General features: G+C 36.3%; 48 protein-coding genes and 1 tRNA gene (2 of these 49 only partly in view). 37 read left to right on the top strand and 12 right to left on the bottom strand.

The genetic code is table 11. From position 1 onward, the window contains the following. Positions 1-358, top strand: partial view of a xylose isomerase gene (gene xylA / locus YQ22_RS01560; protein WP_442914838.1) — the end only. Its footprint begins 959 nt before the window's first position; the window shows 358 of its 1,317 coding nt (coding positions 960-1,317); its start codon lies off the left edge, out of view; its stop codon occupies positions 356-358. A gap of 159 nt (positions 359-517) precedes the next feature. Continuing rightward, positions 518-1,534, top strand: a complete 1,017-nt coding sequence (locus YQ22_RS01555; RefSeq protein WP_071339803.1) for a LacI family DNA-binding transcriptional regulator — start codon at positions 518-520, stop codon at positions 1,532-1,534. A 2-nt stretch (positions 1,535-1,536) separates the two neighbouring features. On the opposite strand, the gene YQ22_RS01550 is transcribed toward YQ22_RS01555, so the two are convergent. Beyond that, positions 1,537-2,910, bottom strand: a complete 1,374-nt coding sequence (locus tag YQ22_RS01550) for a Gfo/Idh/MocA family protein (RefSeq protein ID WP_071339802.1) — start codon at positions 2,908-2,910, stop codon at positions 1,537-1,539. Between the two features lie 142 nt (positions 2,911-3,052). Between YQ22_RS01550 and YQ22_RS01545 the strand changes: the two genes are divergently transcribed. The 4 genes from YQ22_RS01545 to YQ22_RS01530 all read left to right on the top strand — a co-directional run bounded on the left by YQ22_RS01545 (position 3,053) and on the right by YQ22_RS01530 (position 7,844). Further along, positions 3,053-4,444, top strand: coding sequence for a sialate O-acetylesterase (locus YQ22_RS01545; protein ID WP_071339801.1), 1,392 nt, complete (start codon positions 3,053-3,055; stop codon positions 4,442-4,444). Between the two features lie 118 nt (positions 4,445-4,562). Continuing rightward, entirely contained in the window at positions 4,563-6,284 is a 1,722-nt protein-coding gene (locus tag YQ22_RS01540) for a GMC family oxidoreductase (RefSeq protein ID WP_058105506.1), read from the top strand. 4 nt (positions 6,285-6,288) lie between these two features. Then, positions 6,289-7,011, top strand: a complete 723-nt coding sequence (locus YQ22_RS01535; protein ID WP_058105523.1) for a gluconate 2-dehydrogenase subunit 3 family protein — start codon at positions 6,289-6,291, stop codon at positions 7,009-7,011. An 11-nt stretch (positions 7,012-7,022) separates the two neighbouring features. Beyond that, positions 7,023-7,844 carry a sugar phosphate isomerase/epimerase family protein gene (locus YQ22_RS01530; protein ID WP_071339800.1) on the top strand — a complete coding sequence of 274 codons (822 nt, stop codon included), beginning with the start codon at positions 7,023-7,025 and terminating at the stop codon, positions 7,842-7,844. Positions 7,845-7,934: 90 nt separating this feature from the next. On the opposite strand, the gene YQ22_RS19290 is transcribed toward YQ22_RS01530, so the two are convergent. Next, positions 7,935-8,813 (bottom strand): hypothetical protein, encoded by an 879-nt coding sequence (locus YQ22_RS19290; protein ID WP_232231271.1) that lies wholly within the window; start codon positions 8,811-8,813, stop codon positions 7,935-7,937. Next, on the bottom strand, positions 8,749-9,708 hold the full coding sequence (locus tag YQ22_RS19285) for a sulfatase-like hydrolase/transferase (protein ID WP_232231269.1): 960 nt from the start codon (positions 9,706-9,708) through the stop codon (positions 8,749-8,751). The genes YQ22_RS19290 and YQ22_RS19285 overlap by 65 nt, the downstream gene beginning before the upstream one ends. A 102-nt stretch (positions 9,709-9,810) precedes the next feature. On the opposite strand from YQ22_RS19285, the gene YQ22_RS01520 reads away from it, so the two are divergent. The 11 genes from YQ22_RS01520 to cls all read left to right on the top strand — a co-directional run bounded on the left by YQ22_RS01520 (position 9,811) and on the right by cls (position 24,512). Next, the gene (locus YQ22_RS01520; RefSeq protein ID WP_071342457.1) at positions 9,811-10,548 is read left to right on the top strand and encodes a M15 family metallopeptidase; all 738 of its coding nucleotides are present in this window, start codon (positions 9,811-9,813) and stop codon (positions 10,546-10,548) included. Beyond that, complete coding sequence (locus YQ22_RS01515; protein WP_071339799.1) at positions 10,538-11,467, top strand: alpha/beta hydrolase; 930 nt, start codon at positions 10,538-10,540, stop codon at positions 11,465-11,467. Before YQ22_RS01520 ends, YQ22_RS01515 begins: the two co-directional genes overlap by 11 nt. A 167-nt stretch (positions 11,468-11,634) precedes the next feature. Further along, a tRNA-Pro gene (locus tag YQ22_RS01510) sits at positions 11,635-11,708 on the top strand. Between the two features lie 693 nt (positions 11,709-12,401). Then, a complete protein-coding gene (locus YQ22_RS01505) occupies positions 12,402-13,556 on the top strand; it encodes a glycoside hydrolase family 5 protein (protein ID WP_071339798.1) in 1,155 nt (384 codons plus the stop codon). A gap of 224 nt (positions 13,557-13,780) precedes the next feature. Then, positions 13,781-14,176 (top strand): hypothetical protein, encoded by a 396-nt coding sequence (locus tag YQ22_RS01500; RefSeq protein WP_232231266.1) that lies wholly within the window; start codon positions 13,781-13,783, stop codon positions 14,174-14,176. Positions 14,177-14,269: 93 nt separating this feature from the next. Continuing rightward, a complete protein-coding gene (locus YQ22_RS01495; RefSeq protein ID WP_071339797.1) occupies positions 14,270-18,655 on the top strand; it encodes a CusA/CzcA family heavy metal efflux RND transporter in 4,386 nt (1,461 codons plus the stop codon). 5 nt (positions 18,656-18,660) lie between these two features. Next, positions 18,661-19,848 carry an efflux RND transporter periplasmic adaptor subunit gene (locus YQ22_RS01490; protein ID WP_071339796.1) on the top strand — a complete coding sequence of 396 codons (1,188 nt, stop codon included), beginning with the start codon at positions 18,661-18,663 and terminating at the stop codon, positions 19,846-19,848. A 9-nt stretch (positions 19,849-19,857) separates the two neighbouring features. Beyond that, positions 19,858-20,274 (top strand): Fur family transcriptional regulator, encoded by a 417-nt coding sequence (locus tag YQ22_RS01485; protein ID WP_058105528.1) that lies wholly within the window; start codon positions 19,858-19,860, stop codon positions 20,272-20,274. Between the two features lie 34 nt (positions 20,275-20,308). Continuing rightward, positions 20,309-20,671 carry a DUF3703 domain-containing protein gene (locus tag YQ22_RS01480; protein WP_071342455.1) on the top strand — a complete coding sequence of 121 codons (363 nt, stop codon included), beginning with the start codon at positions 20,309-20,311 and terminating at the stop codon, positions 20,669-20,671. A gap of 13 nt (positions 20,672-20,684) precedes the next feature. Then, positions 20,685-22,697 carry a heavy metal translocating P-type ATPase gene (locus YQ22_RS01475; protein ID WP_071339795.1) on the top strand — a complete coding sequence of 671 codons (2,013 nt, stop codon included), beginning with the start codon at positions 20,685-20,687 and terminating at the stop codon, positions 22,695-22,697. A 405-nt stretch (positions 22,698-23,102) separates the two neighbouring features. Then, complete coding sequence (gene cls, locus YQ22_RS01470) at positions 23,103-24,512, top strand: cardiolipin synthase (RefSeq protein WP_071339794.1); 1,410 nt, start codon at positions 23,103-23,105, stop codon at positions 24,510-24,512. Positions 24,513-24,523: 11 nt separating this feature from the next. Here the strand turns inward: cls and YQ22_RS01465 are convergent, their stop codons facing one another. From YQ22_RS01465 to YQ22_RS01450, 4 genes are all read right to left on the bottom strand, one after another. Continuing rightward, entirely contained in the window at positions 24,524-25,162 is a 639-nt protein-coding gene (locus YQ22_RS01465; protein ID WP_058105531.1) for a hypothetical protein, read from the bottom strand. Between the two features lie 314 nt (positions 25,163-25,476). Continuing rightward, a complete protein-coding gene (locus YQ22_RS01460) occupies positions 25,477-26,316 on the bottom strand; it encodes a universal stress protein (protein ID WP_071339793.1) in 840 nt (279 codons plus the stop codon). A 64-nt stretch (positions 26,317-26,380) separates the two neighbouring features. Beyond that, positions 26,381-27,229 (bottom strand): universal stress protein, encoded by an 849-nt coding sequence (locus tag YQ22_RS01455; protein WP_071339792.1) that lies wholly within the window; start codon positions 27,227-27,229, stop codon positions 26,381-26,383. Between the two features lie 5 nt (positions 27,230-27,234). Beyond that, the gene (locus YQ22_RS01450; RefSeq protein WP_071339791.1) at positions 27,235-28,068 is read right to left on the bottom strand and encodes a universal stress protein; all 834 of its coding nucleotides are present in this window, start codon (positions 28,066-28,068) and stop codon (positions 27,235-27,237) included. 113 nt (positions 28,069-28,181) lie between these two features. On the opposite strand from YQ22_RS01450, the gene YQ22_RS01445 reads away from it, so the two are divergent. Next, positions 28,182-28,481, top strand: coding sequence for a thioredoxin family protein (locus tag YQ22_RS01445; protein WP_071339790.1), 300 nt, complete (start codon positions 28,182-28,184; stop codon positions 28,479-28,481). A gap of 27 nt (positions 28,482-28,508) precedes the next feature. Here YQ22_RS01445 and YQ22_RS01440 read toward each other — a convergent pair whose 3' ends face one another. The 3 genes from YQ22_RS01440 to YQ22_RS01430 are packed head-to-tail and all read right to left on the bottom strand — an operon-like array spanning position 28,509 to position 31,079. Then, a complete protein-coding gene (locus tag YQ22_RS01440; protein ID WP_071339789.1) occupies positions 28,509-29,348 on the bottom strand; it encodes a universal stress protein in 840 nt (279 codons plus the stop codon). A 23-nt stretch (positions 29,349-29,371) separates the two neighbouring features. Further along, positions 29,372-30,217, bottom strand: a complete 846-nt coding sequence (locus YQ22_RS01435) for a universal stress protein (RefSeq protein WP_071339788.1) — start codon at positions 30,215-30,217, stop codon at positions 29,372-29,374. Positions 30,218-30,233: 16 nt separating this feature from the next. After that, entirely contained in the window at positions 30,234-31,079 is an 846-nt protein-coding gene (locus tag YQ22_RS01430; protein ID WP_071339787.1) for a universal stress protein, read from the bottom strand. Between the two features lie 205 nt (positions 31,080-31,284). Here YQ22_RS01430 and YQ22_RS01425 point away from each other — a divergent pair, with 205 nt between their 5' ends. Both YQ22_RS01425 and upp read left to right on the top strand, forming a co-directional pair. Continuing rightward, complete coding sequence (locus YQ22_RS01425; protein ID WP_071339786.1) at positions 31,285-32,046, top strand: SDR family NAD(P)-dependent oxidoreductase; 762 nt, start codon at positions 31,285-31,287, stop codon at positions 32,044-32,046. A 108-nt stretch (positions 32,047-32,154) separates the two neighbouring features. Beyond that, positions 32,155-32,808 carry a uracil phosphoribosyltransferase gene (gene upp, locus YQ22_RS01420; protein WP_071339785.1) on the top strand — a complete coding sequence of 218 codons (654 nt, stop codon included), beginning with the start codon at positions 32,155-32,157 and terminating at the stop codon, positions 32,806-32,808. Between the two features lie 15 nt (positions 32,809-32,823). Here upp and YQ22_RS01415 read toward each other — a convergent pair whose 3' ends face one another. Next, positions 32,824-35,316 (bottom strand): cation-translocating P-type ATPase, encoded by a 2,493-nt coding sequence (locus YQ22_RS01415; RefSeq protein ID WP_071339784.1) that lies wholly within the window; start codon positions 35,314-35,316, stop codon positions 32,824-32,826. A gap of 131 nt (positions 35,317-35,447) precedes the next feature. Here YQ22_RS01415 and YQ22_RS01410 point away from each other — a divergent pair, with 131 nt between their 5' ends. After that, a complete protein-coding gene (locus YQ22_RS01410) occupies positions 35,448-36,206 on the top strand; it encodes a hypothetical protein (protein WP_071339783.1) in 759 nt (252 codons plus the stop codon). Positions 36,207-36,263: 57 nt separating this feature from the next. Here YQ22_RS01410 and YQ22_RS01405 read toward each other — a convergent pair whose 3' ends face one another. Continuing rightward, positions 36,264-36,725, bottom strand: coding sequence for a pyridoxamine 5'-phosphate oxidase family protein (locus tag YQ22_RS01405; protein ID WP_071339782.1), 462 nt, complete (start codon positions 36,723-36,725; stop codon positions 36,264-36,266). Between the two features lie 208 nt (positions 36,726-36,933). On the opposite strand from YQ22_RS01405, the gene YQ22_RS01400 reads away from it, so the two are divergent. From YQ22_RS01400 to YQ22_RS01325, 16 genes are all read left to right on the top strand, one after another. Further along, positions 36,934-39,192 carry an alpha-L-fucosidase gene (locus YQ22_RS01400; protein WP_083414162.1) on the top strand — a complete coding sequence of 753 codons (2,259 nt, stop codon included), beginning with the start codon at positions 36,934-36,936 and terminating at the stop codon, positions 39,190-39,192. A gap of 267 nt (positions 39,193-39,459) precedes the next feature. Beyond that, positions 39,460-41,607, top strand: coding sequence for a VIT and vWA domain-containing protein (locus tag YQ22_RS01395; protein ID WP_071339781.1), 2,148 nt, complete (start codon positions 39,460-39,462; stop codon positions 41,605-41,607). Positions 41,608-41,842: 235 nt separating this feature from the next. After that, positions 41,843-42,400: a hypothetical protein gene (locus tag YQ22_RS01390; RefSeq protein ID WP_071339780.1), complete on the top strand. Its 558-nt coding sequence runs from the start codon at positions 41,843-41,845 to the stop codon at positions 42,398-42,400. Between the two features lie 24 nt (positions 42,401-42,424). Continuing rightward, positions 42,425-43,318: an SH3 domain-containing protein gene (locus YQ22_RS01385; protein WP_071339779.1), complete on the top strand. Its 894-nt coding sequence runs from the start codon at positions 42,425-42,427 to the stop codon at positions 43,316-43,318. 9 nt (positions 43,319-43,327) lie between these two features. Beyond that, positions 43,328-44,356 carry a hypothetical protein gene (locus YQ22_RS01380; protein ID WP_156894518.1) on the top strand — a complete coding sequence of 343 codons (1,029 nt, stop codon included), beginning with the start codon at positions 43,328-43,330 and terminating at the stop codon, positions 44,354-44,356. 43 nt (positions 44,357-44,399) lie between these two features. Further along, entirely contained in the window at positions 44,400-47,432 is a 3,033-nt protein-coding gene (locus YQ22_RS01375) for a sensor histidine kinase (protein ID WP_198033503.1), read from the top strand. 6 nt (positions 47,433-47,438) lie between these two features. Beyond that, positions 47,439-48,188, top strand: coding sequence for a LytR/AlgR family response regulator transcription factor (locus tag YQ22_RS01370; protein WP_071339776.1), 750 nt, complete (start codon positions 47,439-47,441; stop codon positions 48,186-48,188). A gap of 112 nt (positions 48,189-48,300) precedes the next feature. Next, entirely contained in the window at positions 48,301-49,440 is a 1,140-nt protein-coding gene (locus YQ22_RS01365; protein WP_071339775.1) for an ImmA/IrrE family metallo-endopeptidase, read from the top strand. Beyond that, a complete protein-coding gene (locus tag YQ22_RS01360; protein ID WP_083414161.1) occupies positions 49,437-49,940 on the top strand; it encodes a DUF4411 family protein in 504 nt (167 codons plus the stop codon). Before YQ22_RS01365 ends, YQ22_RS01360 begins: the two co-directional genes overlap by 4 nt. 321 nt (positions 49,941-50,261) lie before the next feature. Then, positions 50,262-51,902: a TldD/PmbA family protein gene (locus YQ22_RS01355; protein ID WP_071339773.1), complete on the top strand. Its 1,641-nt coding sequence runs from the start codon at positions 50,262-50,264 to the stop codon at positions 51,900-51,902. Positions 51,903-51,927: 25 nt separating this feature from the next. Continuing rightward, positions 51,928-53,244 (top strand): TldD/PmbA family protein, encoded by a 1,317-nt coding sequence (locus YQ22_RS01350; protein ID WP_071339772.1) that lies wholly within the window; start codon positions 51,928-51,930, stop codon positions 53,242-53,244. Between the two features lie 94 nt (positions 53,245-53,338). Further along, on the top strand, positions 53,339-53,959 hold the full coding sequence (locus YQ22_RS01345; protein ID WP_071339771.1) for a DUF4159 domain-containing protein: 621 nt from the start codon (positions 53,339-53,341) through the stop codon (positions 53,957-53,959). A gap of 12 nt (positions 53,960-53,971) precedes the next feature. Further along, on the top strand, positions 53,972-54,976 hold the full coding sequence (locus YQ22_RS01340) for an AAA family ATPase (RefSeq protein WP_071339770.1): 1,005 nt from the start codon (positions 53,972-53,974) through the stop codon (positions 54,974-54,976). 21 nt (positions 54,977-54,997) lie between these two features. After that, positions 54,998-55,897 (top strand): DUF58 domain-containing protein, encoded by a 900-nt coding sequence (locus YQ22_RS01335; RefSeq protein ID WP_071339769.1) that lies wholly within the window; start codon positions 54,998-55,000, stop codon positions 55,895-55,897. A 1-nt stretch (position 55,898) separates the two neighbouring features. Beyond that, entirely contained in the window at positions 55,899-57,194 is a 1,296-nt protein-coding gene (locus YQ22_RS01330; protein WP_071339768.1) for a BatA domain-containing protein, read from the top strand. Then, positions 57,194-57,671: the start of a hypothetical protein gene (locus YQ22_RS01325; protein WP_071339767.1), read on the top strand. 1,760 nt of this gene lie beyond the right edge of the window; only the first 478 of its 2,238 coding nucleotides appear in the window; it begins with the start codon at positions 57,194-57,196; its stop codon lies beyond the right edge, outside the window. The genes YQ22_RS01330 and YQ22_RS01325 overlap by 1 nt, the downstream gene beginning before the upstream one ends.

Here is a 57,671-nt window from a genome sequence, read left to right as displayed (position 1 = left end):
TACAGAAGCTATGTTGGTATTCTTAGCTGCAGGCGGTTTACAAGGTGGAGGTGTCAATTTTGATGCTAAAATTAGAAGAAATAGTACCGATTTAGAAGATGTATTCCATGCACATATTGGCGGAGCAGATACTTTTGCCAGAGCATTGATCACTGCGGATAAGATTATTTCTTCCTCTTCATATAACAAATTGCGTGAAAACAGATACAGCTCTTTTGACTCTGGTAAGGGTAAAGATTTCGAGAACGGTAAATTAGATTTGAAGGATCTTTACAATATTGCCAGTGAAAACGGAGAGTTAGAATTGCAGAGTGGTAAGCAAGAATTGTTTGAGAACATCATCAATCAATACATATAGTTTTCTTAGTTCAATTTCCTCTGAAAAATAGAGGATTGTTAGCCCAATTTTGAAAAGCTAATTTGAAAGGAAATGCCCCTAGTTTTATAACTTGGGGCATTTTGCTTTTTGCAAATAATTTAAATGTCAATTTAAATCTGTTCTTTTGTAGAATAAGTTATGAAAAAAGTTACCCTAAAGGATATTGCAGGACATTTTAAGGTGTCTATCTCAACCGTTTCAAAAGCGATAAATGATAGTCATGAGATCAGCATTGACCTAAAGGAAAAAATACAGGCCTACGCAAAGGAAAAGCACTATAAGCCTAATAGGTTGGCACTGAATTTATTGAATAAAAGCACCAAAACTATTGGTGTCGTAGTTCCCAATATTTTAAATTACTTCTTTGTTCAGGTGCTGTATGGTATTGAAAAGGTCGCTAATGAAAGCGGTTATAATATCATTAGTTGTATTAGCAATGAATCTAGTGCAAAAGAGACCAAAACTTTGGAGTTTTTTGATGCCGGTACAGTAGATGGCGTAATCATGTCATTGGCAGAAGAGAGTCAGAACGAAGACAAGCATGATGCACTCACCGATATCATTAATAATGACATTCCCGTAGTTCTTTTTGACCGAGTGTCAGATAACGTGCAGTGTGACAAGGTTGTGGTAGATGATTTTGAAGCCGGTTACAAGATTACCAAATACTTGGTGCAAATAGGCTGTAAAAATATAGCGGTAGTAAATCCCATATCAAGTTCCAGTGTCGGAAAATTAAGGTTGTTGGGCTATAAAAAAGCACTGCAGGAATTTGAAATTCCTTTCGATCCCAAATTGGTAATTAACCTAACGGTGAAAGATGATTTGGATCTGTTGATGTCTTTTTTGTTGAATTATAAGACCATTGAAGGTATCATAGGTATTGATGAGCTTATTGCGGTACAAGTGTTAGAAGTTGTAAAGGCAAGAGGCTACAACGTGCCCAATGATATTTCAATAATAGGATTTACGAACGGACAATTGTCAAAGTATGTTACACCATCATTGACCATGGTTAGCCAGCACGGTAAGTACATTGGTGAACAAACGGCTAAATTGCTGATCAACAGAATTAAAAATCCTGAGTTGCCTTACGAGACCAAGACGGTGAAAACCAGTTTGCTGGTAAGAGATTCCACTAAAAAATTACAATAGCCTTAAACTGTTTCTGGGTGAGGGTGTTTCCAGTCTCCGCGATATTCTCTTTGCAATAACGCAGTTGCTTCAGGATCATTTAAAACCGTTCTGCTTATTGGGTCATAGGTTAATGGCCTTTTTAGATTCATAGACAAATTGGCCAAAATACAACTAGCGGAAGAGATATGCCCTTGTTCAATATCTGCAACAGGTTTTGTATTGTTTTCAATGGCATTTAAAAAATCGGTCATATGTCTACGGGTGGCTGGTGCGGCATGTAATTCAATATCTTTTTCGGTTACATCTTCAGGGTATTTTTCTTTTTCGTAAAGAACATCAAAACGTATGGTCTCGCTACCATCAGCAGGTACAAATTCTGCTTTCATTACATCTCCTTTTAAAACGCCTTTTTCTCCATAGATTTTAAATGCCCAAGGGTAGTCAGGATCATCTGGGTTTCCCCATGTTCTATGTTGCCAATTACAATTAAGGTTTTCATATTCAAAAACGGCAGATTGGGTGTCGGATATATTTGATTTTCCGTCCTTGTCAACAAAAATGCCTCCGTGAGAACTTATTCTTTTGGGCCATCCTAGGTTTAGCATCCAACGAACGGTATCTAGCATATGAACACACATATCTCCGGTAATTCCGTTTCCATATTCCCTGAATGTACGCCACCATCTTTTGTGAGGTAAGCCATCATAAGGGCGTAATGGGGCAGGACCTGTCCACATTTCATAGTCTAAGAATTCAGGTACTTTTTGTTCTGGAGGATTGCCATTGGCACGCATATGATAATAACAACACATATCTACATGTCCGACAGTACCTAAAAGTCCGTTGTTTATAATTTTATTTTTGGCATCAACAAGATGAGGTGTGCTTTTTCGTTGAGTGCCCACTTGTACTACTTTATTGTATTTTCTAGCTGCTGCAACCATGGCTTCACCCTCTATTACATCAACACTAATAGGTTTTTGAACATAAACATGGGCACCATGTTTAAGCGCTTCAATACAAGTTAAGGCATGCCAATGATCGGGTGTTCCAATGAGGACAATGTCTAATTTTTTTTCTTGCAACATGGTTCTGTAATCTGCATACAATTGTGGTTTTTTACCGTTTTTTTGCCGTTCGGCAACTAATTGTGCAGCGGTATTTAGTTGATGTTCATCTACATCGCACAGTGCTGTAACTTCAACGTTGGCTACTTGAATAAGACGTAATAAATCACCAGTACCATACCATCCAGTGCCAATTAGTGCAACTTTCTTAGGTTTTTCATTGGCAAAAAAATCATAGCCATACGGGTTTATAGAAGTAAAAAGTAGTGAAGCCGAAGAAGCTTTAATAAAATTACGTCGTTTCATTAAAGATGGTGTGGAAGACATGATTTTGCGAATTTTAATATTAAGAACTTCGTAAAAATAGCATCCATTTTAACAAATTCATTGAAAATTACACTAAAAATTTATGAATTTGTTAGTGTTTGTTATAAATAGGTATATTTAGATCAATTAATAATTATATCTAATGAAGTTACGAAATTACTTGCTCGCGTTTTGCATTTTGGTGACATCCTTTGTAAAAGCTGAAATTTCTTTACATGGCATTTTTACAGATCATATGGTTTTGCAAAGAGAGACCAGTGTGCTGTTGTACGGATGGGCAAATCCAAATGAGGAGTTCACAGTGTTTACAAGTTGGAACAATGAAACTGTAAAGGTTAAAACGGGCAACGATGCAAAATGGGAAATCAGTGTAAATACCCCAAAGGCAGGCGGTCCGTATGAGATTAGCTTTAAGGGTGAAAGCAATGAAATTAAATTGAAAGATGTTTTGATCGGTGAGGTGTGGTTGTGTTCCGGGCAAAGTAATATGGAGTGGAGTGCAAATAGTAATATTGCAAATAAAGACATAGAAATTGCCAATGCCAATTATCCCAATATTAGATTGTTCTCAGTGAACAAAAGAACATCTACATATCCACAGGAAGAGATAAGCGGTACATGGGTTGCCTGTACGCCCGAAACCATGCAGGATTTTAGTGCGGTTGCCTATTTCTTTGCTAGAAACCTTCAAAAAGAAATGAAAATTCCCATTGGTTTGATAGATAATGCATGGGGCGCCACCAGTGCGGAAGTGTGGACCCCAAAATCTGTTTTTGAAGCACATTCAGATTTAGTGGAAGCCCATAAAAAAGTAGCACCCAACAAGTGGGTTACCGTTGAAAAATCTGTTTTATATAATGGTTTAATAGCCCCGTTGACCAAATTTAAGATAGGTGGTACTATTTGGTATCAGGGCGAATCTAATACGGCGAATGCAGAAAGCTACCAAAAGCTTTTTACAAATATGATTACTTCATGGCGAAATGCCTGGAATATTGATTTTCCTTTTTATTATGCCCAAATAGCACCCTTTAAATATGGACAAGAATTTGCCGGGGGCGTGGTACGCGATCAACAAAGAAGAACATTGGGGTTGAAAAATACAGGTATGGCTATGACCAGTGATATCTGCACTATAGAAGATATTCACCCGTTAAACAAGCAAGATGTAGGGTTAAGACTAGCGAACATAGCACTTAAAGAGCATTATGGATTTTTGGAGGATAAAGAAATATACGGACCTCTTTACAAGGATTTTACCATTGACGGAAATAAAGTAGAAGTTCATTTTAGTCATGCCGATGGCTTGTATAATAAAGGAAAAAAAATTACGCTATTTGAAATTTCCAATGTCCAAGGAGAGTGGTTTCCGGCTAAGGCAAAATTGAAGAATGAAACGGTATTAGTAAGTGCCAAAGAGGTTAGAAAACCTACAGCAGTTAGGTATGCCTGGAAGAGTACGGATATAGCCACTTTGTACAATAGTGAGGGTTTACCGGCTTCTACATTTAAGACAGAGAAGTTAAATGATTAAAAGTGAAGTATTGTACTTCAAAAATATCCGTCCGTCCAATTACAAATGTTATTCAGCTAAAAACGGGGGTCGTTATTCTATTAAAAATTAAATTGTAATCAATAACTAATTTCAAATTATGCAGATAAAAGAATCCTCAGAACTCTTTGACGTGATCATAGTAGGTTCAGGAGCAGGTGGTGGTATGGCTACCAAGCAGTTGGCAGATGCAGGTTTAAATGTAGCTGTTGTAGAGGCGGGTCCGTTTTTTGACCCGGCAGATCCAAAAACCATGACGCAATTAAAACAACCATATGATTCACCTAGAAGAGGGGCAGGAACCACCCGTGCCTTTGGCGAATGGGATATGTCTTGGGGAGATTGGGAAGTTGAAGGAGAGCCATATACACATGCGGAAGGAACTGAATTTAAATGGTGGCGTGCAAGAATGCTAGGAGGTAGAACCAATCACTGGGGGCGTATTTCTTTACGTTTTGGACCAAAGGATTTTAAAGGAAAAACACGTGATGGCCATGGCGATGATTGGCCAATAGGCTATGAAGATGTAAAGCCATATTATGATAAATTAGATAAATTAATTGGAGTATTTGGCACCAATGAAGGTAGAGAAAATGATCCCGACGGATTCTTTCTTCCTCCCCCGAAACCAAGATTACATGAATTATTTTATATCAACGGGGCAAAGAAGTCTAACATACCGGTGATACCAGGTAGGCTTTCCATGTTGACCAAAAGAATTAATAATGACCGTGGTGTTTGTTTCTATTGTGGACAATGTGGAAGGTCATGTCAAATTTATGCTGATTTCTCTGCGGGTAGTTGCTTAATCTTTCCGGCACAGAAGAGCGGAGGTCAAGTAAAATTGTTCGTAAACTCCATGGTACGTGAGGTTACTACAAATGAAGAAGGTAGGGCCACCGGTGTTTCATATATCAATAAAGAAGATAGAAAAGAATACAAACTAAGAGGTAAAGTAGTGGTCTTGGCCGCTTCTGCATGTAGTTCTGCACGAATTTTGTTGAATTCAAAAAGTAAGCAGCACCCTAATGGTTTGGGTAACAGTAGTAACTTGGTAGGTAGATATTTACATGATTCTACCGGGGCAAGTGCAGCAGGTGTTATACCGGGCTTAATGAACAGAAAAACCTCATATAACGAAGATGGTGTAGGGGGTATGCACGTGTATTCACCTTGGTGGGGAGACAACTCTAAGCTTGATTTTCCAAGAGGATACCATATTGAAGTTTGGGGTGGTATGGGCCAACCTAACTATGGTTTTGGTTGGGATCCCAATGCTATGAACAAATACTTCGGGTTAAAATCTGGTGGTTATGGAGAAAGCCTACGTGATGATGTAAAGAAATATTACGGATCAGTTGTTGGGTTTGGTGGCCGTGGAGAAGGCTTGGCCAATATTGATAACTATTGTGAAATTGACCCAACTACGGTAGATGAATACGGTATTCCTGTTTTAAAATTCAACTACAAATGGTCTCAGTACGAAAAGAATCAGGCAAAGCATATGCAAGATACTTTTGAAGAGATTATTCATAACATGGGCGGTCATTACCTAGGTGAAAAACCTGGTAAAGATCAAGATTACGGTCTCCATAAGCCAGGTGAAATTATTCATGAAGTTGGTACCACAAGAATGGGCGATGATCCAAAGACATCGGTAACCAATAAGTTTCAACAATTACATGATGCAGATAATGTATTTATCGTAGATGCGGGAGTTTTTGTTTCTCAGGCGGATAAAAACTGTACTTGGACCATTATGGCGCTTTCATGGAGAGCTTCAGATTATATCATTGAGCAATTAAAGGCACAAAATATTTAGAATGATGGATAGAAGAAAGAGTTTACAAACTATAATACTTGGAGGTGCTGCAGCAGGTACCGGTCTGGTCTTCAATTCATGTAAGACAGAAAGTGGGGAAACTATAGATGAGACTATAGCCACCACTAGTGAAAAGTACTTTGGTAGAACCCCGGCAGAGCTAGAACGCATAGAAAAATTAAACGCGGAACAATTGTTCAATGATCATGAAATGGAAACCATTGCAGCCTTAAGCGTAGTAATTTTACCGCCAAAAGAACCACATGGTGGTCCAATAGAGGCAGAGGTACCTGATCTGGTTGAATTTATGGGCAAAGATATTCCAGAAATGGGTCCTATTTTATTAGGTGGCTTAATGTGGTTAGATCATAAGAGCAATACAGAATTTGGTACGGAATTTAAGTCCGCCACTTTAGAGCAGAAAAAACAGATCTGCGATGAAATCTGCTGGCATGACACGGAAAAGCCTTTAAGCGAGCAACCATTGGAAATTCAGTTTTTCTATACCATGCGAGGGTTGACCGTTACTGGTTATTACACCTCTAAAGTGGGTATTGCGGATTTAGGGTATAAAGGGAATACACCTAATGTGTGGGATGGAGTACCGCAAGATGTTCTTGATCAACATGGCGTTGCCTATGATCCTGAATGGATTGCAAAATGCGTAGACCAAAGTAAACGAAACGTCATTGCCGAATGGGATGACGAAGGAAATTTACTTACATAGATAGTAGTAAGATGATAAAAAAAATAGTGATTGCCACTATCCTTTTGGGTAGTGGTTTTTTAGCGCACTCTCAAGAAGTTGGTATACAGTTGTACAGTCTTAGAAATCAATTTAAGATGGATGTGTCCAATACCTTAGGCTTGATCAATGAATGGGGAATTGGTAAGATTGAAGGCGGTGATACTTATGATATGCCGTTAGAGGATTTTAAAGCATTACTTGACCAAAATAATTTAGATATGGTAAGTATTGGTGCCACATTTGAAGATTTGGAGAGCGATGTTGAAAAAGTCATTAAAAATGCTAAAGATTTTGGTGCTAAATATGTAATGTGCGCTTGGGTGCCTCACGAGGGGAACACTTGGGAATTAAAAGAGACCCAACATGCTACCGAAGTTTTTAATAAAGCCGGTAAAGTACTGAAACAAAACGGATTGGTTTTAGCCTATCATCCGCATGGATATGAATTTAGAAAATATAAGAGAGGTACTTTGTTTGACTATATGGCACAAAATGCAACGGATTTTACATTTGAGCTAGATGTTTTTTGGGCACAGCACGGAGGTGCGGACCCGCTGGAATTGATGAAGAAATACCCTAAGAAATTTACACTCTTACATCTTAAAGATATGGAGAAAGGTATTAAGGGTAATAATACCGGGCATGAAGAAGATGATACTAATGTTGTTTTGGGCACTGGGCAAATAGACATTGCAGGTGTAGTTGCCGAAGCTAAAAAATTAGGTATTGAATATATGTTTATAGAAGATGAATCTTCTAATGTTGTTACTCAAGTACCAAAAAGTTTAGAATATTTAAAAAGTTTAAAGTAAACCAACTACCAACTTGAATGCAAAACCTTCTATTTTCAAATAAATAGGAGGTTTTTTTATATGCTTTAACTTAAATCTAATGTTTGAAGTTTAGTCCACTTTTTTAAACTGCAATAACCTGAAATCAGCTACTGCTTTATTTGGCATTTCCAGAGCTTTAAGAGTCAAAGTTCCTTTGCCTTTAGGTAATGTAATTATACCTAGATTCAAGGGTTTAAATTCCTTTACATAGGACTCCATTCTTAATACACGATCATGTTCCTTACCAACAAGAGGAGAATCAAAGGCTTCAGTTATTTTAGCCTTGATCTTACTATCACGAAAACTTAGCTCTACAACTGAACCCAAATCTTTTGACAGACATGTATAGTACATTTTAACTTGAAAGTTTCCTTCTTCCAATACATCAACGTTCCAAGTAATAGAGTCGTTTACAGAATTCCAATTGGTGAAAAAAGAATCATTTGGCCAGCGGTTGCTGCGCTCTATGGTACCATGGGCTTCACCATCTCTAGCTGGTAGTTGAGTATATATGGCTTTTGGATAACCTAAGGTAAAAGCGCGATCATCATTCTGTTTGGTGGTAGTTATGGTTTCGTTTTCCCACTTACGTTTAGCTTCTAGAAATTTGTTGGCCAGATTTGGGTTCTCATTGGATATATCATTTTTTTGCGCTCTGTCAACAGTAATATCATAAAGTCTATTTTCATTATCTAGTCTATATTTTTGACTTCTAACACTTGTTTTTCCGTTCCAATGGTTAAAAAGAAATCGATCCCTACTTTCAAATTTATTTCCCAATAGTAAAGCGCTTAAATCTTCACCATCTACAGGAAATTCTGTTGAATAAGGTATAGAAAGTAAACCACATAATGTAGGTAAGATATCAATACCACCGGCAATTTCATCGAGTTCCAGTCCTTTTTGGAATATGTTTGGTCCATTGAATATAAAAAGGGGTGCGAACACCACCTTCGTCAACACTTCCTTTTTTACCTTTCATGTTTCCGTTCCAACGGTAGGCGTTAGGACCGTTATCCGATAGGTAAATAATGATGGTGTTGTCTTCAAGATTCAGTTTTTTGATTTTATCGGTAATCCTTCCAACATTATAATCAATATTTTCTACCATGGCCAAAGCGGCCTTGGTAAACTGCAGGTCTTCATCATCATTTGCATCGGATAAGAAATTCAAAGACTTGTTTTTCATTTTGTTCCAAAATTCATCGGGCACTTGCATAGGGCTATGCGGTGTATTGTATGGTAGGTACAGAAAAAAGGGTTTTGCTTTGTTGTTTTCAATAAACTCCAATCCTTTATCGGTTAAATCATCCACCAAAAAACCGTTACCCTTTACTAACGCACCGTTATGTTCCAACATAGGACTAAAATAATTGCCCCAATGACCAGATGCAAAACCGTAATATTCATTAAACCCTTTGCTATTTGGGTGGTATGGCGGTTGCATGCCGTTATGCCATTTTCCAAAAGCAGCAGTATGGTAATCTGCTTTTTTCAGTATTTCGGCAATCGTAGTTTCGTTCATATTAATACGCTCACCACCAGAAGAAGTTTCGTAAACACCCGTACGGGTAAAATACCTGCCCGTTAATATTTCTGCTCTGGTAGGAGAACAAACGGGCTGCACATAAAAGTTATTGAATGTTGCCCCATTGGTCTTTAAAGCATCAATATTTGGTGTGCTTAGGTTGTTATTTCCGCTACTGCTTAAATCTCCCCAACCTTGATCGTCGGCTAAGAAAAGAATAATGTTCGGTTTTTTAACCTTTGGCTCGTTACGTGATGTCTTATCACAGGAAAGGTTCAAAATAATGATAAAAATTACAAGTAGATTCTTTCCCATAGATTGATTTTAATTGATGGACGGTCATTATACATTGAAACTATTTTAAAGATAAAGCACCTTTGTCAAAAATCTGTATCTTCAAACACAAATAATATAAACATGTTTAAGAATGGAGTTTTAGGTCTGTCTTTATTGGCATTACTTATGTTTATGGTAAGTTGTAAAGAAGAGAATAAGAAAGAAAATACAGCTGCCATTAAGGAAGAAATGGGGGATACCGTATTGGATACTATCGTAGAACCTAAGATACAAAAACCAGTATTCAAAAGTCTGGAGGGTGTAGCAGATACTACATTTGTGCGTTTAGCAGACTATAGCGATGGTTTTGCTTATGACCTACGTTACGCTACCAAAAATAATTTTTTAAAAGAAAAGGTGTATGATTGTGGCGAATGTTACACTAGGGCAAAAACGGTGAAGGCTTTGCTAAAGGCAAATGAGGAGTTTAAAAAACATGGTGTAAAAATAAAATTCTACGATTGCTACAGACCTAATTCCGTACAGTATAAAATGTGGAAAATAGTCCCTAATCCGCAATATGTAGCCAACCCGGTAAAAGGTTCTATACATAACAAAGGTGGGGCCGTAGATATAACATTGGTAACACTGGAAGGGGAAGAGGTTAAAATGCCAACGGATTTTGATTTTTTTGGAAAACGCGCCTACCATGATAATTTTGACTTGCCGCAAGAGATTTTGGATAATAGAAAGTTGCTAAAGGAAACCATGGAGAAATATGGTTTTTGGTCTACCCGAACGGAGTGGTGGCATTATAATTTACAAGGAGCTTCAAATGACCCAATAGCTAATTTTAAATGGGATTGTAATGAAATATAATAGCATAGTAATTAAAGTCACTTCACTACTGATCTCACTGCATTTAGTTGGTTGTACAACTATGGAACGGACTATTGATCTTTGGCCAAAAGATAACATTCCAAATCAAAAAGAAACTAATATAGAAGAAGTAAATGAACAGCGTGATATCTTAAGAATAAGTAAGGTTCAAAAACCAACATTAGAAGTATTCTTACCAGAGAAAGCTAATGCTAGTGGTAAAGCGGTGTTGATTTTTCCCGGTGGCGGATATGGTATTTTAGCCTATGATTGGGAAGGAACCGATGTAGCCCAGTTTTTAGCCGATAGAGGTATAGCCGGTATTGTAGTGAAATATAGATTGCCATCGGACGAAACACAAACAGATAAACATAATGTGCCCTTAATAGATGCCCAAAGAGCTATTAAAATGGTCAGAAGTAGGGCAGGAGAATGGGGTATTAATAAAAATGAAATAGGCATTATAGGTTTTTCGGCAGGTGGCCATTTGGCATCAACTCTAGGTACCAAGTACAATAACCGTGTTTATGAACCTATTGATGAAATAGATAAAGAAAGTGCAAGACCAGATTTCATGGTACTTATGTATCCTGTAATAACTATGGGTCAAGAAACCCATTTAGGATCCAGGAATAATCTGTTAGGAAAAGAGCCTTCTGAAAAAATGATACACGAATATTCCAGTCAATTTCATATCAATTCAGAAACACCACCAACATATTTGGTACATGCAATGGACGATGAAGTGGTACCTGTAGCCAACAGTGAATATTTTCATACGATGTTTAATGTAAAGGCTACTGCAAAGAGCGAATTGTATCTTTTTGAAAAAGGCGGACATGGTTTTGGACTGGCCCAAGATGATCCTATTTTAAGAAAATGGCCAATTGATCTAATAGATTGGATTAATAGTTTATAAACCGAATTACTTTTATATTTTTGCAAACTGATTTTCAATGATAGCAATTGTCATTGAAGTTACGGGATGTAGCCCTTCGACTACGCTCAGGATAAACTGCACTACAGTTCATCTTAAGTAGCTGAAAAACTATATGAATTCAGGAAGATATTCTTCCTTTAAATTTTCGGGATGTAGCGCAGTCCGGTAGCGCACTCGGCTGGGGGTCGAGTGGTCGCAGGTTCAAATCCTGTCATCCCGACTGAATAAGAAAATGAACTGTTTTGCAGTTCATTTTTTGTTTCCAAAAGCGTCATAAGCAAAGCTTATGAAAGCGGTTGGGAACAAAAAATGAAAAAGCGATAGCTTTTCTTTTGTTATTTGCAACGAGGGTTCATTAGGATTATCTAAATCCTTTATATCTATTTATGAAAGCGGTTGGGAACAAAAAATGAAAAAGCGATAGCTTTTCTTTTGTTATTTGCAACGAGGGTTCATTAGGATTATCTAAATCCTTTATATCTATTTATGAAAGCGGTTGGGAACAAAAAATGAAAAAGCGATAGCTTTTCTTTTGTTATTTGCAACGAGGGTTCATTAGGATTATCTAAATCCTTTATATCTATTTATGAAAGCGGTTGGGAACAAAAAATGAAAAAGCGATAGCTTTTCTTTTGTTATTTGCAACGAGGGTTCATAAGGATTATCTAAATCCTTTATATCTATTTATGAAAGCGGTTGGGAACAAAAAATGAAAAAGCGATAGCTTTTCTTTTGTTATTTGCAACAAGGTTTCATGCGGGTTATACAAATCCGTTGTGTTACATGGATTTTGATAATTGTGTATCTGGCGTGAATAGCATTTTATTTCCTAATTGCTTATATTCCATTTTATGTAAACGAATTATGTTTATGTAAAATCTATATCCATTTACTTCTAGAAAAGTAGCCATTAATGAAAAAATCTATCTTCTTTTTTATTGTTTTAAACATTACTTTTTTAATTGGGTGCTCTTCTTCAGAAAGTCAAGTCAAAGAAAGCTCAGCTGAAACTACAGATACCGTTGAAACACCCGAAGACAATATAGTACAAGAAGAATCCATCAACGGAATTATGCGAGATATATCGCCAAAAGAATTTGTGTTGGACATGGGTTCTGGTTGGAATTTAGGCAATACTTTAGATACTGAGGATGTAGACGTAACAGCGTGGGGAAATCCTTTGACCACACAGGCTATGATAGATGAGATCGCTGCAAAAGGATTTAAAACATTAAGATTACCGGTTACTTGGAGATTTCATACCGGTGCAGCACCAGATTATTTGATAGAGCCAGATTGGTTAAATAGCGTAGAAGAAATTGCAAATTTTGCTCTAGGTAATAATATGTACGTCATCATAAATATTCATCATGATGATGAGTGGATTGTGCCTACCTATGAGAATGCCCCTTCTGTAAAAGATAGGTTGATAAAAATATGGACACAGATAGCTAATAAATTCAAACCTTATGGAGATTATGTAATTCTTGAAACATTGAATGAGCCCCGTCATGAAGGATCTCCCGAAGAATGGGAAGGTGGTACCGCAGAAGGGCGAGATGTTGTCAACCAATATCATCAGGTAAGTGTAGATGCAATTAGAGCAACTGGAGGTAATAACGCTGTTCGAAAAATTATGGTTTCTACCTATGCAGCTGGAACCGGTGAAAATGTTCTAGAAGATTATGTAATACCCAATGATGATGAAAATATTATTGTATCTATTCATAGCTATTCTCCTTATTTATTCAGTCTTGCAGGAACTGATCCAACATGGGGTACAGCTGAAGATAAGGCGCAGTTAACCGAAGAATTTAATGTAATTCAAGCTAAGTTTGAAAGAGAAGGTAGGGCAGTGGTTATGGGTGAATGGGGGTCTACTTTTTCTAATAATGAGAGTGACCGTTTGGCTCATGCCGAATATTATGCAAACCTATGCGCAGAACGTGGTATTTGTCCCATTTGGTGGGATAATGGTAATGCCAGTGAATTTGGTATCTTCAATAGAAATACATTAGAATGGGTCTATCCGGAAATTGCAGATGTTATTGTTGATGCTACGAAGTGATATAAATAAAAAGTAATAGGGAAAATGCCCACAACAACATGCCAGTTTTTCTATAAGTGTGAAAATTATTAAGTATTGCTAAAGCCTAAGGAAGGGTATTGTTGTGCTTATTGTCCTTATGGAAAGGTTAAATGCCCGTCAATTCAGAAAAAGGAAAATGTCTGCGGATGATTCTTATGTTTGCACAACAGTTGCATTAATCAATTTGTAGTTTTGTAAAAATTATGAAAACACTTTTTTCTATATCTATGTCCTTTTTATTCCTTTTTCAAGGAATTAGCTTAGATATGGACTTTTGTGGACCAATCAAAGAAATTTCAAGCATTATATATCATTTTCAAGAGCATAAGATTTATGGAGACTCGTTCATTGAGTATGTAGTGGAAGATTATTTGAATAATGATGTGAAAAACGAAACGCATCATAATGATAAAGATAATGATGATATACCAGTGCACTCACATCATCAATGTTGTCATCCGTTAGTTCTATTTGTTGCAAATGAAAATATAGTTACAACAAATAGGTTAAAGTTTGAAGAAGTAAAACAATTTAGCTTATATAAAGTAAATTTCAATTCAAGATTTCTGGAATCGCTTTTCCAACCTCCCAGAATTTAATAAAAATCTGCAAATGCAGATAATAATATTTACAGCTGTATAATAAACTAGTATATAGCCACTTCCTTATTTTAAATTTAACAATACTTTTATATGCTTAATAAAATTATTAGGTACTCTATAACCCATAAATTGGTTATAGGGCTACTCACATTGGCATTAATAATTACAGGAATATATTCCTTAAATCAACTTCCTGTAGATGCTGTGCCAGATATTACCAATAATCAAGTCCAAGTTATTACCAATTCGCCAACCCTTGCCGCACAAGAGGTGGAACGCTTAATAACCTTCCCCATTGAAATTACCATGGCAACCATCCCACAGATTGATGAAATTCGTTCATTTTCTCGGTTCGGTTTGTCGGTTGTCACTATTGTTTTTGAAGAAGATGTTGATGTGTACTGGGCTCGGCAGCAGGTAAGTGAACGTCTTGCAGAAGCACAATCTCAAATACCCGAAGGCATAGGCAAACCGGGTATTGCACCTTTAACAACTGGTCTGGGTGAAATATACCAATATGTTGTCACTACAAAACCGGGTTATGAAGATAAATACGATGCCATTCAATTGCGTACCATCCAAGACTGGGTTATTAAAAGACAACTTTTAGGAACCAAAGGTGTTGCTGATGTAAGTAGTTTTGGTGGCTATTTAAAACAATATGAAATAGCCATTCGTCCAGAACGTTTGAATGCAATGCAGGTTTCTATTTCCGAAATTTTTTATGCCTTGGAAAATAACAATCAAAATACCGGAGGTGCCTACATCGAAAAAAATGATAAAGCGTTATTTATTAGAAGTGAAGGGTTGGTTGGTTCTGTTAGCGATATTGAAAATATTCTTATCAAACAAACAGAAAATGGAATCCCTATTCTGGTTAATGATGTTGCGAAAGTGCAAATAGGCTCTGCCATTCGATATGGTGCAACAACTCGTAATGGTGAAGGTGAAGTGGTAAGTGCCATTGTAATGATGTTGAAAGGAGCAAATTCTGCACAAGTCATAACTGATGTTAAAGATAAAATTGAAATTATAAGTAAAACCTTACCAGATGGTGTTGTTATTGAACCTTTTTTAGACAGGACGAAATTGGTGAATAGTGCTATTGGAACGGTGACCACAAACCTTGTTGAAGGTGCACTCATTGTAATTTTCATTTTGTTGCTGTTATTGGGGAATTGGCGCGCGGGATTGATAACGGCATCCGTTATACCATTGGCTTTATTATTTGCCTTTAGTATGATGCACCTTTTTGGTGTTTCGGCAAACCTAATGAGCCTTGGAGCCATAGATTTTGGGTTGATTGTAGATGGCGCTGTTATTATTGTAGAAGCCACTTTGTTCCATTTAGGGACTCTAAAACTTACGAGAAAGCTTACACAGAAAGAAATGGATGAAGAGGTCTACGAATCTGCCAGTAAAATTAGAAATTCGGCAGCTTTTGGAGAAATTATCATTCTTATTGTGTACTTGCCAATTTTAGCATTGGTTGGCACCGAAGGAAAAATGTTCGGCCCCATGGCGCAAACCGTAAGTTTTGCCATTTTGGGTGCTTTTATATTATCCTTGACCTACATTCCTATGGTATCTGCATTGGTGTTAAGTAAAAACACAGTACACAAAAAAAATATTTCTGATAGGATAATGGGTTTCTTATACCGTATTTACCAACCTATCCTAAAGGGGGCGATGCAAATTCGAATTATTGTTCTTGGAATTACTATTACACTTTTTGTTATTGCTTTTATGGTATTCAGGAGTTTGGGTGGTGAGTTTATACCAACGCTCGAAGAAGGCGATTTTGCGGTTGAAACCAGAGTCATGACCGGAAGTTCATTAAACAATACGATAAAGGCAACCACAAAGGCAGAAAAATTATTATTGGATAATTTTCCTGAAGTTTTACAAGTTGTTTCTAAAATTGGTTCGGGTGAAATTCCAACAGACCCCATGCCTGTTGAAGCGGCAGATTTAATGATTATTCTCAAAGACAAATTGGAATGGACATCAGCTTCAAACAGAGAAGCGTTGGCCAATAAAATGGCTGAAGCTTTAGAGGTGATTCCAGGCGTTACTTTCGGTTTTCAGCAACCCATACAAATGCGTTTTAATGAGTTGATGACGGGTGTACGTCAAGATGTAGCTGTTAAAATTTATGGAGAAGATTTAGACCAATTATCCTATTATGCCAACCAAATTGGTAAAATAGCTGGTACAGTAGATGGCGCAGTAGATGTCTACATTGAAGAAGTTACAGGCATACCACAAATAGTAATTGATTATGACCGAGCGCAACTGGCAAAATATGGTTTGGATATAAAATCTGTGAATAATACCATTCAAGCAGCGTTTGCTGGTGCATCATCTGGGTTGGTTTATGAAGGGGAAAAGCAATTTGATTTGGTTGTACGCTTGGAAGGCGACCAAAGAACTTCTCTTTCCAATGTCCAAAATTTATACATCAATGGTACTAAGGGGCAACAGATACCGTTGCAGCAAGTTGCGAAAGTTTCCATTATAGATGGTCCCTACCAAATACAACGTGATGATACTCGCAGAAGAATCATCACAGCATTTAATGTTCGAAATCGCGATGTTGAAAGTGTTGTAGATGAAATCAGTAAAAAAATCGAGAGCCAGATTAATTTTGCACCTGGTTATAGTGTGAGCTATGGTGGACAATTTGAAAATTTGGTTGAAGCAAGACAACGTTTGTCCATTGCTGTACCAATGGCGTTATTGCTTATTTTTATTTTGTTGTATTTCACTTTTGGTTCTATTAAGCAAGGTGTTCTTATTTTCACTGCTATTCCATTATCTGCTATTGGAGGTGTTTTTGCACTTTGGCTGCGTGGTTTACCATTTAGTATTTCGGCTGGAGTAGGGTTTATTGCCTTGTTTGGGGTGGCCGTATTGAACGGAATTGTTTTAATAGCGGAATTTAATCGTCTTAAAAAGGAAGGCGTTTCAGATATTTTTGAACGTATTTATCAAGGTGCAAAAACACGCTTACGCCCTGTGATAATGACAGCTGCTGTAGCATCTTTAGGGTTTTTGCCCATGGCAATTTCCCAGACTTCTGGAGCTGAAGTGCAACGTCCCTTGGCAACAGTAGTAATTGGGGGTTTAATTACGGCCACTTTTTTAACACTTATCGTATTGCCCATTCTCTATTATTATTCAGAAAAAACAATCAAACTGAATACTGATAAAACGGTGATTTCACTGCTTTTTATCTTTTTTGCAAGTGTGGTTTCTTTAAATGCGCAAACAACCCAAAATGTGAAAACGTTTGACAATCTTAATGCAGTTATTGAAATGACACTAAAGAACAACCCAAATATTAGAATATCCAAATTGCAAACACAGAAAGAGCAAGCCTTGAAAGGAGCGAGTTATGATATTCCAAAAACGGAGTTTGGTGTTGAATATGGTCAAACCAATAGTATAGCAGACAATGATACGCGTTTTAATATAAGTCAAACCTTTGCATTTCCAACGTTGTATGGGAATCAGAAAAAATTATCAAAAGCCAAAATAACATCGATTGAGCTTAATGAAGAGGTCGTGAAAAACGAATTGATAGCTCAAATAAAATCCGTCTATTATCAATTGTGGTACCTAAAAAATAAGCATAGCTTATTACAGCAACAAGATAGTATTTATGAAAAATTCCAGTATGCAGCAAATCTGCGTTTTAAAACAGGTGAAAGTAATGCCTTAGAACAAGCAACTGCCAATGCAGAAGTAGCAGATATAAAAATTGGTTTAAAAAATAACGTCTCTGAAATCAAAAACTACCAATTACGGTTGCAGAATTTGATGCAATCGGACAGTCTTATCGATATTAATGTTGGAAAATTAGAGATTGTTTCATCCTTGTTTTCAGAAGCATTAAATGATAGTTTATCTGTATCAAATAATCCTTTGGTCGCATTTTATGAATCAAAAGTGGAAGTTGCAGAAAGAGAACGTACAGTACAATCGGCAAGAATGCTACCTGATATTACCTTAGGTTATTTTAATCAATCCTTTATTGGAAATGGAGATACGGAAAATGGTATGCCAATGGTGTTTGATGCAGCAGACCGTTTTACGGGGGTGCAACTGGGGTTAAGTTTTCCTATATTTTTTAAATCGCACACCTCAAAGATTGAAGCTGCTAAAATCCAAAAAATGGAAAGCGAAACACAATTGGAAGCGGTTACAAATTATACTAAATCACAGTTAGAAGCAGCCTTGGAAACATTAAAGAAAGATCAAGGTAATTTAAGTTATTATCAACTTAATGCATTACCTCAAGCTGAGTTGTTATTGAAAAGCTCACAGCGAGGATTCCAAGAAGGAGCCATTGAATATATAGAATACATACAAGGAATTAACAGAGCTTTAGCTATACAAAGCAAGTATCTAGATTATATCAATCACTATAATCAAACATTGATAAACATTGAAAAACTGATAGTTAATAATTAAAAAACATGAAAAATATAATATATAAGATAATTCTGTGCAGTTCACTGATATTCACAATTGGATGTAAAGAAAAAACAGGGGTTGTTGAAAAAATCAATAAAGTTAAAAATGAGAATATCGTTGAGCTCACAGAAGCACAATTAGCACAAACTGAAGTTATAGTTGGTAAAGTTGAAAAACGAAAAATAGGTCACGAAATTTCAGTTAACGGTATGATAGACGTACCACCACAAGGGAATATTTCTGTAACTGTCCCTTATGGTGGGTTTTTAAAATATACTGAAATGCTTCCAGGAAGTAGAGTAAAAAAAGGACAAGTAATTGCGACCGTGGAAAACCCAGAATTCATTGATTTTCAAAGAAATTATTTAGAAGCATTAGCAAATGATGAATATTTCAAAGCGGATTTTGAACGCCAACAAACATTGAACGATGCCGAGGTGACATCCAACAAAATTTTTCAAAGAGCTAAGAGCAATTATATGACTAATAAGGCCAATGTTCAAGCTTTAGAAAGTAAGTTACGGTTAATAGGGATAAGCCCTTCGAGCGTAAAAGAAGGTAAGATTTCTTCAGTTATCAATGTATATTCTCCAATTAATGGTATTGTTCGAGATGTGTATATCAATACCGGAAAATATTTCAATCCACAAGATGTTTTGATGGATGTTACTGACGCATCTGATTTGCATGTAGAACTTAAAGTTTATGAAGATGATATACCGCTTATTAGAATTGGACAACGTATTCGGTTTAGATTGGCAAATACACCTAATGAATGGATGGAAGCCAAAGTGTTTCTAATAGGTAATAATGTACGTGATGATAGATCAATAACAATCCATGGTCATTTACAAGAAGTGAATGAGAACTTATTACCTGGCATGTTTATCAATGCAAATATTGAAGTGGAAGCTTTAGAGCAAAATACTGTTCCGGAAGAAGCCATTGTCAGGTACAACGGCAATCATTATATTTTTAAATCTTTAAGTAATCGAAAAGAAGGTAAACAATTAATGAATGATTTTGAGATGATTGAAATTAACAAAGGCAATGAAGAAGACGGTTTTGTAGCAATCACAATTGGGGATACAACCAAAGACATTTCCAAAATGAGCATTGTATTAAATGATGCTTTTACTCTTTTGGCAAAGGCAAAAAATGGAGAAGAAGAAGGTGGGCATGGACACTAATTATTTAATATGAAAACAATTATAAAACTATTAGAGTCAAAAGATATACGGGTAACGGCAATGCGCATATTAATTTATAAGTTCCTTGTAAATAAGGATGTTGCTGTAACGTTGAGTGATATGGAGTCTGCTTTTGTTAAGGCAGACCGGACAACTTTATATAGAACTCTAAAAAAATTCGAAGAAAATGGAATTGTTCATCAAATTGATGATGGTACTGGTATTACTAAATATGCTATTTGTGTAGTAGGCTGTAACTGTGATGTTGAAAAAGATTTACACTTACATTTTCACTGTAATGTTTGTAATAATACAATTTGTCTAACTGAACATAAAATACCACACATTAATTTACCAAGTGGTTTTAATGCGGAGAATGTAAATTTAGTTGTAAAAGGAATTTGCGATAAATGTAGTGGACAGTAATGTAATTTCTGAACATATTTTAATTAATAATATTATGAAATTTAATTATAAGATAACAAGGCATTTAAAAATAGCTTATGATAAAGAAATTAGTTTATATAAAGAATTTCTAGGTAATAAAGATTATGCAAATGCATGGCATCATTTAGAAAGAAGTCATATAATAGGTCAATCTTATCCAATAGAACATACCTATTCACATTGGTTAATGCTAAAGTTTGGATTAAAGCAAAGGAACAGTAAGGAAGTATTTGGTCAAATAATTAGATTATTTATTGGTGGTTGGAAATCATTTATTGATCATGTGCCGCTTGGCAATACAGGAGGTGCCAATATTCCACCATTAAAACGAATGAATATTCCCGAGGATATAAACAAGCTATTTCAGACAAAATGAAAAATAAGGATGCATGAAAAAAATAACTACGGAAACAACAGGGGAACATAATCACGAGAATCCTGATAATCATGATCACGAACATGACGGAATTTTAGGAAAGAACACTGAACTTTATTTTGCCATTTTAAGTGGAGTAACTTTAATAACTGGATTTCTAATAGAAAAGTTTTCTGAGCTTTCGGAGAGTGTTCCATTCGTACTCTATATTTTATCTTACATTTTTGGAGGATATTTTACCTTAAAAGAGGCCATTACTAAAATTGCCAAGGGCGAATTTGAAATTGATTTCCTTATGCTTGTCGCAGCCGCAGGAGCTGCCTATTTAGGTGAATGGGCAGAAGGTGCCCTGTTGCTGTTCCTTTTTAGTCTGGGTCACGCTTTGGAAAACTATGCTATGGGAAGGGCAAAAAAATCCATTGCGGCATTGACTGACCTGGCGCCTAAAACAGCATTGTTAAAGAAAGCTGGCGACACTGTTGAAGTGGGTATTGAGGAACTAAAGGTTGGTGATATTATCGTGGTACGGCCCAATAGCAAAATATCTGCCGATGGTGTTATTGTAAAAGGAAATAGTAGTGTAGACCAGTCACCAATTACAGGAGAAAGTGTTCCAGTAGATAAGTTACCCATTGAATATCCTGAGAAGGAGTACACCTCAAAAAGTGATATACCTGATGAAAACCGTGTGTTTTCAGGAACTATCAATGGTAATAATACGCTTGAATTAAAAGTAATTAAAGAAGCTAAAGACTCTACATTAAATCGTTTGGTTACAATGGTTCAAGAGGCTCAGGATCAAAAATCGCCCACACAATTATTGACTGATAAATTTGAGAGGTATTATGTGCCGGCAGTAATCATACTGGTAATAGCGCTCAACTTTGCTTTTTTGCTTATTGACGAAACTTGGAGTGAAAGTCTTTACCGTTCATTAGCAGTATTAGTAGCGGCAAGCCCTTGTGCTCTTGCAATTTCTACCCCTTCTGCTGTATTAAGTGGAGTAGCCAGAGCCGCGCGTGGCGGAGTTTTGATAAAGGGTGGCAGGCCATTGGAAGATTTAGGAGAACTTACCGCTTTAGCCTTTGATAAAACTGGAACCCTAACGGAAGGAAAACCAAAACTTACCGATATTGAAAGTTTTGGAAATATTGGACATAAAGAGTTGTTAGAAATAGCTGTTGCCGTAGAGGAATTGAGTGATCATCCTTTGGCGAAGGCTGTTGTAAGGGATGGATCGAAAAAGCTTGGTAAAGACATTAAGATACCGGATGCAGATGATTTGGAAGCCGTTCAAGGAAAGGGTATAAAAGCTAACTATCAAGGAAATACTATTTACATAGGCAATTTAGAACTTTTTGAAGATATTCATAATGGTGTTCCAAGCGAAGTTTCGGAAAAGGTAAGAAGACTTGAAGGGGAAGGAAAGACCACTATGCTAATAAAAAGAGATGATGAATTTATAGGTATGCTTGGGCTAATGGACACGCCTCGAGAAAAAGCCAAGGAAACCCTTGCTCAGTTAAAGGAAATTGGTATTAAAAAAATGATAATGCTAACCGGTGATAATCAGAAAGTGGCAGATGCCGTAGCTAGGGAAATTGGGTTAACAGAAGCGCTTGGAAGTCTACTTCCAGAAGAAAAAGTAGAGGCCATCAAAAAACTTGCACAGCAAGAAAATAAACTCGCAATGATTGGTGACGGCGTTAATGATGCTCCAGCCATGGCTAACAGTACTGTTGGTATTGCCATGGGTGCAGCAGGTAGTGATGTAGCTTTAGAAACGGCAGATATTGCCTTAATGGCAGATAAGTTAGAAACACTTCCTTTTGCAATAGGTTTGAGTAGAAAAGCAAAGTCGGTTATTAAGCAAAATTTATGGGTTAGTTTGGGGGTGGTAGCACTGTTAATCCCTGCAACTATAATGAGTTGGGCTAATATTGGCATTGCCGTGGCTATCCATGAGGGCTCTACGCTAATTGTAGTTATCAATGCGTTAAGGTTATTGGGCTACAAAAATAGATAATATGTTAAGCTCTCAGGATACATCTAATTGTCGTCAATAACTGCATTTGTATTCTGAAATTATAAATAAAGAATATAATAGAATTATTTGTATAATTTAAAAAGGAACTTTGTTATTTGGCTTTCCTGCTGTACATTCCAATTTCCATATAGCTTCATATGTGAAATTTTAGGAGTTTTATCAGAATGAGGTATCGTATTATATTATCTCCTTGTGTATAATCCACAATAACTTTTGAGGGGTCATACAAGTTATATTGATCATATTCAATTATATAGCAATGGACAAAAAAGAAAAGCGAGAAATTGTTAGACTAATATTTATCATATTTTCTTTGAAAATTGAATCTTATTTTGCGCATTAATAGCAGTCTGGGATTTGATGGTTAGTAAAATGGCATAAACGATGTGGACTTCAATATTTATAGGTATTTACGTAGTTGTGGCATTTTCTATTGTGCTGTCAATTTTACTTTACGGGGCAAAACCAACAAAAAGTTTGGCGTGGCTGCTTGCAATATTTGCTATACCCATTGGTGGAATTTTCCTTTACCTCTTGTTGGGCAGAAACAGAAGAAGATATAAACTTATTGAACTGGAAAAAGACCTTTTTAACAAACAACCTAAACCTAGTCATCAGCATGTGAATGAATTCAATGGTAGGTATAAAAAATTGATGGCGCTAAATTATAGGAATTCACATTTTCCACCTACTACGGGTAATGACCTAACTATTTTAAAAGACGGTAAAACAACCTTTGAGACTATTTTTCATGCTTTGGAATGCGCCACCAAACGAATTCATATTCAATATTACATATTTGAAGAAGGTGATCTAGCATCTAGGTTGTTAGAATTGTTCGAGAAAAAAATAGCTGAAGGTGTTGTAATAAGGTTAATATATGATGGCATTGGTAGTTTCTCATTGAGTAAGAAATATCTAAAAGAATTAATTAAAATAGGGGTAGAAGTTTATTCTTTTCTACCTTTTAAGTTCGATAGATATTTTTATTCCCTAAACTTTAGAAACCACAGAAAAATTATAGTAATCGATGGTGAAATTGCATTTACAGGAGGAATAAATATATCTGATAAATACCTTAAAGGGCAGGTTGGTTTGGGTAAGTGGCATGATATGCATTTAAAACTTATTGGTGCTGCTGCAACGCAATTGGACCAAGTATTTATGACAGATTGGTATTTGGTCAGTACACAATTGTTAGAGTCTATACCAATAAAGCAGAACGATTCTATTGAGTTTATAACTAATGAATTGGTACAAATTGTTGCCGGTGGTCCAGATGATGATTTTCCGGCATTGGAGCAAACCTATTTTACCATTATTAATATGGCTAAAGAATATGTGTATATTACCAACCCCTATATAATACCGGGTCAGGCATTGATACGAGCTTTGCAGACCACGGCTTTAAGTGGGGTAGATGTTAGGCTACTGGTATCTGAGAATGCAGACAATAAAGTAGTAAGTTGGTCTGTACATTCTTATTTTGAACTTTTCTTGAAAGCTGGTATAAAAATATATTTATTTCCAGATGGTTTTTTACATAGTAAAATAATGGTAAGTGATGATGCGGTTTCATCTATTGGAACGGCAAATTTAGATGACCGTAGTTTTGAACAGAATTATGAGGTCAATGCTATTATGTACCACAAACATATGGCCAAACTTTTAAAAGATGATTTTTTACAAGATTGTAGTATCAGTAATGAATTGATTTACGAAGAATACTTAAAAAGAAAGTGGACCAAGAAATTACAGGAAGGGATAGGCAGGGTACTTAGTCCGTTGTTCTAATATATTAGTATTTATTCTATTTGGGAAGTAAAGACCAAATCCTGGTCTTCCATAGCTATAATAACCATTTTTACATAGTCTTTTATTGCCTTTTCAATATTATCGGGTTCTGTTATTTCAATAATTCCACGCCAAATCATGGCTCTTTCTTTTCCTTCGCAGATACAATATAAGGTAGTCTCTGCATGGTAAACAGTAAATTTTTCATAGTAGTTGTCATCGTAATAAATACCTTGATGTTCTAAGTAATCGTCATTGAACCTAGATTGGTGGTCATCCCATCTAGAAATAGATTTTACAAAGCTTTCACGATTTTCAGAGCCTGTGATTTTGGTCAATAGAATAGCATCAAAATCCTTATCGAGTAAGCTTTGTTCTACATTGTCCAATTCGGTTTCGGTTTTACGAGAATCTGTAAGTGATAAGTCGAAAATATCAATACTTCGCCATGCCTCAACCCCTCTTTCAGAAAATTCATGCTGTAGTTTGGTTTCAAAGCTTTCCCTGTTATTTTTATCTTGTGCCATGCCAACTATAAGTACTTTATTGGCATTGAAAAGTACAATATCCGGATTTTTCCAATTTTCTACTAAACTGATAGATGAGCAGCCCATCAACATTAAAGAGAACAAAACCATAAACTTTTTCATGACAGAGTATGTTTTATTTCTGTCGAAGATACTTTATATTCAAGGTTGTAAAAATGACCATTGTCAGTTCATTTTTGTAGTACAGCAGCTTATAAGACTGTTTTATAGAAATAGGTCAATACTTTCTTCTAGTTTTGGATTATGAGAGTTCCATCGTTGGCATTTCTAAATCTTACAACAAATATTTTTGAATAAAAAACCGCCAATGAAAAGAATTCTTTGACGGTTTGGTTTTAGACATTAACCAACTAAAAATGTCTAAAATGCTTATATGATTTTCATTTCTTGGTAAGTGTATATACCAAAGAAACGTATTAGTGTAATGCTAAAATGGGTACATCGCTGTCGTAACCAATTTCTTTAATCAATGGTTTAGAAAAGACACTACCAAAAAAGAAATGTTTTCGGTTAATGAAAGAGATCATATCACTTTCTCTACTTTCAACAAAAAGCTGTATACCCTTGCCCAAATTCTTCTCTTTTAAGGTATGAAATTGGTGTTTAGTCTCACTTAAAATAGATGATAATAATTGTTTATTGCTTAATTGGGTTTCTGTAAGTTCTTTATTGTTTTCTAAATGCAATACGATAATTTCGGTATTGTGCATATTAGCCAATTCTATAAGGTATTTAAACTCTGATCGTTTATAGACATCTTTAAAATCCGTTGGAAAAACAATCTCTTTAGGCGACATGAAAGAAACATGCTCAGGTATAGCCAGTACAGGGCATTCTCTAATTTTCTCCATGGCCATAACGGTATTACTGCCAAATAGGACACCTTTAGAGCCTGAAGCCCCTTTGGTTCCCATTGCCACCAAATCAATATCTTTCTCTTTTATGTTTTGCTTAATGGCTTCTGACAGAAAGTTCGCAGTAGATTCTGTAAAATAATTGTGTTTAAAGTTCTCTTCATGTAAGCTAAGGGTGTTGATCAGTTTATCAAATTTCTTTTCTGATTCCTGTTTTGCTAGTAGGTATTCTGCACTTCCTTCTTCAGGTATATTTAGACTATTGGTCGTATATTTTTCAAAACTGAACACGTTTAGAAAATAAAAGTCACAATTAAGTTTTGCATACAGATCAATGGTGTACCTAATGGCATTAAGGGCATTTTTAGAAAAATCCGTAGGTATTAAAATACGCTTGTTCATTATGGAATGATTTAGATGGTTCAATAAATATATGCGCTAACCATTTGATTTACTATGATATATGTCAGTCCTGTACAGGTAGTATCAAAAACGGAACTGTAGCATAGATACTTAAATCCATTATTACAGGTTCATGTAAAAAACGTTCAAAAAACCTTCTACGGTGATAAGACATTGCCAGCATATTTATTTCTCTTTCAACTATAAAATCTTGAATAACATTGGCTTTGTCTGCGTAGTTCCAGATTTCATCATAACTATGTGGTATGTGAAGCAAACAAATCTCCAATAATTTCTTATTGGAGATTTGTTTTGGAGACATTATTTCTTCTTCATTGATATGAAGAACCGCTACCGAGGCGTCTGCAATGGCTGCAATGTTCAATAACATAGATAGCGTGCTTTTGGTACATCCTTTTTTATAATCGGTCACAAAGGCAATTTCCTTTATAGGTTTAAATGAAATTTCTTTGGGTATTGCCAAGATTGGGCACTGTGTAATGGTATTCGCGATCTGTATGGTATTACTGCCCATAAACAGTTCCTTGGCTCCTGTTTTTCCTTTATTGCCTAAAACAATTAGGTCAATTTTGTAATCCACCAATGTTTTTGAAATTAAAGTAGACAGGCTTCCTTTGCGTGAAATGGTTTTGAATAAATGCTTATCGTTAGCTGTGTCCAAAACAATTTTATGAACGGTTTTAGTTAGATTTTCATTAGAGTTGGCTTCAAGCTTTTTTAAAACTTTCTGACCTGTAAATAATGTATTTTTGGCACTGACCACAATGTCATCATATGCATTGATCAGGTAGAAAGTACATTGGTTTTCGGCGAAAATCTGTGTTGCATAAAAAAGGGCATTATACGCTTCATTGGAGAAATCCGTTGCAACAAGTATATTTTTAATTTTCATAGCTTTTATTGTGGAATTACCAAGAATGGAACGGTTACATGAAAGCCTATTTTCTTAATGACAGGCTCAATGAACAAACGCTCAAAAAAGGTGTGTTTGTTCTGTATCATTACCAATAAATTTATTTTTTGTTTGATCTGAAATTCATTGATGGCAGCTATAACTTCATTACTGGGTACTTCATGAAAAAAGCCACTTTCGGATAACACCTTGGCAAGTTGTTCTTTATTTTTTTCTTGTATCGTATTTAATTCATCGCCTGTGTAAACATGTATAACATTTACCTGAGAGATATGAGAATGAGTAATTTTTAGTAGTTGTTCCAAACTGTTCTTGTCTAGCCATACCTCAAAATCATTTGGGAACAGTATCTGTTCTGGAGCTTCATATTCAAAGCCCGAAGGGATGACCAAAACTGGGCATTTTGCATTTTTAATGACATGTACGGTATTGGTCCCCAATAATATTTCCTTAGCTCCAGAAGCACCTTGCGTACCCATGACTATGATATCTATTTTTTCTGCCTCTACGGTTCTAGTGATTTCGCTAGAAAGTACATTTAGGGCAGAATGGGTGATAAAAGTGTGAAGGGGATTATTAAATTCCTTTTCTAGTGTATTTTTTAGTGCTTCAAGATTATCCTGTGAGTTCTGTTGCACAATATCTCCAAGACCAATTTGCGCCGGACTCCCCATTAAATATTCTGTATGATATACCGGCGGCATGTAACTGTTCAATAGGAAAAATGTGCATTTAAGATCTTTGTATAATGTTAGGGCATACCGTATAGCGGTCAATGCGTTTTCGGAAAAATCTGTAGGTAGTAAAATACGTGTCATAATACTATAATTTAATAGAATAAAGTTACCTTCATTAGTTAGATCATAGTATGATATTCGTCAGTATTGAAAAGTATTTAATTGGTTATTATATAGTATAAAAGTAGTGTGTAATGAGAAAGCTTTTTAAAAAGACCATAGCCTCGGAAAATCCCACATTGGTGTACTTTTTTGCATCTTGGTGTGTGCCCTGTAAACTTATGAGGTCAACAGTGGAGAAAATAGTAGAAGAAGGGGCAACAGCGATCAATAGTCTTGAAATAGACGTAGAGCTAGAAAAGGCAATTGTAAAAAAATATAAAATTAAGGGTGTACCTACCTTGGTATTGTTCAAGAACGGTTTACCCATGTGGAGGCATACAGGTGTTATGCCCATTGAGGATATAAGATTGGCAATAAATGAACATCGTTAAAGTACTTTTGCTATAAAACCTTCTTTGTTACTCATGTATAACCAGAAATGGTGCTTTGGTGTGGTAGCTAATTTTTTCAACTGTTGGTCTAAAAAGAATTCGTTCTAGAAAATTAAGATTTTTTGCCACCATGATTACCATATCAAGATTTCTGCTCTCGGTAAAACATTGTACTGATTCGTCTATGCTTTTTCCTGTGATATTATGATAGGTACAAACATTATCCTTAAAATAATCTAATATGAAATTTTTGACCTTAGTTTGATTTTGGCTCAACGCTTCATTTGTGCCAGAAATATAAAGTAAGCGTAAGGCAGATCTTTTTAAAAGAATTATATCTTTTATCGTTTCCAAGACTTTGATATCATAAGCGATATTTAAGTCTGAGGGGAAACCAATTTCCTGAATATTTTCATAACATGCATTTTCAGGTACAGCCATTACATTACAGGGAACTTTGGTAATAACATTACCGGTGTTACTACCTATGGATACTGATTTAAGTCCCGTGGCACCTTTTGTGCCCATAATTATTAAATCGATTTTGTTATTGATCACCAAAGTCTTTAGTTCATTAATGAGAAAACCATATATAGCCTGAACTTTAAAATTATGTTTTGCATTTAATGGAAGTTTTTCAATTCTCTTTAATAGATGCTGTAGTTTTTCTTTAGGCTCTGCAAGTATGGTTTCTTCTAAAATATCTGGTGAAACATATAATGCAGCTTCTCCACTAGAATTGGTATTTATAGCGTTGATGTGCACAATATGAAAGGTACATTGCGTTTTTTTGAAGAATGTAATTCCGTATAAAAGAGCGTTCCAGGCATTATCGGAGAAATCGGTAGGGATTAATATGTTTTTCATGGTGACCGTTTAATTTTGACTAATTAGTATTGGGGCAAAAACAAAACCGGAATTTTAGAATGAAATGCAATTTTGTTGACAACCGGTTCTCCTATAACTTTCTCCCAAAATGAATGTTGATGTCTAATTAAGCTAAGAATAGTGGCATTATTGTTACCTACATATTCATCAATACTTGTAGATATGTTTATGACGAACGGTATGTTACTGAATTTATATTTTTGACCGGTGAGTCTTTCTCTAAGCACATCTTTATGTAATTCTTGATTGTCGTTTAAATTAAACTCCAAAGCAACATGTACAATTTCAATAGAAGCTTTCCATATTTTAGAAAGTTCTAGAATAGGCTCTAATACACTTTTCTTATAAGGTGAACTATAATCCGTAGCAAAGATTACTTGGTTCAAGTTTTGAAAATTATGTCCGGTAGGTACTGTTAGAATAGGAATGTTCTTGATATGCTTTAAGACTTTTACGGTGTTGCTTCCCAAGAAAACCTCTTTGGCACCGGTAGCACCTTGTGTACCCATTATTAAAAAATCTATATCATTTTTATGGATAACGTTCTCAACCGCGGTTTCTAGGTTTCCCGGTTTTGACAAGGTCGTAAATTGATGTTTTGGGTTTTTATGGTTTGTTTTTAAATAGGATAGTACTTCTTCTAATTCTTGAGCCGAGTATTTTGAAAGAGAATCATATATTGCTCCAAGTCGTTGCTGACTTTTAGCACCCATAAGATTTAAAGGGGTAGGCTCATAAGCATGAAGTAAATAGAAGTGGCATTCGACTTCTGCATATGTTTTCAATGCGGTAAAAATGGCGTTCCATGCATTATCAGAGAAATCCGTAGTAATCAATAAATTTTTCATGGCTATAGAAGATTAGTTATCGAGAAAGATTTTGCATGACCAAAAACGGAATGGTTGGTGAAAGACCAATTTCATCAATAGTAGATTTATACAGCATATCTTCCAGAAAGGAGTGTCTTGAATTTACCATGACCAAAAAGTCCATTTTATGATCGGTAATATAAGTTGAGATGGCTTTGGCTCTATTTTCTACACCTTTGGTCACAAATGATAACCTGGCGTGAGGTAATGATTCTTCCAAGAATTTTTTATTGTCCAACTGCCTATGGCTTAAATCAACAAAATCAGAAATATATAAACTATGAACTTCAGCCTTAAATTCTCCCGCTAAAATATCCAGTAGCTTCAATTCTCTTCGTTTGTACGGTATCATGTAGTTACTGGGGAAAAGTATTTTTTTAGGTTGGCTATAATCATATTGGTCAGGGACTGCCAAAACAGGGCATTTTACATATTTAAAAACTTGTACGGTATTGCTGCCAAAAGTTATTTTAGAGCTGGCGGTTTTACCTTTGGTACCCATTATGATAAGATCAATATTTTTTAGATCGGCAAAGTTGTTCAAGGCATCTACCAAAGATTCAAAAGCGGGTACTGCTTCATATTTATGTAAAGGGTTATGCGTTTTAGTTTGGGTTTCGGTAACAAGTTTGTTCAGTTTATCCTCAGAATCATCAACAATAATCTTCTTCTGTTTCTCAAATGTTTCTGCATCTACCTTATGATAAGGTCCGTAAACTTCATCGGCATACGCATGTAAAAAGTAAAAATTTGCGCGTTCGCATTTAAACACATTCAATGCATACGAGATGGCGTGATCGGCATTGTTAGAGAAGTCAGTGGGTATGAGAATATTTTTCATGGCTTACCTTTTATTGATGATTTAAAAGTAAAGGAGTGCATAAAAAAATCCTATGATAAATATCATGAGCCAAATATGATATACAAGTAATTTAAAAGAAAAAAACTAGCACTTGTTGATGACTGATATTCGTCATATTATATTCTTGTTCAACAAATTACATTTATAGAAGAATGGTAACTCAATAACCATAAAATATGTAAAGATGAGCAGATTAAAAGATAAAGTAGCGGTAATAACAGGAGGTACGGGTGGTATTGGTATGGCATCGGCAAAATTATTCTTGGCACAAGGTGTGAAAGTAGTTTTGGTAGATAATAATGAAGAAGCCATAATTGAAGCACGTACTAAACTCCATAATAAAAATGTGTCTTACTTTAAAGCGGATGTTTCTAAGAAAGAAGATACTATTCAGTATTTGAACCATGCTTTGGAGACCTTTGGTAAAATTGATGTTTTCTTTGCAAATGCTGGCATAGAAGGCATTTCAAGGCCTATTGTAGAATATCCGGAAGATGTGTTTGATAAGGTAGTTGCGGTAAACCTAAAAGGTGTTTGGCTGGGGTGTCAATACATAATTCCTAAAATGGAAAAAGGTGGTAGTGTTATCATTACATCATCTGTTGCAGGTTTAAAAGGATTTGCGGGTTTGGGCGCATATGTAGCTGCAAAGCATGCCGTAGTAGGTATAATGCGCGTTGCGGCTGCGGAAAATGCATCTAAAACTATAAGGGTAAATACTATTCATCCAGGTCCTGTAGATAATGAAATGATGCGAAGAATAGAAAGTGATATGTCTCCTGATAGCCCAAATGCTGTTAAAGATGGTTTTACGTCTACAGTACCTTTTGGTCGTTATGCCACCTCAATAGAAGTAGCTGAACTTGCATTGTTTCTAGCATCGGATGAAAGTAAATATATAACAGGTTGTACCCACCTTATTGATGGGGGTTTGTTGAACGCCTAAGTATCAGTTCATCGTAATTTTTGTAAAACTTGATAGTATAAATGATCACATTTAAACTGTCAAGTTTTATTTTTGAAAACAGTACCTTAGAATTAAAATATAGCAATAATGACCATTCATAATTTAGGAGACCAAAATTCAGTTCTTAATCAGTTTATTTCGGAAATACGCGATGTACAGATTCAAAAAGATCCCATGCGATTTCGTAGAAATATAGAGCGTATAGGGGAGGTGCTAGGTTATGAGTTCAGTAAAGAGTTGCTTTACAGTTCTAAAGATATAGAAACTCCGCTTGGTAATAAATCTATGTATTTAAGTCAAGATCAAGTCGTTATATGTTCTATTTTAAGAGCAGGTTTACCATTGCACCAAGGGCTTTTAAATTATTTTGATTCTGCTGAAAACGCCTTTATATCTGCCTACCGTAAACATGAAAACGGCGAAGATGAGTTTGAAGTCGTGGTAGACTATTTTGCGGCACCGTCTCTGGAAGGTAAGGTATTGGTGTTAACAGACCCTATGTTAGCTACCGGTAGAACTTTGGAAAATGTGTTAAAAGGTCTAAAGGACCATGGCACACCCAAACAAATTCATATTGTTTCAGTTATTGGCTCACAACAGGGTATTGAATTTGTACAAAGCGTTTTCCCGACTGGGACGCATTTATGGATTGCGGCAGTAGATCCGGAATTGAATTCCCGTGGTTATATCATTCCAGGTATAGGTGATGCCGGTGATCTTGCATATGGCCAAAAGCTATAATTATATATTTTTCTTTTAACGCTTTATTACTTTGACTATTTCATACCATAGTACAGAAATAGCACCTATAACTATAGTAGTGCCTAGTTGAGGTATAGTTAAACTATCAAACTCAAAGAAGCGGGTTAGAACGGGCACGTACAATAATGTCCATGAGAGTGTAATAGTTAGACCAATAATAATAGGAACCAGATTGTTCTTGTATTTCAAGGTGGTGAAAATAGAATAATAGAATGAACGATTCACTAGGGTTAAAAAGATATTGGCAACGATTAACACCATAAATACCATGGTACGCGTAGTGTTTTCAGAGAAACCTGACGATACCGAATATTGATAAGCCGTCAATGCACCAACAGTAATGATTATGCCTTGAATAATACTAGTGGTCAGTTCTTTATAGTTGAAAAAAGTTGTTGAAAAAGGTCTAGGTTTTTTGATCATCAAATTTTTCTCCATAGGTTCATTTTCAAAAATGATAGAACAGGTAGGTCCCATAATCAATTCTAAAATAATTACATGCGATGGTGAAAATATATTGGGATATACCCACCGTAATGCCAATGGAATAAAAACCGTGAGAATAATGGGAATATGTATTGATATGATATACTGAATTGCCTTTTTTAGGTTGGTATAAATTTTTCTACCCATGGCAACGGCATCTACCATTTTAGAAAGGTCATCATCAACCAAGATAAGAGAAGCCGCTTGTTTTGCGATTTCAGTTCCTTTTTTACCCATGGCAATACCAATATGTGATGCTTTTAAAGCCGGACCATCATTTACGCCATCGCCCGTCATGGCAACAATTTCATTGTTCTTCTTTAGTGTATTAACAATTCTCAATTTTGCATCGGGGAACATTCTTGAGAATACATTGATATCTTTTACTTTTTCTTGAAGTTCAGCATCGGAAAGTAGCATTAGCTCATCACCTGAGATACATTTTTCGTATCCTTTAAAATTTATTTGTTTGGCGATGGCCATAGCGGTATTTGCATTATCTCCGGTAACCAATTTAACTGCTATACCGGCATCGTCAAAGTCTTGCAGTACTTGTTTAATATTTTCTTTTGGTGGATCATAGAAAGCGATAATGCCTTTAAAATCAAATTTAAAATCTTGTTGCTCTTCAGGGTAATTTTCGCCTTCGAATATTGCCAAACCAACAGCAAGCATTCTATAGCCATCTTTACCTAATTCAGTAAGTGTAGTTTGTATGATATCAATTTCAGTATTGGTAAGGTTAGATACCGCAATAATAGCTTCAGGCGCTCCCTTTGCTGCAATAATCTGTTTACCATCTGCATTCTGAAATATATGGGTCATCATGGGCGGTTTACCACCTAAAGGGTATTCATGAACCATTTTATAATCAGGGCGTTCATCATTTTCTATTGACCTTGCATATGTATTATGTATGGCTATTTCCATAGGGTCAAAGGGTATGGGTTCACTTGCCCACATAGAGGTGGTAACTAAGTCTTTTTCATCAGTACCTAAAGTATCTTTAGTATTGACGATAGTGCCGGTTTTCAATGTAAATAGTTTGGCTAAAGCCATTTTATTCTGTGTAATGGTACCGGTTTTGTCGGTACAGATTATAGTGGCGCTACCCAAGGTTTCCACAGTTTTCATTTGCTTGACCACAATACCCATTTTCATTAATCGCCATGCTCCCAATGCCATAAACGTGGTGAAAGCTACAGGTATTTCTTCCGGTAGAATACTCATGGCCAAGGTCAGAGCTTTTAATAAACTATCTAGGAAAATACCGGAACGCATGTAATTGATGCCCCAAACCAATAGAAAAATAAGGCCTCCCCAGATAGACATCAATTTTACGAAGTTGAAAATCTTAATTTCCAAAGGTGTTTTTTCTTCGCTAATGTCTTCAAGGCTTTTACCTATTTTACCAAGTTTGGTCAAGTTTCCAATAGCAGTAATTTGGGCAATTGCTAAACCGCTAGCAACGGTACTTCCCGCATAAATGGAATTATCGGTACTTGTAGCATCTTTATAAACGGAAAGAGATTCTCCCGTCAATATAGATTCGTTTACAGAAAAATCATTAGAATGCACAATTATGCCATCTGCAGAAATGGTAGTGCCTTCTTCCACCATTAAAAAATCACCGATAACAATATCTTCGCTATCAATTTCAATAACCTGTGCATTACGTATGACTTTGCTTTTGGGGTGAGTAAGGTTTCTAGGATTTTCAAGTGCTTTTCTACTACGTGAATCTTGATATAATGATATGGAGCCAACAAGAACAATTGCGGTTGCCAAGAAAAAACCATCGCCCCAATTACCCGAAATAAAATAAATACATGAAGCTATCAGCAGCAAAATGACCATGGGCTCTTTAGCAATACTTTTAAGGGCATCTATAAAGCTATTATCTATTTTATAGTTCAATGAATTTGTGCCATGTTCATTTTTAGAAGCTTCCACCTGCTGGTCGGTGAGTCCGTTAATTCCGAAATCTTTAGAATTGAACATGGGCTGGTTTTATTAAAATTACGAAGTACTAAGGTATCTGAAATCTTAAGGTAAGGCACTGACATTTATCATATGAATTACGCCTTTAAGTTTGCAATTTTATACTGTAATAATCTTAAAAGTAAACAATTATGGAAATTGCCATGAACGATGTACGTATAATAATGAAAGAAACATATTCTAAATTGGTCTCCTTTAAACGTAAAGAGAATAGAGAATCTTTTAATAAAGGATTGTTGAGGATTTTACCCAAAATATATAGATATGTTTCTAAGAGATTGAATAGTGCCGTTGCCAATGGTAAATTAAACGAGGGTATGTTCGATCCCAGTGATTTTACCGATCAGCTTTTTATTGAAGTGTATGATAATATTGATGATATAAAGAGTGAAAACGAGCTACATGTATTTTTGTTCAAAACTGTAGATGAGCTTTTGGAAGATAGTTTGGTAGAAGAGGAGTTTGATCACGTTTTCTTTGATAATATAGACACCTATTCCAAACCGGAGTGGGATGCTATGGAAGAAGATTATACCCAAGATGGCGATGGCGACTTTTTACTTTTAGAAGAAATGGACGATAGTTCTTTAGATAAAAGTAACTATACATTGGACCATGTTTTCATTTCCGATGAAGAAAAGCAATTGGCAGATAAGCTCGATGCATCTTTAGATAAGGAACGTATAAATAAACACATGCAATTGGTTTTGGATAAGATGAACTTACCAATGAGAACGGTATTTGAGCTCTTCACCAACGAAGGGTTAACCACAGAAGAAATAGCTGACATACGTAAAACAACACTAGATCAGGTAGAAGAATTATTGGCTTCGGTAAGGCAACTGCTTAAGAATAGTTTTGAGAAACGATTTCTTATTGACACCAATTAGAAAAAAAAGCTCTCATTTTAATGAGAGCTTTTTTTAATATGGTTTAGATAGTATCATTTACAAATTGGTTACCCTAAGTTTTCCGGTCAGTTCGTTAATATTAATACGAAATACTATCGGCGCTTCTTCGGCATCAATTTTTGCAGAAAACTCACTTATATATTTTGGGTGCTCACCGTAAATGGTTGCTATTACTTTTTTAACACCATCAGAGAATTCATGTAGCATATGTTTGGCATCAATTCTAGAAAGCTCCTCAAAGGTACCCTGAACTAAAATGGACTTCCAATTGGCTATGGAGGCTATTTCATCAACACCCAAACAAACCGAGGTATTCTTTCGCATTTCTTGAATTTTGTGTCCCTCACTAGAATAGCTGGTAATGGAATGCGTGTCAGGATCGTAGTAAAATGTAATAGGCACAATGAAAGGGTGTCCTCCTGATATGTATGAAAGCCTGCCAATGTAGTTTTGTCCTAATAGCGCCTTACATTCTTCTTGATTCATATTTCTTCTCATGACCAATTGTTGTTTGTTGATACAATAAAAGTATACATCATTGATTTAGTGGCACATGATATTGGTCAGTTGATCATTAATTTAAAGTGTATTGCAAAAAAAGTATTGAATAACGCAAATTAAGCATCAGTTTCGCTATGAATATTAAGCTAGATTTGAAATTCATCACGTAAATTTTAATGACCAAACAACAATCAAAATTTTATCAATGACTAAGTCAACATTAACTAAAACATTATTTAAAATTGTTTCACTACTGTTAGTAGTGGCTTCTTGCATAGAGAATCCCAAACCAGTTCTAAACCTTGCTACAGCGAATACCATTGAGATAGATGGTGATGATTCAAAAGATTCCGTTATTTTAAAAGCAGCTCACGTTATACCTTCAAAAAATCAATTGAACGCATTAAAAGATGAGTTTATAGCATTTGTTCATTTTGGACCAAATACATTTACAAAACTGGAGTGGGGCAATGGTATGGAAAACCCATCTGTCTTCAATCTAGAGAACTTAGATACGGATCAATGGTGTAGTGCAATGAAAGATGCGGGGATGAAAAAGGTAATCATTACCGCAAAACATCACGATGGTTTTGTATTGTGGCAAAGTAGATATACTGAGCATGGGGTTATGTCTTCACCTTTTAAAGAAGGGAAAGGTGATGTTCTTAAAGAACTTTCAGTATCATGCAAAAAATATGGTATTAAACTAGGGGTTTACTTATCGCCTGCAGATCTATATCAAATAGAACATAAAGATGGACTATATGGTAATTTAAGCGAATATACGACACGAACTATTCCTAGACCAGTACAAGGAAGACCGTTTGAGAATAAGACAACTTTTGAGTTTGAAGTTGATGACTACAATGAATATTTTTTAAATCAACTCTTTGAATTGCTTACTGAATACGGTCCAATTGATGAGGTTTGGTTTGATGGTGCCCACCCAAAACGTAAAGGCGGTCAACAATATAAGTATAGGGACTGGAAAAAGCTTATCACGGCATTGGCACCAAATGCAGTAGTATTCGGTAAAGAAGGAACACGTTGGTGCGGCAATGAAGCCGGTGCAACCAGAGACACGGAGTGGAATGTAATACCATATACCGAAGACCCAAGAACAATGAATTTATTTGCAGATATCACCGGAGAAGATGTTGCTGGTGTTGATAAGCTAATGGAAGGTAAGTACTTACATTACCAACCTGCAGAAACAAATACTTCTATTAGAGAGGGTTGGTTCTATAGGAATGATGATGAACAAAAAGTACGAAATACAGATGATGTCTTTGATATATATGAGAGATCAGTTGGTGGTAATTCAATTTTTTTATTGAACATTCCACCAAATAGAGAGGGGAGATTTTCAGATGAAGATGTAAATATTTTAAAAGAAACGGGTATTCGAATTAAAGAAACTTATGGTATTGATTTATTGGAAAATGCCGATGGTCCGGTAGAATTATTAGATGAAGATGAAGACACTTTTTTGGCGCTTGATAATGATAAATTAATGCTAGAATTTACACTTCCAAAAGGGGTGAAGATCAATAGATTTGCTATTCAAGAAGATATTAAAAGACATGGTGAACGAGTATCTTATCATGCCTTAGATGCATGGGTAGATGGTATGTGGAAAGAATTGGTCGTTAGCACCAACATAGGCTATAAAAGAATTTTGAGATTTCCCGAAGTAACAACGAATAAATTGCGGTTACGAATATTAGATTTTAGGGCAATTCCTGTGCTACAAAAAGTGACTGCTCACTATTATAAAAGTAGACCACCAATTTTAGATATGCATCGCTCGGAATTGGGTATGGTTGATATCGCTCCAAAAATGTCGGATTTTAAATGGAAACCCCACGGTGAAAATGCAAGTGGTAATTTAACCAAAGGAATGAAAATTGTATATACGACCAATGGTGAAGCGCCAAACGAATCTTCTACTGTGTTTAGTAAACCCTTTGCATTTGCAAATGGTACGGTTAAGGCGGCAGCAATTATGAACGGAGAATTAGGAAGTGTTACTGAATTGAGTTTTGGTATGCTTAAAGATAATTGGAAGGTTCTTAATACCGGTAGTTCTAAAAATGACCATAACGCAGAAAAGTTATTTGATGAGGATATAGAAACGTACTGGCAGTCTAATGAGAGTGGTGTAAATAACCATTTTGTAGCATTGGATTTAGGCGAAGAAACTGAAATTACCGCTTTTAAGTATACACCGCCTACTACTATTTCGACAGGTATGATCGAGAAAGGGATTATGTATATTAGTAAAGACGGTATAAAATGGCAAGAAAAAGAAACTTTTGAATTTGGTAATTTAATCAATGATCCAACGCCAAGGTTTTTCGAATTTAAAAATTCGTACTCTACCAGGTATGTAAAGTTTAAAGTAGTAGAAATTGCAGGAAGTAATTCTTCAGCAGCAATAGCTGAACTTGATTTTTATAAGTAAACCAAATTCGTTTTGAAAAAAGGATGTCACCTATTATAGTCAAGTAGCATCCTTTTTTTATTATTAATTAAAACAAAGCTATTCTGAATATTTGTTTATCGGAAAAATGTAAAGTACATATTGAGAAAATAGAAAAACCAAAATTTAAAGTTCGTTAAGCCTAATTTTACGAATTCTAGATAATACCCAACGAATACTAAAAGCCACCCTTTTTAGCGATTGTTCACTGTTAGATTTGACATCAAATAATAATCTAATACAACGATCATGAAACTACTTTACACCTTTTTACTGTGCGCAATCTGCTTTGCAGGTTTTTCCCAAGATACTGACAGTCCGTATTTATTGGTCTCTACAGAGAACGCCACTATACCTTTAAAATCTTCCATAACTGAAGCAAATATAGCGGGTACCATTGCCCATGTTCGGGTTACACAAGTATATCAAAACAAAGGAACGGAGCCTATAGAAGCCAAGTATGTGTTTCCGCTATCTACACAGGCAGCGGTTCATAAAATGCATATGATAGTTGATGACCGACTTGTAGTTGCCAAAATTTTTGAAAAGCAAGAAGCTAAAAAAGTATACGATACCGCCATTGAAGAAGGTAAGCGTGCTGCAAAGTTAGAGCAACATAGACCCAATGTATTTCAAATGAATGTGGGCAATATTATGCCTGGCGATGAAATTACGATCGACATTTATTATACCGAAATGTTAGTGCCTGTAAATGGCGAATATCAGTTTGTGGCACCTGCCGTAGTGGGTCCACGATTTACTGGAGAAAGTACTGAAACAGAAGGTAGTTTTGCAATGCCCTATACGGCAAAAGGTATTGCAGATAGTTTTGATTTTGATATTTCGGTTAGGCTAAACGCAGGTATGGTCATTCAGCATGTCAATAGTGCATCACACGAAATTACAGTGGATTATCCTGATGCGAAAACAGCTGAGATTGTACTATCCGAAGAAAATAAAAATCCGTCGAACAGAGATTTTATCTTGAAATACAATTTAAGGGGCAATCAAATACAAACCGGATTATTACTATACGAAGGCGAAGAAGAAAACTTCTTTTCTTTTCAAATGGAACCTAACAAGAATGTGGTGTTAGACGATATTCCGTCACGTGAATATTTGTTTATCGTTGATGTATCGGGCTCTATGAACGGGTATCCTTTAGAAGTATCGCGAACCTTAATGCGCAATCTTTTATGTGGATTACGAATGACGGATACGTTCAATGTTCAGCTATTTGCATCAAGTTCAACTATGTTTAGCGAAGTGCCTGTAGAAATAAACGAGCAGAATATAGAGGCGGCAATACGGTTTTTATCGGAAGGTCAAGGCGGTGGAGGCACACAATTGTTAAGTGCGCTGCAAACAGCATATAAACTGCCTAGAAAAGATATGAGCGTAGCAAGGTCTATGGTGGTCATTACCGATGGTTATGTTAGCGTTGAAAAAGAAGCCTTTGAACTTATACGTAACAATCTCGACCAAGCCAGTGTCTTTACTTTTGGTATAGGTTCTAGTGTAAATAGGTATTTAGTTGAAGGTATGGCAAAGGTTTCTAACAGCGAATCGTTCATTGCCACAACGTCTGAAGAAGCTGCAGAAGTGGCCAAAGACTTTGCAAATTATATAGCAACTCCATTATTGACACGAGTAAAGATTGAATTTAAAGGGTTTGAGATGTATGACCTTGCCCAAAAAAGCATACCAGATGTATTTTCAGCAAGACCGGTTGTGGTTCACGGTAAATATAAGGGTAAGGCAGAAGGTAAAATTATCGTAACCGGTTACCAAGGTAAAAAACGCTTTAGACAAGTGTATAATGTAACTGACGGGCAATTAAGCAAGCAGAACAAAGCCTTGGGTTATTTGTGGGCTAGAAAGCGAATAGGGGAATTGGATGATTACAAGAAGCTATTTAATGAAGATGTGAAAGCTGAGGTGGTAGCACTAGGACTCAAATATAACTTGTTAACGAATTACACCTCTTTTGTAGCGGTTGATGAAGCCATAGTTAATAAAGACGGTACGTTGACGAAAGTAAAACAGCCGTTGCCAATGCCAGATAATGTTAACAATTCCGCCGTAGGAGCAGAAGCTGAAATCAAAGAAACCAGTAAATTCAAACGTACGTTCAACATCATTTTTGAAGACGAGATAGCAAAGAATGTAAAACGACAGTTAACGATGGAATTTAAAGTGATGTATGCCAAATTAGTTTCGGAATACTTAAAAAAGTATGAAAGTCTGCGTATAAAATTCAATGCTCAAGGCAAGGTTATACGTGTAGAAAAATTTGAGAATGGCAGCTGGACCGTTGATGAAAGTATGCTGTTGGATTTTGAAAAAATAAGTTTAAAATCCGTTAAAAAAGAAATCACATTAACATTGAAAAAATAAGTAGTTAGTTTTGGTTAGTTGTTTCTCCGAAAGGAGAAGAAAACCTGTAAGATGTCTGTCATTTTGCAGGTTTTTCTTTTGCAATACATTGAAGAATAAACATGTTGAAACTTTAATAAATACGGGCTATTCAACGAATTCTAGATGAATAGCTACGAATACTAGAACACCCTTATAAAAGCCTTGTCTCCGTAGTAATTTAGTAGTGTAGAAAGAAACAACTAAAATAATTATCATGAGAAAATTCATCTTTTTTGCGTTCGTAATTTGTGTTTGTGCCACTAATGCACAAGAGTTTAAACTAACTAATACCTACGATGTTACTAACCAAAGAACCGTTGGGCAAGAGGAAGAAGACACCTGGGCGGTAGATGTCATTGAAACCAAAAATCCAGAGAAGACTATTGCCACCTTGAATATTGCAGATTTTGGTTTGTTAGATGAAATAAGAATTTCGGTTTTAGAAGAACCGGCATTAGAAGGAATCACCGAAATTTTAAAAATCACTCTTGAGTATAATGCATGTTGCTCAAGTACAAAAGAGTTCTATTATTTACTTGGTGAAGATGGGGTCATTGCCCTGCCAAGTATAAAAAATGAGTATGCCTACGAACCCATTTCAGACATACATTACATATTTCCTAACCAGTCTTTTGGCAAGGAAGGAACTATTCTAAGAGCCGCATTACAATACACGGAAACATATACGATCAAAGACATAAAAGTGCTAAGAAGCATTGCTTGGAACGATGATGACTTTGATACAGAAGATGCTATAACAGCAATTAATTAGTAATAACCCTTAAAATTTAAAATCATGAAAAATGTAAAGAAAAGTGTCCTGTTCATTTGCTTATTTGTAGTTGCAAATTTATTTGCGCAAAGTGTAGAACAAGTAGAGTTTGAAGTTATGGATAAAGAAATTCCAGCCGAAGAATTAACCTATGAGTATTTATTGGCACACAAGGTATTTTTACGAGAAAAGCCATCTGTACGTAGTAAAAAAGTAACCTTACTTAATATTGGTACTAAAATGGTTTTGTGGGAAAAGAGTCTGTATTCCAAAGAAATAGACGGTATCAAAAGCCATTGGTATAGAGTAACCACAGGTGACCAGACCGGATGGGTGTGGGGCGGTATGATAGCGCAGAAATCCTTTGGTAGTATTGCGGACAACCAGGTGAAGTTCGTGTACGGTTATGAAAGCAGTACAACAAACGAAGCAGGTATTACGGAGGTAAAGTACCAATTACGTGCCTTTAAAAACGGTCAGCAATTAGATAAAATGGTGTTAGATAGTTTGTCTGCTATACCGGCTCATATTGAAAACCACGGTAGTCTTGGTTTGTTCAATGTAGAAGATGTGATTACAGTAGATTTAGCCGATGTGGATACCGGTTACCAAGTAGGGAAGAGCTATGTGTTTTGGAACAATGGCAGATTTAAGAAAGTAGCGAGTTTAATTGACTATGCAGATAGCAATTATTTAAAGACGGAACATTTTGTTTTTCCTTCGGATATGCAAGGAGTTAAGAGTACCATTTTGTTGAAAACAACGATTACAAAGAACATAAAATCCTTAGATGATGCTTTGGCTCAAAATAATGTAGAATTTATTACCACGCCGTATATATGGAACGGTTCTAAGCTGATAAAAAAGCAAGAAAACCATGAAATAAAAGACAATGCCGTAGTAAGTATAGACTTTTAAAATAAAGCAATGATGAACAAGTGTTTTATTATCGTATTGGTGAGTGTGCTAATGCTTGGTGGCAAGAAGCCGTTTTCGCAGCAGTCGGGAACGGCACTTGCTTTACCAAACACATGCATTCAAGAATCTATCGTTTTTATAGCTGGTTTTGATGAGAGTGACAATACCTATTACAGCAATGCAAAACAGTATTTTCAAAAACAGGGAATGCCTATTGTAGAGGGTTTGCATACCATTAGTGAGATAATCGCTTACATCAACAAGGCAGGGGAAAACCAAGTTATCTTTAAAGAAATTCACGTAGTAAGCCATAGCAATGCCTGGTTAGGAATGTCCATGAGAATTAAGGAAAATGGCGAACGCATTACCGTAAAGAGTTTAGCACATGCAGTTAAGGAGTATAACATAGAAAGCATTTGCAAAGAATATACGGGCAATACCAAGATTATTTTTCATTCATGTGGATTGGGCGAAAACAAAGCATTATTAACAGAATTGAAGCATGTTTTTAAGGCGGACCAAGTAAGTGCATCGCCCTATTTTAATGTATTTGGCGGTAAATATGCAGAACATTACCTGGCAAAACCTTACTATGGGTATTACCCAACGGCAGAGTCTAAAGGACCGGCATTTCTATCCCAAGAATTTAGAGAAAACTACCCAGATGTATATATAGATTGGTTAACTGCTTTAACCACTAGACAAGAGTCTTCATTTGGTGAGGCTTATAGTTTTAAATTTAATATTCCAGTAGAATGGGAATTTACTTTTGACAACAGCAACGATATGCCTAAATTGGCAGATAAGGAAGCTATCATGGATTGGGTCTCAGAATCCCCAGAAATGGCGGAGGTATTGTTTGCCTTGCAAATTCCGATAGAAAAATTTCGTTGGAGAAGTACGGTAAATGGCAATACGTTAATTATAAAAGGAAAAACCACGGTGCTGTGCGTATTGGCACCTATTTTGCAGTCTAATGGTGCTAATGAGTACCAAAATGTGTCGGTAGAAGACCGTTCACTTTATCAAATATTATAGTAGCATTGGCGTTAGTTTAATACGTAAAAGATATCCGTTTTTTTTGAATCTGATAATTAAATACTTTTTGATTTTTTGCTGTTGTTTTGGAACAATACCATTGTTTGCGCAAAACAGTCAGCTACGGTCATATACCATTGCAGATGGTTTACCGCAATCACAGGTATATGATATTGTACAAGATGATATGGGCTACTTGTGGCTAGGGACTCAAGGTGGCGGACTGGCAAATTTTGACGGAGAAATTTTTGAAGTATGGAATGAAAGTGATGGCTTGCTTTCCAATTATATTGATGCGCTCTACACCGTTAACGACTCCTTGTTTATTGGAACAAAAAAAGGACTTTCCATAAAAGTAAAAAACAACTTTGTTAATCTAGAAGCTCCGCAAATACTTCAATTTTTTCCAGTTGATGGTCAGTTGTATTTAGCGACCAAAAATGGACTCTATACCTACAGCAAAAATAAGCTGGTAAGCAAGGTTAATTTCAATTCAGAAATTGATAACAGCGAAATCAATTCGGTGTTTTTTGACGGAAACTATTACTGGCTAGCGACCAATAAAGCTTTGTGGAAATTAAAAGAATTGGGTAACAACGCTACCGAAATTATAAAAGTTGAGAAGAATAATTTCAAGTCGGTCATAGCTCATGACAATCATATTATTGCAGCAACTTTTGATGATGGTGTCTTTATAATCGATAAGGCTACAACTGATAATCGCTTTTTAATGCCGGAGCCCTCTCGCATAAATTCCATGTCAATTCAAAATGAAGATGAGTTGTGGATAACTACAGATAATGAGGGAGTTACCATTGTGGAGACCACAACATTTTCAGAAATAAAAAGATTGAATACCGCCAATGGTTTGGCAACACCACACATAAGAGAGGTTATAAATGATGAAAACGGCAATATTTGGATCGCTACATCAGGTGGCGGATTCTATAAGTATTTTCAGAACAATTTTAAACATTATGATCAAGGAACAGGCTTAAAGGGCAATCGCATTTATGCGGTACATAACGCTCCGGACGGATTATGGTTATCCACTTCGGAAAAAGGCTTGGCGAAAATTGATTCCGAAGGCATTCACCCATTGCCAAACGAGAGTACTTTTTTTGATGTAAAAATCAAGACTATCACTAGTGATGCCAAAGGCAATATATGGGCAGGGTCAGATAATAGAGGTTTGCTTTTTAGAGAGACTAAAATGGTAGACAGTTTGGTGTTTTCATCGAGCGAAAATTACCTTATACAGATTGATACCGTTTCGGTAGAACGCACGGCAAATCATATCATTGATGAAAGCAAAGGATTTCCTTCCGATTGGGTTAGAACCGTAATTGCAGACGATGATTACATATGGGCGGCAACTTATGCACATGGTATAGTGAAATTCAAGTACTATTCAGAAAAAGACAGTCTGGTCATTGGCAAAACCTTTGCTAGTAGAGATGGTATTACAGATATCCTCATTAAAAGCATGGTAAAAACTGCCGATGGTAAACTTTGGTACGCAACCCAAAAGGGTCATTTGGGGTATATAGAAAATAATAAAGTGACAACTGTAGGAACAGGCTTGGAAGAACAAACTGCAATCGGTTCCATTTTGTTTCATGATGATACTATTTTCTTGGGAACTTCAGGTAAGGGAATTTGGTATGCCAACAGTACGAATCCGGTAAATTTTCAGCAGCTAAAGGGTAGTAAACGCTTATCGTCCAATAATATATATCAGCTTATTTTTGATGACCAAGGCAACCTATGGGCAGGTTCTGAACGCGGTGTAGATAAAATAGAACTTAGTGCAACGAACGAAATTGTAGATATCTATCATTTTGGTAGAAACGACGGATTCTTAGGTATAGAAACCTGTTTAAATGCGGTCGATAAAGATGAGGATGGCAATTTGTGGTTTGGTGCTATTTATGGGTTGACCAAGCATATCCCCAGTGAAAGTAAAAAAACGGCGGCTGCACCAAAAGTATATTTTACGGGAGTAGAAGAGCGGTATAAAAGCATTGATTCCTTGATTTTAAAAGATTGGACGAATACGAGCAAGGTATTACAATTAACTCCCGATCAAACCCAGTTGGGTTTTTCCTTTAGAACGGTAGATGTTGACCACCCAAATGAAGTAGCGTATAGAACTCGGCTAGATGATAATGAGTGGAGTCCTTGGGTAAAGGAGAATAAGCAGAATTTTGCAGGTTTGGCGTTTGGCGCACATACCTTTTCGGTACAATCCAGAAATTACAGATGGCAAGAAAGTGAACCTATAGCATTCCGTTTTTTCATTGATAGTCCGCTATACCAAAAAGACTGGTTTCAATGGTCGGTTTTGGCGTTGGCGGTGGTACTACTTGTAAGCTTTGGTTGGTGGTATATACGTAAGATAAAAGCAAAGAATAAAGCGGAACAAGAACGCTTGAAAACACAAAACTATTTGTTGACCCTAGAGCAAAAAGCGCTGCAATTACAAATGAATCCGCATTTCATTTTTAATGTTTTAAATGGTGTAAAGGCAATGGCAGGCACCAAACCAGATAAGATGGATGCTACCATTAATAGTTTTGCCATACTGTTACGGGAAACACTACAAAATTCAAGAAAAGAGCATATCGGTCTAGACCAAGAAATAAAAGCTTTAAAACACTACATAGAGGTAGAACAGTTAATGGCGCAAAAACCTTTTGAATACGCGATAAAAGTTAAAACCACTCCCGATGCCGAAGAAATATTGATACCGCCCATGCTTATTCAGCCATTTGTGGAGAATGCCATACGACACGGAATATTGAAAGGCGAAAAGGAAGGGAAATTGGAAATAGGCTTCACTACCTCAAAAACCCATTTGCATTGTAGTATCATTGATAACGGATTGGGTATTTTTAAATCACAGAACGAAAAGGTAAAAACGGACCATCAATCAATGGCATTGACCGTTACCAAAGAAAGATTGGAATCCATTGCAGGTAAAAACACCTTGCATATCAGTGAAATAAAAAATGAAGATGGTAGCATTGAAGGTACCAAGATTGCCTTTAAAATACCATTACTAACAGATTATTAAAGACCTATGCATACAGCGATAATAGTAGAAGATATGATTGACGCCTTAACCCTTTTAAAAAGGGATATTGAGACGCAGCACCCAGAAATTGAAATTATCGCCACGGCGCAGAGTGTAGTGGAAGCTGCCAAAGTACTGCGTAAAAATCAGCCCGATATTCTGTTTTTAGATATCATGTTAGGTGACGGTACAGGCTTTGATATTTTAGAGATTTTTCCAGACTTAAAATCGAAGATCATATTTGTAACCGCGAGTGATGAGTTTGCTATACGTGCTTTTAAATTTGCTGCAATCGACTATGTGTTAAAACCCTATTCCAACGAAGATTTAGGTTTAGCGATTGCAAGGGCAAAAGAGCAGTTACAGCCTAATAAAGAGCGTTTACAGATTTTAAAGGAGACCATTTCTGCGCCAGAAAAAAAACCTAATAAGATATCGTTACATACACTAGACCAAATTATCATTGTTAGTCTAGACGATATCATTCGGTGTGAATCCGATAGTAATAACACCATTTTCCACCTTCAAGATAAACGCAAGATATTCGTAACAAAGACACTAAAATACTTTGCCGATTTATTAAGCAGTCACGATTTTGTTCGTGTACACCAAAGTCACTTGGTCAATCTACAATGCATCAGCGCATATATCAAAACAGATGGCGGTTATTTAATGTTGAAGAATGGAGAAAATGTACCGGTTTCTGTCCGTAAGAAAACCGAGATTATAGAGATTTTAGATAAGATGCATAGGTAGGGGAATTAAATATATAATAGTTCATCAAGAATATAAGTAACCTTTTTATTTAAGTGCTTAACCAAAACTAAATCAGAGAAATCAATAAGAAATATTAATTTATATTTGTGTAATGGCAACAAGGATTGAAAACATAAATTCTAATATAATAAATTGGGCAATTACTCGAGCAGGTAATAGTCTTGATGAGTTTTATGTGGACAATCCTGATGTTTTGGATTGGGTAGAAGGTAAAAAAAAACCTACTTTAAAACAATTAGAAAATTTTACTCATAAAGTGCATGTTCCTTTTGGTTATATGTTTATGAATGAACCTCCAAAAGAGGAGATACCTATACCATTTTTTAGAACTGGGGCGGCACCTAGAGATAAAGTTTCTTTAAATGTTTATCACACTATTCAAATAATAAAGGATAGACAAAATTGGTTAACAAATTATTTACAGGAAAGTGATTATCCTGATTTGGATTTTGTTGGTAAATACGATAATAATTCTGATTTTAAGGAAATAGCAAATGACATAAGGAATACCTTAAAACTACCTGATAATTGGGCTAGTAAAATTGGTACCTGGGAACAAGCTCTAGATTATCTAACTTTACAAATTGAGGAAATTGGAATAATAGTTAACTTCAATGGAATCGTTGGAAATAACACTAGAAGGAAAATATTAGTTGAAGAATGTAGAGGATTTGTGCTAGTTAATAAAAAAGCTCCTTTTCTTTTTATTAATTCAGCAGATGCAAAAGCAGCACAAATGTTTACCCTTATCCACGAAATTGCTCATATTTGGTTAGGCGAAAGTGCTGGTTTTGATAACAAACAAATGCTTCCAGCGGATGATCCAATAGAAGTGTTATGTGATAAAGTTGCCGCTGAATTTTTAGCACCTGAATTGTTTTTTAGGGAAAAATGGAAAAACAGTCAAAATATTAAGTATTTAAGTAGGGTATTCAAAGTCAGTCCAATTGTTATTGCTAGAAGAGCTTTGGATTTAGGTTTGATGACGAAAGAAGCATTTTTTGATTTTTACAATAGTTACATAGAAGAATTTAAGTTTAAAAAGGAAAATCAAAGTTCTGGTGGAAATTTTTATGCAACTGCTAAAAAACGGATTAGTTTGAGATTCGCTAGTTATGTAAACAATGCAGTAAATGAAAATAACTTATTATACCGCGATGCATATAAATTAACTAGTTTAAAGGGTAATACTTACGAGAAGTTTATTAACGAATATTTATTCCAAGCATGAATAAATATATTTTAGATTCTAACTTTTTTATACAAGCACATCGTTCAATCTATCCTCTAGATGTAGTTCAAAGTTTTTGGTTGAAAATCAATTCATTATCTCAAGCAGGTATAATATCAAGCATTGATAAAGTTAAAAAAGAGATATATGACAATTCCTCTCATGAAGACGAGTTAAAATTATGGTGTGATTCTAACTTGTCAAGTAATTTTTTTATAAATACAGATGGTGTTCTTCAGAATTATATTTCAATTGTAAGCTGGACAAATTCAATGTCTCATCATTATACACCAAATGCGATTCAAGAGTTTCTAGAAACTGATTTAGCTGATCCATGGCTTATAGCATTTGCTATGAGTAACAATTGGACAATAGTTACATATGAGAAAAGTCAACCTGAAAGAAAAAATAGAATAAAAATTCCCGAGGTCTGTAATCATTTTAATGTAACATATATTAATACAATTCAAATGTTTAGGGAGTTAAATGAAAGTTTCTAATATACTTATAGCAGTATTAAATTTTTAATATCTATTTAAAGGTGACCTTATTCTTCTCTTCCGAAGAACAAAAAATCAATGCCCCATTTTTATATTATTCTCAAAAGCGGCATTAAAAGTTATATTTTATGTTAAGGTTAACATAATTGTATCTAAAGCCTAACTATTTTTAGGGAGCACGAATAATTCAGTTAAAGATATTTCTAGCTCAATCGCGAGAAGAACTCCATAAGGTAGTTCAATTTTCATATGATTAAGTTAGAAATAGTTGTTTTCTCAAAGAACAACGCTAACAACATTGAAACACTATAAAACTAACACATGAAAAGAAGAGATTTTGTACAGTACGCCGGGTTGGGTGCCGGAGCATTGATGATGCCATCATTATTGCTAGGTAACGACATCCCTACAGAGGCGTTACTGGAACCAGGTATGGATGCCTTGGTGAAAAAACGAATGGCAGATGTTGCCTTAAATACTGCCAAATCATTAGGTGCTACCTATGCAGATGCCCGTATTGGTAGGTATTTAAATCAGTATGTATTCACTAGGGAAGACAAAGTTCAAAACGTGGTCAATACAGAATCCTTTGGTATAGGTATACGTGTAATCGCTAACGGTACATGGGGGTTTGCCTCTACTAATAGTGTTACTGAAGATGGTATTAAAAAAGCGACGGAGCAGGCAGTAGCCATAGCAAAAGCTAACTCTAAAATTCAAAAAGAACCGGTGAAGTTGGCTCCCGTATACGCATACGGAGAGGTGTCTTGGAAGACTCCGATCAAAAAAGATTTTAAGGAAGTTCCGGTTTCGGAAAAGGTAGACCTTTTGCTAAGCGCCAACGCTGCTGCTTTGGATAACGGAGCAAACTTTGTGAACTCCGCCTTATTTATGGTCAACGAACAAAAGTACTTTGCTTCAACGGACGGTTCTTATATTGATCAAGATATTCACCGCTTGTGGCCAACACTACGAGTAACTGCTGTAGACAAGGCTGCCGGTACTTTTAAGACCAGGGAGAATATGAGTGCTCCAGTAGGTATGGGCTATGAGTATTTAGACGGATTGGAATCTGAGAAAATTGATGGTCCTGCTGGATTGCGTTTATATAGAAACAGCTATGATATGGTAGAAGATGCCACTATTGCAGCAAAACAAGCAAGAGAAAAATTAACGGCGAAATCTGTTGATGCCGGTAAGTACGATTTGGTTTTAGAACCGAATCACCTTGGGTTAACAATACATGAATCTGTGGGTCACCCATTAGAATTAGATCGTGTATTGGGTTATGAAGCCAACTATGCAGGTACAAGTTTTGCCTCGTTGGATAAATTAAAATCGGGCAACTTTAAATATGGTAGCGACATTGTAAACCTTGTTGCGGACAAGACCCAAGTGGGTTCTTTAGGCGCTGTGGGTTATGATGATGAAGGAGTAAAAGCTAAAAAGTGGGATTTGGTACGAAACGGCGTATTGACAAATTTCCAAGCCATACGTGACCAAGCACATATGATCGGTGAAGAGGAATCTCACGGTTGTTGCTATGCACAAAGTTGGGACGATGTTCAGTTTCAGCGTATGCCAAACGTATCATTAGAGCCAGGTAAAGAAAAGTACTCTATTGCCGAAATGATAAAGGACGTTGAAAAAGGTATTTATATTGCTGGTAGAGGTTCTTACTCTATTGATCAGCAACGTTATAATTTCCAGTTTGGTGGTACTGTTTTTTACGAGATTAAAAATGGTGAAATTGTAGGTATGTTAGAAGATGTAGCCTACCAAAGTAACACCCAAGAATTTTGGAATTCATGTGTTAAGATTTGCGATAAGGATGATTACCGTTTGTTCGGTACGTTCTTCGATGGTAAAGGGCAGCCTTCTCAGGTGAGCGCTGTATCTCATGGTAGTTCTACTGCCAGGTTCAATGATGTAAACGTAATTAACACAGGTAGAAACATTTAATTGTTTCACTCTAAAAAGAACAACAATGGCAATTTATACAAAAGAAGAAGCAAGAAAAATATTGGAGAAGGCATTGAGCTTTTCCAAAGCCGATACCTGCGAGATTAATTTAAGCGGGTATAATAGTGGTAATATAAGATATGCAAGAAATACGGTATCTACATCTGGGTACAGTTCTAACCAAAGCTTGGCGGTACAGTCTAGCTTCGGTAAAAAATCAGGTACGGCAACTATTGATGAGTTCGATGATGCATCATTGGAAAAAGTAGTAAGAAGGGCTGAGGAGTTGGCACAACTTTCTCCTGAGAATCCGGAGTTTATGGAGCCTTTAGGTCCGCAAGTGTATGATGAATCGATCACATATAGCGAGTCAACAGCAAACATAACGCCGGAGTATAGAGCAGAAGTAGCCAGTAGCAGTATTGTACCTGCAGCTGCAAAAGATGTTACCGCAGCAGGATTTTTAAACGATTCGGCAGGTTTTAGCGCTATGATCAACTCTAAGGGGCTGTTCGCTTACAATCAATCTACAGATTTAGAGTTTACAGTAACCATGCGTACCAATGACGGTACCGGTTCTGGTTGGGTAACAAGAGATTTTAACGATGTAGATAAGTTTGATGCCGATGAAGCCGCAAAGACTGCAATTGATAAAGCGGTGCTTTCAAGAGAGGCGAAAGCAATTGAGCCAGGGAAATATACGGTAATATTAGAGCCAGCTGCCTCGGCAGATTTGTTACGTAACATGTTTCGTTCGTTAAACGCGCGTTCTGCAGATGAGGGAAGGAGTTTTATGTCCGCTCCTGAAGGTAAAAATAAGATTGGGGAGAAAATAGTGGATGAGCGCGTTAATATTTATTCGGACCCATTGCACCCAGAAGTACCTACAGCTACTTGGAACGGAGAGGGGCAACCTATAAAAAAGACAAGTTGGATTGAAAACGGAGTGGTGAAGAACTTGGCGTATGACCGTTTTTGGGCAAAGGAAAAAGGTGTGGAGCCAGTTCCTTTTCCGTCGAACGCAATTATGGCTGGTGGCGATGCAAGCTTGGAAGAATTAATCAAGAGTACAAAAAAAGGAATTTTGGTAACACGTTTATGGTACATCCGTAGCGTAGATCCACAGACCTTGTTATATACGGGACTTACCAGAGACGGAACGTTCTACATAGAAAACGGTGAAATTAAATATCCTGTAAAAAACTTCAGGTTTAATGAGAGTCCGATCATCATGCTGAACAATCTAGAAACCCTTGGAAAACAAGTACGTATCAACGGTAATTTAATACCCTATATGAAGGTGCGCGACTTTACGTTTACCAGTCTTTCAGATGCGGTGTAAGGCATCATAAAGCACTATAAACTGGTTGATTGTGACACTTCACATCAGCCAGTTTTCTTTTTTCAAGCGGAATAAAAACACTAATTACTTGCCCTTGAGCAACGAATTTTTCTTTACGAGATTACAGTATGAATCCGGAGATTGGGATGTGGATCAACGCATGCCTTCCAATCTGCTGAATTCATTGGTGGAGTACACCACTTTGAAAGTAGATACGCAAGAAAAGATAATCACCTTGGCAAGCGATGATGTTTTTAAGAGTCCGTTTTGCTATATCTCAGGTCATAAGTTGGTAGAGTTTACCAAGAAGGAAAAAGAAAATTTTGAAAAGTATGTGCGCAACGGAGGTTTTGTTTTTGCCGATGACTGCAATCACGATATTGACGGCTTGTTCGCCAAATCCTTTGAGCGGCAAATGGAAGAAATTTTTGGTCCGTCGGAATTAAAAAAAATACCCAATGACCATGAAATCTATACCATATTCTTTGATTTTGAAGACGGTCCGCCCACCACATCACAAGAGCTGAACGGCTGGGGAGATGATCTGGTGCACGATTATTTAAAGGCAATAGTCATCAACGGTAGAATAGGAGTGCTGTACAGTAATAAGGATTACGGTTGCGAGTGGGATTATGATTTTAGAAACAAACGTTGGTACAAAATAGACAATACACGGTTTGGGGTAAACATTGTCATGTATGCCCTAACCTCATAAACATATTTTTGAATGGATAAAGAATTACAACGCATTGCAGATGAGGTAGAAATGCTTTCCGGTAAATTAAGTGCCTTAAAGCAAGAAATCGGGAAAGTGATTATTGGGCAGGAAGAAACCGTATCGCAATTACTGATTACGTTTTTAGCCGGTGGTCATGCATTGTTAGAAGGGGTTCCCGGTTTGGCAAAAACATTAATGATCAGGACTTTGGCAAATGCCATAGATTTAAAGTTTAAAAGAATACAGTTTACGCCGGATCTAATGCCTTCGGATATTATTGGGACAGAGATTTTAGAAGAAGACCATACCACGGGCAAAAAGTTCTTTAAGTTCAATAAGGGTCCTATTTTCTCTAATATTATCCTGGCGGATGAAATTAACCGTACTCCACCAAAAACACAAGCTGCATTGTTGGAAGCTATGCAGGAGTTTGAGGTAACTTACGGCGATAAAACCTATCCGTTAGATAAGCCATTTTTTATACTGGCTACACAAAACCCCATTGAACAATCAGGAACATTTGTTTTACCCGAAGCACAGCAAGACAGATTCTTGTTGTACATCAAAATAGGATATCCTACACAGCAAGATGAAGAAGCCATTTTAAAAGCGACAACGGGTACCTTTAAAAAGAAATTGAACCGAGTTATTTCGGGCGATGATATCGTGCGTTTACAACAGCTGGTAAGGGAGGTATCCATCAGTGATGCCCTCATCAGTTTTGTGAGTGATATCATCAGGGCAACCCGCCCAGAAACTACGACCAATGCGTATGTAAAAGACTGGGTAGATTGGGGTGCAGGTCCGCGTGCAGGTCAAGCTATGATCTTAACGGCAAAGGCTAATGCCTTGTTAGAAGGTAGATTATCGGTAACATTAGATGATATAAAAGCAGTGGCATTGCCCGTACTTCGACATAGGGTTTTAGTGAATTTCAGGGCAGAAGCGGAAGGTATTACGTCTGATAAAGTGGCAACCCATTTACTGAGCGCCATTCAATTAAAAGATAAATAATAACTCTCGATTATCGAGTTTATGGCAAAACAGGACTATCAAGATTTACTAAAACCAGAAGTCATCAATACGGTTGAGGGACTTTCCTTAATATCGCGCTTTGTGGTAGAGGGCTTTACGGCGGGTTTAAATAGAAGTGCCAGTGTGGGTCCTGGAATGGAATTTAGTCAGTACAGAGGTTACGAACCCGGTGATGATTTACGGCTGTTGGATTGGAAAATGTTGGCACGCTCGGGCAGGTATTACATCAAACAGTCCGAAATTGAGAGTCAGGTAACCATTAAGTTTATTATAGATACTAGTGCATCCATGTTGCACAAGGAAACCGAATTGTCAAAGGTGGATTTTGTTCGCGTGTTGGTGGCTACCTTAGCCTATTTGGCGCATAGGCAAGGTGATGCGGTGGGCTTATTCGCTTTAAATGAAAAAGATGCAATTAGCATATATCCTAAAGCGGATAAAAAGCATTACAACCGGTTGCTGTTAGAGTTGATTAAACTTTCAAACACTGGCAAGTGGCCGGCAGCCCATATTTCAAACAAACGCATACCGAACAGAGGAGGGAAGGAGCTGATTTTTTTCTTGACGGATATGTATGAAACCGGTGACGAGATTTCAAAATTTATAAAAGGATTAAAATCCGCCAAGAACGAGGTGGTGGTGTTGCAAATTATGGGAGCGGCAGAAATGGATTTCAATTACGGTGCTAATATCACTTTTGAAGATTGGGAAACAGGAGCGCGCATAAAGGTAGATACCCAACAAGCGAAAACCGAATATTTAAATGCTCTTGAAAACAGATTGAAAAATATTAAAGAAGAATTGCTGTCTAACGGAATAGACCATCATGTATTTAGAATGGATGCACCTTTGGGTGAAGCACTTCAATTATTTTTAAAACAACGAAAAAGAATCGGTTAGTATGTCATTTGCACATCCTTCATATCTATGGGCTTTATTGGGACTTCTAGTTCCCATAGCCATCCATTTATGGAGTAAAAAGGAAGCAAAGACCATAAAAATTGGTAGTGTACAATGGTTATTAGAATCAAAATCAAAACAATCTAGCAGTATTCAATTGAATGAATGGTGGTTGTTAGTGTTGCGTATGGGCATGGTTTCGCTATTGGTATTATTGATGGCAAAACCACAATGGCATTCAAAAGTGAGTACTACATCCCTGACTTACATCATTGAACCAGAGCTTGTACAGCATACTGATTTTATGTCTCGCTTCAATGAAATAAGCGATGATCAAGAAATTAGACTGTTGCGTAAAGGCTTACCGTTAAAGGAAAATGAACAAAACATAATTGCGCAGCATTTCTTACCTGATTATTGGGCTTTGGCATCTGAAATGGATGCGCTGCAGACCGATAGTGTTGTTGTCTTTACCAAAGGTTTTGCAAAAGGGTTAAAAGGAGCCAGACCTGAAACCAAGCATAAAATGCATTGGGTAGTCATTGATTCCGCATTAGCGAAGGAGACACCTTTATTAGCCTATAAAAAGAAGAACGGTTTACAATTATTTTCCGGAAAGAGTACTCCGCTTGACACCAAAGTCAGCAAAAAAAATATCAAGTTAGGCGATGAATTTACGCTTAACACTAATGGCGATAGCTTAGTAATTGCAGGAAAGAATCCGGTGGAGAAAGTTCCTGTGTATGTTCAGAAACCTATTAAAATAGCACTTTATTATACCGATAGTTTACAGAATGATAAGACATTTATAGAAGCAGCGTTAAAGGCACTTTCCATTTATTTGGATAGGGAGATTCAGGTAGAATCTAGCTTAGATACTGAAGTAGTATCGAACAAAGAAGTAGATGCAGTCATCTGGCTGAGTGCAAAACCTTCCCCTAAAACGGCTAAAAAGTTACTAGCTTTTAAAGAGGATGCGCTATCAAAATCAATGATAATTGCCGGTGTAGCAGAGCATACGTTCTATTTGACCAAACGCATAAACTCAGAGAATGCGGTAACGGAGCGATTAACGGAGCAATTGCTGCAAATGCTGGAAATCAATGGTGAGGTTGAAAAATTAGTAGCTGAGGTAGATCATCGTTCGGTAACTGCGACTGAATTGGAAACCACTTATACACCTAGTAAAAAGAAGCAAAAACAATTGGCAAGTCAGCATGTGAATCCGTACTTATGGTTAATCCTTTTAGTATTGTTATTGGTGGAACGCTTTGTAGCATATAAACGCAAACAGTGATGGAACAGGGCAAACTACACTTGGTGAAATTTCAAAAGCGATGGCAGTTGTTCTCATACGCCGAGGCTGTTCTGTATGCTTTGGGAATTGCCGTACTATGCTATTTTATTACTGAAACTGTTTGGTTTGGCTTGGTAACATTCATTATGAGTGTTTTACTTATTGTCTTCATGAAAAAGCCTTGGAAGCATAATTTGAACGCAACAAGTTCATATATAGATGCCCACGTTTCGGAAGCATCTTTTAGTACGGGGCTACTGTTACAATCAGAAGACAACTTATCCAATTTAGCGAGGTTGCAACGCTATAAAGTATCGGAAGAATTGACCAAAAGATTGGGAAATATAAGTCCGCCAAACTCCCTAAAACAAGCAGTTTCAGTCATGCTAGGTTGTATACTACTCGGCTTTGTTTTGCACAAATTGGCTATATTTCGCGGGGTTGTAGACGAGCTGAACAATCCGAAAAATACCGAGC

It is taken from the genome of Maribacter sp. 1_2014MBL_MicDiv (genome assembly GCF_001865655.1).
Taxonomy (GTDB): domain Bacteria; phylum Bacteroidota; class Bacteroidia; order Flavobacteriales; family Flavobacteriaceae; genus Maribacter; species Maribacter dokdonensis.
The sequence above is the reverse complement of the archived record's forward strand: the minus strand, read 5'-3'. Positions and strand labels throughout refer to the sequence as shown.

Coding starts and splice junctions, on each gene's coding strand:
- YQ22_RS01555 (WP_071339803.1), top strand. CDS start 518: ATGAAAAAAGTTACCCTAAAGGATATTGCAGGACATTTTAAGGTGTCT.
- YQ22_RS01550 (WP_071339802.1), bottom strand. CDS start 2,910: ATGTCTTCCACACCATCTTTAATGAAACGACGTAATTTTATTAAAGCT.
- YQ22_RS01545 (WP_071339801.1), top strand. CDS start 3,053: ATGAAGTTACGAAATTACTTGCTCGCGTTTTGCATTTTGGTGACATCC.
- YQ22_RS01540 (WP_058105506.1), top strand. CDS start 4,563: ATGCAGATAAAAGAATCCTCAGAACTCTTTGACGTGATCATAGTAGGT.
- YQ22_RS01535 (WP_058105523.1), top strand. CDS start 6,289: ATGGATAGAAGAAAGAGTTTACAAACTATAATACTTGGAGGTGCTGCA.
- YQ22_RS01530 (WP_071339800.1), top strand. CDS start 7,023: ATGATAAAAAAAATAGTGATTGCCACTATCCTTTTGGGTAGTGGTTTT.
- YQ22_RS19285 (WP_232231269.1), bottom strand. CDS start 9,708: ATGGGAAAGAATCTACTTGTAATTTTTATCATTATTTTGAACCTTTCC.
- YQ22_RS01520 (WP_071342457.1), top strand. CDS start 9,811: ATGTTTAAGAATGGAGTTTTAGGTCTGTCTTTATTGGCATTACTTATG.
- YQ22_RS01515 (WP_071339799.1), top strand. CDS start 10,538: ATGAAATATAATAGCATAGTAATTAAAGTCACTTCACTACTGATCTCA.
- YQ22_RS01505 (WP_071339798.1), top strand. CDS start 12,402: ATGAAAAAATCTATCTTCTTTTTTATTGTTTTAAACATTACTTTTTTA.
- YQ22_RS01500 (WP_232231266.1), top strand. CDS start 13,781: ATGAAAACACTTTTTTCTATATCTATGTCCTTTTTATTCCTTTTTCAA.
- YQ22_RS01495 (WP_071339797.1), top strand. CDS start 14,270: ATGCTTAATAAAATTATTAGGTACTCTATAACCCATAAATTGGTTATA.
- YQ22_RS01490 (WP_071339796.1), top strand. CDS start 18,661: ATGAAAAATATAATATATAAGATAATTCTGTGCAGTTCACTGATATTC.
- YQ22_RS01485 (WP_058105528.1), top strand. CDS start 19,858: ATGAAAACAATTATAAAACTATTAGAGTCAAAAGATATACGGGTAACG.
- YQ22_RS01480 (WP_071342455.1), top strand. CDS start 20,309: ATGAAATTTAATTATAAGATAACAAGGCATTTAAAAATAGCTTATGAT.
- YQ22_RS01475 (WP_071339795.1), top strand. CDS start 20,685: ATGAAAAAAATAACTACGGAAACAACAGGGGAACATAATCACGAGAAT.
- cls (WP_071339794.1), top strand. CDS start 23,103: ATGTGGACTTCAATATTTATAGGTATTTACGTAGTTGTGGCATTTTCT.
- YQ22_RS01465 (WP_058105531.1), bottom strand. CDS start 25,162: ATGAAAAAGTTTATGGTTTTGTTCTCTTTAATGTTGATGGGCTGCTCA.
- YQ22_RS01460 (WP_071339793.1), bottom strand. CDS start 26,316: ATGAACAAGCGTATTTTAATACCTACGGATTTTTCTAAAAATGCCCTT.
- YQ22_RS01455 (WP_071339792.1), bottom strand. CDS start 27,229: ATGAAAATTAAAAATATACTTGTTGCAACGGATTTCTCCAATGAAGCG.
- YQ22_RS01450 (WP_071339791.1), bottom strand. CDS start 28,068: ATGACACGTATTTTACTACCTACAGATTTTTCCGAAAACGCATTGACC.
- YQ22_RS01445 (WP_071339790.1), top strand. CDS start 28,182: ATGAGAAAGCTTTTTAAAAAGACCATAGCCTCGGAAAATCCCACATTG.
- YQ22_RS01440 (WP_071339789.1), bottom strand. CDS start 29,348: ATGAAAAACATATTAATCCCTACCGATTTCTCCGATAATGCCTGGAAC.
- YQ22_RS01435 (WP_071339788.1), bottom strand. CDS start 30,217: ATGAAAAATTTATTGATTACTACGGATTTCTCTGATAATGCATGGAAC.
- YQ22_RS01430 (WP_071339787.1), bottom strand. CDS start 31,079: ATGAAAAATATTCTCATACCCACTGACTTCTCTAACAATGCCGATCAC.
- YQ22_RS01425 (WP_071339786.1), top strand. CDS start 31,285: ATGAGCAGATTAAAAGATAAAGTAGCGGTAATAACAGGAGGTACGGGT.
- upp (WP_071339785.1), top strand. CDS start 32,155: ATGACCATTCATAATTTAGGAGACCAAAATTCAGTTCTTAATCAGTTT.
- YQ22_RS01415 (WP_071339784.1), bottom strand. CDS start 35,316: ATGTTCAATTCTAAAGATTTCGGAATTAACGGACTCACCGACCAGCAG.
- YQ22_RS01410 (WP_071339783.1), top strand. CDS start 35,448: ATGGAAATTGCCATGAACGATGTACGTATAATAATGAAAGAAACATAT.
- YQ22_RS01405 (WP_071339782.1), bottom strand. CDS start 36,725: ATGAGAAGAAATATGAATCAAGAAGAATGTAAGGCGCTATTAGGACAA.
- YQ22_RS01400 (WP_083414162.1), top strand. CDS start 36,934: ATGACTAAGTCAACATTAACTAAAACATTATTTAAAATTGTTTCACTA.
- YQ22_RS01395 (WP_071339781.1), top strand. CDS start 39,460: ATGAAACTACTTTACACCTTTTTACTGTGCGCAATCTGCTTTGCAGGT.
- YQ22_RS01390 (WP_071339780.1), top strand. CDS start 41,843: ATGAGAAAATTCATCTTTTTTGCGTTCGTAATTTGTGTTTGTGCCACT.
- YQ22_RS01385 (WP_071339779.1), top strand. CDS start 42,425: ATGAAAAATGTAAAGAAAAGTGTCCTGTTCATTTGCTTATTTGTAGTT.
- YQ22_RS01380 (WP_156894518.1), top strand. CDS start 43,328: ATGATGAACAAGTGTTTTATTATCGTATTGGTGAGTGTGCTAATGCTT.
- YQ22_RS01370 (WP_071339776.1), top strand. CDS start 47,439: ATGCATACAGCGATAATAGTAGAAGATATGATTGACGCCTTAACCCTT.
- YQ22_RS01365 (WP_071339775.1), top strand. CDS start 48,301: ATGGCAACAAGGATTGAAAACATAAATTCTAATATAATAAATTGGGCA.
- YQ22_RS01360 (WP_083414161.1), top strand. CDS start 49,437: ATGAATAAATATATTTTAGATTCTAACTTTTTTATACAAGCACATCGT.
- YQ22_RS01355 (WP_071339773.1), top strand. CDS start 50,262: ATGAAAAGAAGAGATTTTGTACAGTACGCCGGGTTGGGTGCCGGAGCA.
- YQ22_RS01350 (WP_071339772.1), top strand. CDS start 51,928: ATGGCAATTTATACAAAAGAAGAAGCAAGAAAAATATTGGAGAAGGCA.
- YQ22_RS01340 (WP_071339770.1), top strand. CDS start 53,972: ATGGATAAAGAATTACAACGCATTGCAGATGAGGTAGAAATGCTTTCC.
- YQ22_RS01335 (WP_071339769.1), top strand. CDS start 54,998: ATGGCAAAACAGGACTATCAAGATTTACTAAAACCAGAAGTCATCAAT.
- YQ22_RS01330 (WP_071339768.1), top strand. CDS start 55,899: ATGTCATTTGCACATCCTTCATATCTATGGGCTTTATTGGGACTTCTA.